Below are 56874 nucleotides of genomic sequence, written 5' to 3' on the forward strand. Positions count from 1 at the left end.
CCCGCGCTTCACCCCGGTGGCCGAGCAGCAGCAGCCGGACGGGCGCTTCCCCACGGTGCGCTTCCCCAACCCGGAGGAGCCCGGCGCCATGGACCTGTCGCGCGCCACCGCCGAGCGCGTGAAGGCGGACCTGGTGCTCGCCAATGACCCGGACGCGGACCGGCTGGCCGTCATGGCGCGCGAGTCCACGGGCGGCCTGCGCATGCTCACCGGCAACGAGGTGGGCGTGCTGCTGGGGCATTATCTCCTGACCCAGGGGACCAAGCGCGCCCGGCCGCATGTCGTCACCACCATCGTCTCCTCCACGCAGCTGGGCGACATCGCCCGCTCGCTGGACGCGGCCTATGACGAGGTGCTCACGGGCTTCAAGTGGATCGCCAACCGCGCCCTGGAGCGCGAGCATGCGGAGGGCACGCAGTTCGTCTTCGGCTACGAGGAGGCGCTCGGCTACACCGCCGGCACCGTGACGCGCGACAAGGACGGTGTCGGCGCGGCGCTCGTCATGGCGGACCTGGCCGCGTGGTGCGAGGCCCGGGGCACCACGGTGCTCGGGTACCTGGAGGAGATTCAGCGCAAGCACGGCCTCTACGTCGGCGCCCAGCGCAACGTCACGCTGCCGGGCGCTGCCGGCGCGCAGGCCATCCGCGGCATCATGGACGCGTTCCGGGCCCGGCCTCCCTCGCACATCGGTGGCGAGGCGGTGCGCGCGGTGCTCGACTACCAGCGCGGCGTCAACGGCCTGCCTCCGTCCAATGTGCTCGCGCTGGAGCTGGAGGGCGGCGGCCGCGTCACCCTGCGTCCGTCCGGCACCGAGCCCAAAATCAAATACTACTTCGAGCGCAAGGAGACGCCCGCCGCGGGCGAGCCCCTGGCCCAGGCCCGCGCGCGCGCCGAGTCCCGGCTGACCGCCTTCATCGACGCCTTCGTGGCCCTGGCCCGTGAGCGGGGCCAACCCACCTGAGTCCTGAATCACTCCTCAACTCCACACCCCTGGCCGCGCGCAGTCGCCGCGGCCCCTCACCGAAAGGCATCGTGTGAAGCGCCTCGTCCCTGGACTCCTCCTCGCTTGTCTCCTGGCCCTCCCCGGCACCGCGCTGGCGCGTGGGCAGGGCTGGTCCATCCTCGCCGCCGACACCCTGGGGCGGGGCAACACGGCCTTCTCGGGGCAGATTGGCTGGCCGGGCCTCACCCTGGGCGTGCTCCACGGCACGTCGGAGAAGGTCGATATCGGCGGCAAGTTCAGCTTCAACTGGGGCCGTGAGGGCTGGGTGCGCCACACCTCTCCCGGCATCAAGCTGCAGGGCTGGCTGCGCGTGGAGCTGGCGAAGGCGAACAACGTCTCCTTCGCGCTCACCTTCCAGCCCGGGCCGCTGTTCTACTTCGATGACGGCGACACGGACGTGGGCCTGGCGCTGCCGGTGGCCTTCGTGGTGGGCATCCCCGTCAGCAGCGCGCTGATGGTGAACGTGGGCCTGGACATGCCCTTCCACGTGTACTTCGGCCGGAGCATCGGCCCCGTCATCCCCATCCTGGTGGGCGGCGGCCTGGAGTACTTCATCGACAGCAAGCTGGCCGTGTCCTTCAACCTGCGCATGGGGCCCGCCCTCATCCCCGACTGGGACGAGAGCGAGTTCGCCATGGAGGCCCTCTTCGGCATCGCCTACCGCTTCTAGGCGCGGCTACCAGGAGGACGTCTGCTCGGGCAGCTCCACCGTGAAGGTGCTGCCCAAGTTGACCCGGCTCTGCACCGTGAGCTTGCCGCCCATGGACTCCACCAGGGCGCGCGCCACGGTGAGGCCCAGGCCGGCGCCCTTGTCCGGCGGCTTCGTCGTGTAGTAGGGCTCGAAGACGGCCTGCAGCTCGTCCTCGAAGATGCCGATGCCCGTGTCCTTCACGAAGAGGCGCGGGCCGAAGTCGCCGAACATGTCCGGCATCTCCACGCCCACGTGGATGCGGCGCGGGCGGTCCATCACGCACTCCACCGCCTCGGCCGCGTTGGCGAGCAGCTCCACCAGCACCTGCTCCAGCTGACGGCGGTTGAACACCACCGCGATGGGGTCCTCGGGCAGCACCACCGTCACCTCGGCGGTGAGCAGCCGGCCGTTGTCCCGCAGGCGCTCCACCACCGCGGGGACCAGCTCCCGCAGGTCGAAGCGCTGGATGTCCTTGGGGTTGGTGGGGCCCAGCGACAGCAGGTGCTGGCCGTACAGCCGCATCTGCTCGCCCGCCACGCCCAGCTTCTTGAGCTCCTCGGCGTCCGGCGGCAGGCCCTGCACCGCGCGCTCGCGCACGTGCCCCAGCGCCCGCTGCAGGCCCTCGCCGATGTGGCCCAGGTTCTGCGCCACGTCCGCCGCCAGCGTGCCCACGCGCGCCAGTCGCTCCATCTCCACCCAGCGGGTGCGCGGGTCCAGCAGCTCCTCGGCCCGCTGGCCACCGCGCTCGCGGTGCGCCTTGAGCTCCAGGAGCGTGTGCACGCGGACCTTCAGCTCCAGCGGGTCCAGCGGCTCGGTGGTGAGCAGATCATCCACCCCGGCCTCCAGCACCTGACGCCGCGTCTGGCGGTCCGCCCGCCGCGTCAGCATCAGCACCGGCACCGGCGGCCCGCCCAGCTCCGCCTGGAGCCGGCGATAGGCCGCGAGCCCGTCCGTCCCCGGCCGCTCCACGTCCAGGAGCACCAGGTCCGCGGGCTGATGGGCCTGTGCCCCGCCCGCCGGCAGCACGTCATAGCCCGCCGGGGCCAGGATGGAGCACAGCCGCTCCATGCCCTCTGACTCCACGTCCACCGCCAACACGCGGGGGCGATACGCCTCGGTCGTTCCCGTCGTCTCCAGCATCACCCACCCCCGCCGTGTTGACCGGGCCGACCGGGCCCGGGGTTCACAAGGAGTCCCTACGAACCTTGCGTCTGAATGGATGAAACCTCCCCCCGGTGGCCTCCTCCATCCCGGCGCGGCCCGACACCTGGGCTACATGCCAGTCGCGTGCCGGACCGTGCGTCGACGCTCTGTGTCTCAATCCCGGAGAAACCCGGAGATCACCCCAGTAACGGCAGGGGGTTGGAGTGTCGGCTTCCTCCATTGCCCGAAGGAGCCGACGTCAGCCACCCGACACCTGGGTGTCACCCATGACCAAGAATCATTTCATACCCGGGTGCAGAAGGACACCGCCTGGGTATTCGAGGCTCAGCGGGACTCCTGCTCGTATGGGACGCCGAGTGCGGCGGGGGTGCTGTTTCGCTGTCCCTGGAGCGTGAGGACCACGAGGGTGAGGACGTAGGGCAGGGCGAGCAGGACGCCCTGGGGCACGACGTCCAGGAGGCCCGGGGCGCTGGAGGCGAGGCCGATCCGGAGCGCGTTGCCGAAGGCGAAGAAGGCGGCGGCGAGGAAGGCGCCCAGCGGCGTCCAGCGTCCGAAGACCATGGCGGCCAGGGCCATGAAGCCCAGGCCCGCGGGGGTGTGCTGCTCGAAGCGGTCCAACACGGTGGTGGAGAGCACCGCGCCGCCCAGGCCCGCGAGCAGTCCGCCGCCCAGCACCGCGCCCCACCTGAGCGCGGGGACGGACAGGCCCAGCGTGGCGACCGCGTGGGGCTTGTCGCCCACGGCGCGCAGGCGCAGGCCCAGCGGCGTGCGCGTCAGGACGAGCTGCAGGAGCACGGGGAGCAGCAGCGCCAGGTACGTGGGCGCGGCGTGGCCGGAGAGCGCGCCCAATACGGGCACGGACGACAGCCCCGGCAGCTCCCACGTGGAGAGCTGCTGGATGGAGGGCGTGCCGTTGGGGCCGAAGTGCGTCTCCAGGAGGAAGGTGCCGCCGGCCAGGGCCACCAGGTTGAGGGCGATGCCGGACACCACCTGGTCCGAGCGCCAGCGGATGCACAAGAAGCCGTGCACCGCCGCGAGCCCCGCGCCCGCGAGCATGCCCATGACGACGGCCAGGGGCGTGGGCATGACGAGCGCGGCCACGGCGGCGCAGAAGGCGCCCACGCGCATCATGCCCTCGACGCCGACGGCCACCACGCCCGCGCGCTCGGAGAGCACCGCGCCCAGCGCGGCGAAGACGAGCGCCGGGGCGGCGTCCAGCGTGGCGAACAGCAGCCGATGGAGGACCTCAAGCATGGGGCACCTGCGCGGTGGGCGCGGCGGGCGAGGCGACGGGGGCGGGCGCGGCGCGCCGGCGCAGCACGGCCAGCCAGATGAGGCGGCCTGCGACGAAGAGCAGCGCGAGGCCCTGGATGAGCTCGGGGAAGCTCTTGTGCACGTCGAGCAACTGCATGCGCGTGCCGCCCGCGCGCAGCACGCCGAAGAACAGCGCCGCGGCGCCCACGCCCAGCGGATGGTTGTTTCCGATGAGCGCGATGGCGATGCCGTCGAAGCCGTAGGGCGCGCCGAGCGTGCCCGGGTAGCGGCCCTCGGTGCCCAGCACCAGCACCGCGCCGGCCAGGCCCGACAGCGCGCCGGCCAGCGCCATGGCGAGTCCCGCCCGTCGCGCCACGGGGATGCCGGCGGCGCGCGCGGCCTCGTCGCCCAGTCCCACCGCGCGCGTCTCGAAGCCCGAGCGCGTGCGCGTCAGCCACGCCCACACCGCCACCGCGGCGAGGGTGGCCAGCACGAAGCCCAGGTTCAGTCGCGAGGCGTCACCCAGCAGGCGCGGCAGCGCCGCGGTGGGGTGGATTTCGGCGGTGCCGGTGATGGAGGCGCCGGCCTCCGCGGTGCCGCGCAGCGGGCCCACGACCAGCCAGTTGTCGACCAGTCGCAGCGCCACCCAGTTGAGCATGATGGTGGAGATGACCTCGTGCACGCCCCGGTAGAGCCGCAGCAGGGCGGCGATGCCCGCCCACGCGGCACCGGCCAGCGCCGCACCCAGCAGCGCCGCGGGGATGTGCAGCACGCTGGGCAGCGCCACGTGCGCGCCCACCACCGCGGCCGCGAGCGCGCCCAGCAGCATCTGCCCCTGCGCGCCGATGTTGAACAGGCCCACCTTGAAGGCCACCGCCACCGACAGCCCGGTGAAGGTGAGCAGCGCGGCCTTCATGGCGGCCTCGCCCAGCGGACGGGTGAGCACGGTGGCCGGCGCGTCCTCGAAGAGGAAGCGGGGCCAGTCGCCCACGCCGCCCCAGAGCATCTGGAGGTACGCCGCGGTGGCCGTGGCGAGGCCGCCCTCGTCGCGTGTGAAGGCGATGAGCAGCCAGCACACCCCCAGCGACAACAACACCGACAGCACCGACGGCAGGGCCTGCCGCGTGCGCTCACCCATGGCCCGGCTCCGCTCCCAGCATGCGACGTCCCAGCTCCTGCTCGTCGTACTCGGGCCGGGTGAACTGGCCCGTCACGCGCCCCTCGAAGAGCACGTAGACGCGGTCCGCCAGCGCCAGCACCTCTTCCAGGTCCAACGACACCAGCACCACGCCGGTGCCCTGGGCCCGGGCCTCGCGAAGCCTCGCGTGCACCTGGGCCACCGCGCCGATGTCCAGGCCTCGCGTGGGCTGCACCACCACCAGCAAGCGGGGCCGCGCGTCCAGCTCGCGCGCCACCACCACCTTCTGCTGGTTGCCTCCGGACAGGGCCTGCAGCGGCAGCGTCGGCTCCGGCGGGCGCACGTCGTAGGCGGCGAGCAGCTCCGTGGCCCGTGCGCGGCGTCCGTCGAAGTCGATCCACGGCCCCTTGGCGAAGGGCGGCCGGTTGTGCCGACCCAGCGCGATGTTCTCCTCCACGCTGAGCGCCTTCACCACCGCGCGGCGCAGCCGGTCCTCGGGCACGTGGCCCACGCCGCGCTCGCGCGCCTGGGCGGGCGTCAGGTGCGCCAGCTTCCCTCCGAGCAGCGTCCCGGTGCCCGACGTCAGGGGACGCAGGCCCGTGAGCACCTCCGCCAGCTCGCGCTGGCCGTTGCCGTCCACGCCCGCGATGCCGACGATTTCGCCCGCGCGCACCGTGAGGTCCACGCCCTGGAGCGCGGGCCGGCCGTTGTCGCCCTGGGCCTGCAGCCCCGACACCTCGAGCAGCACCTCGCCCGTGGAGGGCGTCTCGGGGGCCTGCGTGGCGGTGTCCGTCGGAGCGGCGCGCGCGGTGTCGCCCACCATGAGGGCGGCGAGCGCGCTCGCGGAGGTGTCCGCCGGGCGCACCTCGGAGACCAGCCGTCCCCGGCGCATCACGGCGATGCGGTCCGCCACGCCGAGCACTTCCTTGAGCTTGTGGCTGATGAGCACCACGGAGCGCCCCTGCTCGACGAGGCCGCGCATCACGCGCGCCAGCTCATCTGCCTCCTGGGGCGTGAGCACGGCGGTGGGCTCGTCGAGGATGAGCACCCGCGCGCCCCGGTGCAGCGCCTTGACGATCTCCACCTTCTGCTGCGAGCCGACGGTGAGCGTGTCCACCCGGGCCCGGGCGTCCAGCGCGAAGCCGAAGCGGGCGCACGTCTCGGACACCTCCGCGACGGCGCGCTCGTAATCGAACAGGCCCCGGCGCGTGGGCTCGCGGCCGAGCACCACGTTCTCCGCCACCGTCAGCGTGGGCACGAGCATGAAGTGCTGGTGCACCATTCCGATGCCCCGGTCGATGGCGTCGCGCGGGCTCTTGAGGCGCACGGGCGCGCCCTCCACGGACACCTCACCCGAGTCCGGGTGATAGAGCCCGTAGAGGACGTTCATCAGGCTGGACTTGCCCGCGCCGTTCTCGCCCACGACGGCGAGCAGCTCCTTCTCGCGGATGTCGAGCGACACGTCGTCCAGCGCCGTGACGGCGCCGAACCGCTTCTGGATGTGCCGGAGGGAGATCAGGGCGCGGCGGCCTGGAAGGAGGCGAGGTCCGCCGGGACGGAAGGCACCTGGATGTCGCCGGAGATGATGCGCTGGCGCAAGGCCTCCACCTTCTGGAGCGCCTCCGCCTTGCCCGGGAAGTCCACCCGCACCTCGGCCATGGCCACGCCGTTCTCCTTGATGCCCAGCACCTGCTCGCTGGCGGTGAACTTGTCGTCCACCAGGTCCTTGGCCGTCTGGTACACGACCAGGTCCGTGTGCTTCAGCATGGAGGTGAGGATGGCCTCCGGCGCCACGTGCGACTGGTCCGAGTCCACGCCGATGGCATAGACGCTCTTGCCCGCGGCTCGCGCCTCCTTCACCGCCTGGATGACGCCGATGCCGTCCGAGCCGGCCGCGTGGAAGATGACGTCCGCGCCCTTGGCGATGAGGTCCTGGGCCACCTGCTTGCCGGCGGCCATGTCGTTGAAGCTGCCGGTGTAGACGGACATCAGGGCCTGGGCGGCCTCGGGCTTCGTCGTCTTCACGCCCGCGCGGTAGCCCACCTCGAAGCGCTGGATGAGGGGCACCTCGATGCCGCCCACGAAGCCCACCTTGTTCGTCTTCGTCACCAGGCCCGCCAGCGCGCCCACGAGGAAGCTGCCCTCGTGCTCCTTGAAGAGGACGGTGCGCACGTTGGGCAGCTTCAGCGCCTTGCCCTGCGAGTCGAGCACCTGGCTGTCGATGAGCAGGAAGCGCGCCTTCGGGTTCTCCTGGGCGGAGGTGCGCACGGCGTTGGCCAGCAGGTAGCCGTTGCCGATGGTCAGCTGCGAGCCCCGGTCCACGAGCAACTGGAGGTTGGGGATGTAGTCCTCCTGGGCCTTGCTCTGGAGGACCACGGGCTGGATGGGCAGCGGCTTCAGGGTGGCGGCGATGGAGGACAGGTGGGCGGGGAGCGACTTGCTCACCTCGTCGGGGGCCGCGTCCACGTACTTGCCGCCCTCATAGCGCTTGCCGGCGGCCCACAGCTCCAGGCCGCGCAGGGCGGCGTCGTTGAAGGAATGGTCACCCCGGCCGCCCACGTCGATGACGAGGCCGACGGGGAGGGGCTTCTTCGCCGCCTGCTGGGAGGTGGCGGGAGCGCCCGCGGGGGGCGACTCCTCCTTGGACTTGGTACAGGCGCACAGGAGGGCCGTGAGGGCGAGGACCTGGAGGCGAAGCATCATGGCTGGCTATCTACCAGATGCGGCGGCGCCTTTCGCGGAAGTGCATGGGGGGCCTCGTTCCTGGTATGGGCAGTCCCCGTGCAACCCTACGAGCTCATCAAGGCAAAGCGGGATGGAGGCCGGCTGGAGCCGGCGGACATCGCCGCGTTCATCCAGGCGTATACGGCGGGAACGGTGGCGGACTACCAGATGGCGGCCATGTGCATGGCCGTCTTCTTCCGGGGGCTGGACTCCCGGGAGCTGGGGGCCTGGGCTCGGGCCATGCTCAATTCGGGCGAGGTGTTGGACCTGTCCGACACCCCGGCCGTGAAGGTGGACAAGCACTCGACGGGCGGCGTGGGGGACAAGGTGTCGCTCAGCCTGGCGCCCCTGGCGGCCGCGTGCGGGGTGCCGGTGCCGATGATTTCGGGCCGGGGCCTGGGCCACACGGGCGGGACGCTGGACAAGCTGGAGTCCATCCCGGGCTTCAACGTGAACCTGTCCACGGCCGAGTACCGCCGGCTGGTGCGCGAGGTGGGCTGCTGCCTGATTGGCCAGACGGCGCAGGTGGCGCCCGCGGACAAGAAGCTCTACGCGCTGCGTGACGTGACGGCGACGGTGGACTGCATCCCGCTGATTGCCTCGTCCATCATGAGCAAGAAGCTGGCGGAGGGCATCGACGCGCTGGTGCTGGACGTGAAGGTGGGCAGCGGCGCGTTCATGAAGCGCGACGAGGATGCCCGCACGCTGGCGAAGACGATGATTGGCCTGGGCGCGGAGATGGGGCGCAAGGTGGTGGCGCTCCTGACGGACATGGACCAGCCCCTGGGCCGCAAGGTGGGCAACGCGCTGGAGGTGATGGAGGCGGTGGACATGCTCCGCGGCGAGGCGCCGGAGGACTACACCGAAATCACCTACGCGCTGACGGCGGAGATGCTGGTGCTGGGCAAGAAGGCCGCCACCGTGGACGAGGCGCGCGAGAAGCTGCGCATGTCCGTCGAGGACGGCAGCGCCATCCGGAAGTTGAAGGAGATCGTCCAGTCGCAGGGCGGAGACCCGCGCTCCGTCGACGACTACTCGCTCTTGCCGCAGGCGCGCGCCACGGTGGACGTGGTGGCGCCCCGGGATGGCTTCGTGACGGGCATCGACACGGAGGGCGTGGGCCTGGCGGGCGTGGCGCTCGGCGCGGGCCGGCAGCGGGTGGACAGCAAGATCGACCCGGCCGTGGGCTTCACGCTGCTGAAGAAGACGGGCGAGGCGGTGAAGAAGGGCGAGCCTGTGGTGCGCGTGCACTACAACGACGAGGCGCCCGTCGAGGGCGTCAAGGCGCGGCTGCTCGCGGCCTATCGCTTCGGCGATGCCGCGCCCGCGCCGCGCCCGCTGGTTCGCGAGCGCGTGGAGTAGGTGAGAAGGGGGGGCGCGCCTCGGTGGTGCGCCCCTCTCGGTTGCACGGAGGCGCCGCGCGAGTGCGGGGCAGGGCGCTCTGCGTGGGGCGCCCCTTTGCGCGACGCGGTGAAGTGCCCCGCGTCCGCGCTCCCTCAAGTGTACAAGGCGGAGCGTCCGGAGTGGCACGCCCCTTCCGCGACGGTGAAGCGCTCCGCGTTTGCGGCCTCATGTGTGCGCGAGGCACGCGCTCGGAGCGCGCAGTCATCGTCTACGGCTTGCTGATGCTCTCCGCGGTCGCAGGTAGGGCGCCTGGGCCGAGCAGTGGTCCCTTCTCGGTCCGCTCGCACCCAGGAATCTCCTCACCCCACGGTGCTCACGCGCCCTGGCCTCCGTCCACGTCGAGCACGGCGCCGGTGATGTAGGAAGCGCCCGGTCCGGCGAGGAACACGATGCTCTCGGCGACCTCCTCGGGACGGCCGAAGCGCCCCAGGGGGATGGTCGCGTTGATGGCGGGCTTGTGCGGCTCCAGCCCCGCGGACATGTCCGTGTCCGTGAAGCCCGGCTGCACCACGTTGACCGTGATGCCGCGCGCGCCCAGGTCTCTCGCCACGCCCTTGGTGTAGCCCACCACCGCCGCCTTCGTCGCCGTGTAGTCCGCCATGCCCGGCATGCCGACGCGGCCCGTGATGCTCGAGCCCACGGTGATGATGCGCCCACCCTCGCCCATCACCTTCGCCGCCTCGCGGATGGCCGCGATGACGCCGGTGACGTTGACCCGGTGCTGCCGGTCCAGCACCGCCACGTCCTGCTGCGCGTTGTCGATGGGACTCTGCGTCGCCACGCCCGCGTTGTTCACCAGGATGTCCAGCCGCCCGAAGCGCTCGGCGACGGCCGGGATGAGCTTCGCCGCCTCCTCCGCCACCGCCTGGTCCGCCTGGAAGGCCGCCGCCCGCACCCCCTCGGACTCCAGCTCCCGCACCAGCGCCTGCGCCTTCTCCGCCGACGCCACGTAGCTGATGGCCACGTCCGCTCCCTCCCGCGCGAGCGCCCGCGCCGCCGCCGCGCCGATGCCCCGCGAACCCCCCGTCACCAGCGCCACCTTGCCTGCGAGCTTCTTCGACATGTTCGTCATCCCTTCAATGAGGTTGTGTACCAATTGGTACTGAATCGGGCGCACGCCGGGCGCGCTCCGCGCGGGACACGCGAGCCGCACGCATTGGATTCGTACCGGCCGGTACAGATATGCGGCGCTGGCCGGCCCGGGTCAAGGGGATTAGTATCGAACGGTATGAAACCAAAGACGGCAGCCGCCCCGGTGGGGCGTCCCCGGGGTTTCGACGTGGATGAGGCGTTGGACCGTGCGCTGCGGCTGTTCTGGCGGCAGGGCTACGAGGGCACCTCGCTGTCGGACCTGACGGAGGCGCTCGGCATCAACCGGCCCAGCCTCTACGCGGCGTTCGGCAACAAGGAGTCCCTGTTCCGCAAGGCGCTGGACCGCTACGTCGAGCGCCACCTGTGCCTCTACCGCGACGCCTTCGCGAAGCCCACGGCCAGGGAGGCCGTGGAGCACCTGCTCCTGGGGCTGGCGGACGCGCAGACGCTGCCCCGCGAGCCCAAGGGCTGCATCACGGTGCAGGGCGCGCTGGTGAGCGGGGCGGACGCGGCGCCCATCCAGGGGGAGCTGGCCGCCCGGCGCGCGGCGGGGGAGCAGGCCCTGCGCGAGCGGCTGGAGCAGGGCCAACGCGAGGGTGACGTCCCCGCGCACGTCGACTGCGCGGACCTGGCGCGCTACTTCACCACCGTCACGCAGGGGATGGCCGTGCAGGCCGCCACCGGGGCCAGCCGCGAGTCGCTGCGGCGCGTGGCCCGGACGTCGCTTCTGGCGTGGCCGACCTGAGCCTCGCTCCGGTCTTCACCTCGGCCCTGGAAAGAGGCATCTTCGCGCGCGCCAACGGCAGGGGCGCATGAACACGGGCGAAGCGCTGTATCTGCATCCGGGTGTGAAGGTCCGGCCCTGCGAGTGGGGCTACGGCGTCTTCACCGACGAATTCATCAAGGCCGGCGAGCTCATCGAGGAGTGTCGCTATCTCAAGGTGCTGCAGAAGCACACCCGGCACCCGCCGCTCGACGACTACGTCTTCCAGATTCGCTGGAGCGACCGCGAGCAGCAGCCCGCGGGGGACTGGGTCGCGCTCGTGCTGGGCTACGGCATGCTCTACAACCACGCCAAGGAGCCCAGCGCCGCCTACTACCGCGCGGTGGACCGGGACCTCTTCACCTTCTACGCCCTCCGGGACATCCACCCCGGCGAGCAGATCTGCATCAGCTACGGCGAGGAGTGGTGGGACTCCCGGGGCCAGGGGGGCCCTCCCTGAGCGGGCCCGTGGCTTCGACGCGGGGCGCAAGGCGCCTCACTCCCGGTACAAGACATTCTTGGGGCAAACCCGCGTCACCCATGAAAATCGGCGCCTCCCCGGCGGGTGGGCAAGCGTATGATGGGCGGCAGATGGTGCATCAGGAACACGTGACGGACGCGCTGAGGGCCGTTCGCCGGGGGGCCTGGGAGAGGAAGCCACACCCGGGCTTCGACCTCCCCACGGGGCTTTCCCTGGCGCGGCCGGGCGGGCCCGTGACGTGTCCTCGAGCGCGCCGCGTGCCGGGGGCTGCCCCGGCGGGACTTCAACGGATGCCAGCAGTCATGCGAGCGGAGCGGGTGTGGATGCGCACCTTCCGGAGAGGGTGTCTCCGGAGGCGGGCCGTCCCGCGGGCGCTCCCGACGGTGACGCGGGCATGAGTGGCAGGACTGGAACGGCGATGGCCGAGAGGAACGACTCGATGAGCGACAAGGCCGAGGACCGGCGCGACTCCCCCCGGATTCCCATGCGCCTGAAGGTGCGCCGGGCGGGAAGCTCGACGGAGTTCGAGACACGTGAGGGCGACCTGTCCATTGGCGGCTGCGCCTGGAACGGGCCGGGGCTGGAGGCGGGGGCCCAGGTGGAGGTGCGCTTCCAGCTCCCCATCCTCCCCGACGAGGTCGAGGCCCGCGGCGAGGTGCTGCACGTGACGAACGGCCCGCAGGGGCCCGCCGCGCACGTGCGCTTCGTGGACCTGCCGGTGGAGGCGGAGCTGGCCATCGCCCGCCACCTGGATGACCGGCGGCTGGCCGGCGAGCCGGGCTGAGTCCACCCGCGGCACCTTGTTGGAGGAGGGCGACATGGCGGACGAGATTGCCTGGGAGCGGCTGTACGAGGAGGCCACCCGGGTGCGCGAGCGGGCGCACGTGCCGTACTCCCGCTTCCCCGTGGGGGCGGCGGTGCTCTACGCGGACGGCTCCGTGGTGGCGGGCTGCAACGTGGAGAACGCGACCTACGGCCTCACGGTGTGCGCCGAGCGCAACGCCCTGGCCGCGGGCGTGGCCCAGGGGCGCAAGCAGCCGGTGGCGGTGGCCGTGGTGGCCAACCCCGAGGCGCCGGTGCCCCCGTGCGGCATGTGCCGACAGGTGATGGCGGAGTTCGCGGGGCCGAACCTGCCCGTGCGCAGCCGCTCCCCGAACGGGGTCGAGGCGCGCTACACCCTGGGCGAGCTGCTGCCGCACGCCTTCACCAAGGACTTCCTCTAGAGAGAGCGCGAGTACCCGTGGATTTGCTTCTGACCGGCGGTACCGTGGTGACGATGAACCGCGAGCGCGAGGTGCTCGTGGGCGCGGACGTGCTCGTGCAGGACGGGCGCATCGCGAAGGTGGGCCGGGGCCTGAAGGCCCGGGGCACGCGGCGCGTGGTGGACGTGACGGGCAAGGTGGTCCTGCCCGGCCTCATCCATGGCCACCTGCATGCCTGCCAGACGCTGTTCCGCGGCCGCGCGGACGGGCTGGAACTGCTCGACTGGCTCCGCGAGCGCATCTGGCCGTACGAGGCGTCGCATGACGCGGCCTCCATGCGCGCGTCGGCGGACCTGACGTTCGCGGAGCTCATCCGCTCGGGCTCCACGGCGGCGCTCGACATGGGCAGCGTGCACCACTACGACTCGGTCTTCGAGTCCGCGCGGGACTCGGGGTTCCGGCTGGTGGGCGGCAAGGCGATGATGGACGCGGGCGCCAGCGTGCCCGCGGGCCTGCGCGAGTCCACCGCCGACTCGCTCTCCGAGAGCCTGGCGCTCTTGGAGAAGTGGCACGGCACGCACGAGGGACGCCTGCGCTACGCCTTCGCGCCGCGCTTCGTGTTGTCGTGCACGCCGGAGCTGCTGCGGGAGGTGGCCCGGCTGTCGCGCGAGAAGGGCGTGCGCATCCACACGCACGCGAGCGAGAACGCGAAGGAGACGGAGGCGGTGCGCCAGTACACGGGCGGCCGCGACAACGTCGACTTCTTCCACACGGTGGGGCTCACGGGCCGGCACGTGACGCTGGCCCACTGCGTGTGGCTGTCCGCCGAGGAGCAGGAGAGCCTCCGCGAGACGCAGACGGTGGTGTGCCACTGCCCCGGCTCCAACCTGAAGCTGGCGTCAGGCATCGCCAAGGTGCCGGAGCTGCTCGAGGCCGGGGTGTCGGTGGCGCTGGGCGCGGACGGCGCGCCCTGCAACAACACGCTCGACCTGTTCCACGAGATGCGGCTCGCGGCGGTGATGCACAACCCGCGCGTGGGCCCGCTGGCGATGACGCCCATGCGCGTGCTGGAGATGGCCACGCTGCACGGCGCCAGGGCGCTGGGGCTGGAGGACGAGGTGGGCTCGCTCGAGTCCGGCAAGCGCGCGGACATCACCGTCGTGGACCTGGGCGGCCTGCACGCGGGGCCCACGCCGGAGGACGTGCTGGTGCCGCTGGTGCACTCGGCGCGCTCCAGCGACGTCACCCACGTGTTCATCGACGGGCGGCCGGTGCTCAAGGACGGCGTGCTGACCACGCTGGACGCGGCGTCGGTGCTCTCCAGCGCGAAGTCCAACGTGGAGCGCATCCTCAAGCGCAAGAAGCAGCGCGCCCGGGGCTGACGGGCGACGTCAGGCGGGCAGGCGCACCACGAAGGAGGTGGGCCAGCCCGGCGTGTCCTCCACGGCCACCCTGCCGCCGTGGGCCTCGGTGGCCAGCCGCGCGAAGTACAGGCCCAGGCCGTAGCCCCGGCGGCTGTCGCGCTCCGGGGCGCCCTGCACGTACTTGTCGAACAGCTTGTCGCGCAGGTCCGCGGGGATGGGCGGGCCGTCGTTGCGCACCGCCAGCCAGGGGCCGCGTGCGTCCGCTCCACCCTCCAGGCGCACCTTGCCGCCGGTGGGCGCGTAGCGCAGGGCATTGGTGGCCAGGTTCTCCACGACGCGCGTGAGCAGGTCCGCGTCGCCCTGGAGGGCCAGCCCCTCGGGCAGGGTGATGTCCAGGGTGAGCCGGCGCGCGCGGGCCACGCTCTCCAGCGAGCGCCGCACGTCCTCCAGGAGCCGGAGCGCGTCGAGCGGCACCTTGCGCGGCGCCAGCCGCCCCTGCTCCAGCCGGGACACGTCCATCAAGTCGGTGATCATGCGGTCCAGGCGCGCGGTGACGGCCAGTCCCGTGTTCGCGGACTCGTTGAGGGGCCCCTGGGGCAGCTCCTGCTGCATCCACGACAGCGTCATCGTCAGGGCCGACAGCGGCGAGCGCAGGTCATGGACGAGGAACTGCGTGAGCAGCTCCTTGTCTCGCTGGAGCGCGCGCAGTTCGTCGTTCTTCTCGTGCTCCTCGTCGAGCAGCCGGGCGATGAGGGTCCGCGCCTCCTCCACCTCCTGGAAGCGTCGGGCCTCCAGGGCCCGGTCCACCTCCACGCGGGTGAGGGCGCCGGCGAGCACGCGCAGCCGCCCGGTGCCGTAGTGCTTCACCGCGGCCACCATCATCAGCGTGACGACGGCGATGAGCACCGCGCCCCAGCCCACGCCCGCCTCGCGCATCAGCGCGGCCTGGGCCACGGACGACAGCGCGGCGGTGCCGTAGACGACGATGGGGCGCAGGGTGAGCCCGCTGAGCGTCACCACCAGCGCGAAGAGGCCCAGGCTGAAGCCCGCCACGCCCGCGGGGAACGGGGAGATGGGCAGCGCCAGGTGTTGGAGGCCGTACACCAGCGCGACGTCCACCGGGGCCTGCAGCACCCCCAGCCAGCTCGCCTCCGGGCGGTGCCTCACGACGAAGAGCACGGCGGCCACGCCCACGTAGGGCGCGAGCAGCAGCGGGTAGGGCGTCCAGTCCTCTCCACCCGTCAGCCAGAGCGTCGTGGTGACGAGCAGGAAGAGCGACGCGCCCACCAGCCGCACCGCCGCCCCCGTGCCCAGGATGCTCCGGCGTTGGGCATCCACCGCCCTCGCCAGCGATTCGTCATAGGAGGAATGGGGCCAACCCGGGGCGATGTCCACGCGGGGGGAGGTTTTCCCGCTTCGCGTCCGTGGAGCAAGCCCCCCAACCGGGGGAGCCCACCGGATAGCGGCTCGAGGGGCCTCACGCGGGGCTTGCGAGCGGGAAGGCGCGGGTGGACTTGTGGGTGGTCGGCAATCGCCTTAGGTGAGTTCGCGTAGCACTGATCAGAGGGGTGATGTGGCTGCTTGCACGCCCCGGAGTTCGTGTAAGGTGGCTGCAAGTAGGTCTGGACGGAGGTAGACCAGCGATATGTGGGACAGACTCAAGAGGGCGTTGCGCAGCTTCGCGGGCTTCTTCGTCTCCTCCATCGAGGATCCGGAGCTCATCCTCGAGCAGAACATCCGTGACCTGAACGACCAGGTCCCGAAGATGAACGAGTCCATCGCCATGGTTCGGGCGAACGTGACGCTGCTGGAGAAGGAGAACGCCAAGTACAAGGACGACGTGCGCGGGCTGACGGCCAAGGTGAAGGCCGCCATCCAGGCCGGTCGCGACGACCTGGCGGCGCAGTACGCGACGAAGCTCCAGGTGGAGAAGGAAGCGCTGGAGCGCAACGAGGCGCAGCTGAACACCGCGCGCCTGGCGTACGAGAAGGCGCTGAACGTCAAGAAGGCGTTCATGCGGGAGAAGGACCGCAAGACGGCGGAGGCCATGACGGCCATCCGTGACGCGCGGCGCGCCAAGTGGCAGGCCAAGGTGGCCGACACGATGGAGTCCTTCACCGTCGCCGGCATCGACTCGACGCACGACGAGATGCTGCGCAAGGTGGAGGAGCGCACCGCCGTGAACGAGGCGCGCATGCAGATGGCGCTCGAGTCGGTGGACCACCAGTCCGCGCAGATTGAGGAAGAGGCCGAGAAGATCCAGGCCAACGAGCTGGTGAAGCAGTTCAAGATGGAGATGGGGTTGATGGACAGCCCCGCCCCGGTGTCCGACGTGAGCGGGCAGACGGGGAAGACCATCGGCAAGAAGGTCGGCGTCGAGTAGCGTGTCGGCGCATGCAGAAGGGAAGAGCCCCGGACACTGACGGATGAAGCTCCACCGCGGACCAGGTCTCTTCCTCTTCTTGTTCCTGTGTGTGCTGGGCGCGGCCTGGGTGGTCGCGTCCCGCATGGGATATCTGGACACCCTCCAGGCCCGCTTCTTCCCCTCGGTGCGCGAGGCGGTGCGGCTGTCGCCCGGCGACTTCCCCGCGGGCGTGTCCGCGCCGGTGGCGGACGTGGCCTCGGTGCCGCTTCGGCCCGTGCTCATCGGCTTCACGGCGCGCGGCTCGGCGGCGAGCCTGCTGGTGGCGGCCGGCGGGGCGACGACGCTGGACAACCCGGCGGCGCCTCCGGGCGCGGCGCAGGGCGTGCTGAAGACGGCCTATGCGCTGGATGCGCGCGCGGTGCTCTTCGCCCGGGAGGAGGAGCTGCGGCAGGCCCTGGCCATCGGCGCGGAGAACGGCGGCGTGGACATGGGCTTCCTGTCGGTGGACCGGCTGGCGTCTTGGGCGCCGGGCCTGCGGGACGCCGCGCCGCGCACGTTGCTGCTGGTGGGGCGAAGCCGGGGGCAGGAGGCGCTCGCGGCGGTGGGCGTCACGGACCTGGCGAGCCTGCGGGGCAAGCGCGTGGGCGTCTACCCGTTCAGCTCCACGCACTACTTCGCGCTGTGGGTGCTGGCTCGGGCGGGGTTGAGGACGACGGACGTGAAGTGGGTGGACCTGCCGTCCACGCTGGACGCGGGGCGGGCGCTACGCGAGGGCCGCGCGGACGCGGTGGTGGGGCTGTGGGGCGACGTGGAGCTGGCGGCGCGGGACAGGGGTGGGGCGGTGCTGGCGACGACGGCGGACGCGCCGCACCTGGTGGCCACGGTGCTGGTGGCGCGGGGGGACTTCGCGGCGCGCTACCCGGACGCCGTGCGGCGGGTGCTCAGAGGGATGCTGGACGCGGGGCAGGCGGTGCTGAAGGACCCGGCGGCGGGGGCGAGGATGTTGGGGGAGGTGGCGCCGTACCTGGGAGACCCGACGGAGGCCATCCGCAGCGCGCCGCCGGCGACGCTGGCGGACAATCGAGCGTTCTTCGGTCTTTCCGGCGAGGCGCCGGTCACCTATGACGAGCTGTACCAGAGCGCCGCCGCGCTCTTCCAGAAGCTCAAGCAGGGACCACCGGTGCCACTCGCGGAGGATACGAGGGACCTGGGGGCGTTGAAGTACGTGTCGGAGGCGCGCGGTCCCTGAAGCAGCGGCGACCGAGCGACCGGGCAGGGGAGGTCGGACGTGGCGAAGAAGTCTCCGAACTACATCAAGGCCGCATTCATGATGCCCGCCAACCTGATGGGGTTGGGCACGGCGGCGGCGTCCGCGGCGGTGACGGGCGAGCCGTTGCCCGCGCTCATCGCGCTGGGGTTGGAGGGGCTCTACCTGGCGCTCTTCTCGTCGATGCCGCGCTTCCAGCGGGCCATCCGCTCGCGGGAGCCCTCGGACCCGGAGGCGGCGCGCAAGGCGGTGGACTCGCTGCTGGCGGACCTGGCGCCGTCGCAGCGTGAGCACTACCAGCAGCTGGTCGGGCTCAAGGAGAAGATCCTCGCCAACTACCGCAAGCTGCCGGGCGGCAAGGTGCTGGAGTCCGACAGCGAGCCCCGGCTGGATGCGCTCCTGACGTCGTTCCTGCGGCTCATCTCCACGCTGAACCAGTACCGCTCGTACCTGAACAGCTCCGACCGGGGAAACCTGGAGAAGGACGTGCGCGAGCTGGAGGAGGACGTGGCGCGCGAGACGAACCCCCGGTTGAAGGACGTGAAGCAGAACCGGGTGGACATCCTGCGCAAGCGGCTGGCGCGCTTCGAGCAGGCGAGCGAGAGCCGCGAGGTGGTGAGCCACCAGCTGGCCGGCATCGAGGACATGATGCGGCTGACGCACGAGCAGTCCATCGCCATCCGGGACCCGGAGGTGGTCAACCGCCAGCTCACCATGCTGAGCGCGGAGGCCGAGGCCACCGAGGAGTCCGTGCGGCAGATGGAGCAGTTCCTGGAGTTCACCGAGGAGACGCGCGGCCCGCTGCCGCATGGCTCGCGGGTGCGCTGAGCCCGGGCGTCCAGGGGCCTGGCCTCAGTCCTGGTCGGGCCCGGTGCGCCGGCGCGATGACCGCAGTGCCCGGGTTCGTGTGAGGAGCCACCGTGGGGCCTCCTCCAGGAACGTGAAGACGGCGACGAAGACGAAGCCGAGAAGGGGCAACGCGTAGGCGCCCAGCCAGCCTCCCAGCGCGAGCCCGACGAGGCCGAGCAGGGGATGAAGGACCCAGCCCTGCACGGCGCCGATTCCGGCGCCGGCGAGGATGCCGAGGATCACCAACAGCTCGATGAGGGGCATGGGCGGGACGCTCCTGGGAGAGGAGTGCGCTCGCCTGTTCAATCCCCGTGCCCTGGGGGCCGTCGAGGAGGCTCGACCGCGAGCAGGTGCCTGCTCGCGTCAATCTGTCCCGTGCGGGCCCGTGCGGGCTGACGTGAAGGAGCCCCAAACCGCGCCTTCCTCAGGGGCGTCAGGGCCAGGCCCTCTCCAAGATGGGAGGAATTGACCTGTCATTGAGGGTGGATGTGGCCGTTCGCGAGTGAATGGGGTCTGGCAATGAATTGGGTCCCCGTCCGCGGGGATGCGCGGTTCGTCCCAGGGCGTGAAGTGAAGAATTGCGTCTTGGAATGATGGGGTGGTGTCTGTTCTGTGGCAGGATTGAGCGCTGAAGAGTACGGGGCCGGCGAAATGGACTGACATGGATGGCGTTCGTTTGGGCGTCACGCTGGAGGACTCGCGTGTGCGCCGAGGCGTCGAGCCCGGGGTGCTCATCACCTTGGGGAGTGTCGCGCTCGTCATGGCCCTGGCGTTGCCGCGAATCCTCGCGCGCGTCAGGGATAGCGATTTCCTGGAGCTGGCGGCATCCATCCAGGACGACAGCTTCTACTACCTGCTGCCCGCGTATCACTTCAAGACGAAGCTCTTCTTCACCTTCGATGGGCACTCGCCGAGCTATGGCTTCCAGCCGATGTACGAGCTGCTTCTGGCCGGGCTCGCCTTCCTCCACGAAGACTTCGAGTCCTTCTTCCGTGGCGCGATGGCGATGGGCGTGTGGCTGCACGTGCTCACCAGCTTCCTCATTGTGTTGCTGGTGATGCGAGTCGCCGACGCGAAGGCTCCATGGCTGAGGGCCCTGCAGCTCGCGCTGGCGGGCGTGGCGGGGCTCTTCTATTTCACGCGCGGCACCGTGCTGCTCAGCGCGATGACGTGCAAGGAGAACGCGCTGACGGCCCTGGTGTTCGTGGGGTTGCTGCTCGTGGCCACGACGGATGCACGGACCCCCGAGGAGCGCCGCCGGATGTCCGGGGGGGTGGGGCTGGGGCTCTCCGCGCTGCTGCTGTGCCGGATGTTGCCCACGTCGCTGGTCATCGTGGGGCTGGTGGGGTTCGGGGCGCTGCTGCGCTGGCGGCGGCCCTTGGCGTTGCTGGGCGCGTTCACGGTGCCGCTCGTGCTGTGGTTCGGTTATGCCACCCTTGCGTTCGGTCACCCGCTGCCGACCTCGGCGCGCGTGAAGGCCCTCGCTTCCAGCTCCCTGCCCATCACCTGGGACGTGGTGTCCACGGAGGGCTGGGGCTACTTGCAGAGCGCGTTGACCTTCGCGATGGGGATGCCGGGGCGGTTCTACCTGCCGCAGCAGGACGTGGGGCGGATGGTGTTCGGTTCGACTCGGGGCGCGCTCTGGATGACCCTCGCCGTGGCGACGCTCGTGGCGCTCATCCTCGCGGGCCTCTGGCGGAGCCGTCGGGAGCAGAAGGACTTGCAGGACGGTTCGGGCGTCATCGGACTGGTGGCCGCGCTCCTGGTGGGCCTGCTCTTCGCCTACGTGGCGCAGGGCTCGCTCATCGCGACGCGTCGGCCCGGCGAGCTCACGTACTATGTCTGGTATGTCTTCGATGCACCGGTGCTCTTCGCCGTGGCGCTCGGCGTCGCGTGTGTCCGAGGGCTGTCGATGCTGGAAGACGCGCGTGAGTCCTGGCGCGAGAAGGCCCTTCCAGGAAGGCCCGCGACGCTCGCCCTCGGCGTGGTGATGGTGGCGGGGGCGCTGGCGGTCTTCATCGCGCGGGTGCCCCGGGAGTACGGCAAGCTGTCGCGGCTCCAGCCCTTCACGTCCTTCGACCCGGTGTCGCAGTCCTGGCCGCACACGATGATTCGCGCGGGGCTGTGGCTGAAGCAGAACGTCCCGCTCCAGCCTGGAGAGCGGGTGGCCTGCTACAGCTGCGGCTCCCTCGGGATGTTGCTGCCCGAGCACGTGATGAACCTGGATGGCCTCGCGAATGATGACTCGGCGCGCTACCTGCTCGGCGGCTCCACCACCACGCCGTACGTGACGAAGATGCGCCCTCGCTTCTACATCGACGTCCACCCGGTGGACTTCGACGCGGCGGGCATCCAGGTGAAGCCGCTTCACATCCTGCCGTTCGGCTTCAAGCGCAAGCCGGGCTATCTCATCGCGGAGCTGAGCTACCCGTCGCCCTGAGAGGGGCAGCCGACCGGGACCTCGCGGGACAGGGGGCGGCCAGACGTGGGACGTTGGCTGGCCGTCATACGGCCTCCTCGGCCGGGAGCCGGACGTCCGCCCCGCACAGGATTCCATTGACTCTCCGGCCCAGCCGTCCTGTCCTGCCGTCATGTTCCGCCGAGCCTGGTTTCCGACCCTCCTCCTCCTGCTCGCCGTCGCGGGCTGCTCGCGCTGTGGCAAGGACCAGGGCCCCGTCGCCCCGAGTGCCTCTGGCCCGGCGCGCTACCTGCCACGCGACGCGCAGGCGTCCGTCGTCATCCACGACCTCGGCGCGCTCGGAGAGAAGCTCGCGCGCTTCCAGCACCTGAAGGTCGCCTCCTTCGCCGCGCAGTTGCAGAGCTTCTCCTCCGCGGAGGGCTACGTGAACGCGGTGATGCGCCAGATGGGTGTGGACCTGCGCAGCCGCCAGGCCCTGGAGGCCGCCGGGCTCGCCCCGGAGAAGGGCGCCGGCGCCGCGTTCCTCGGTGAGAGCCGCGCCGTCTCCGTCGTCGGCGTCAAGGACGCGCAGAAGCTCGAGGAGACCTTCGCCGGCTTCGCGCGCACCCGCCTGGGCGCCTCCGAGCGGAAGGAGGAAGGCGGCGCGGGCGGCAAGCTCGTCACCTTCAGCCGCCCCGGTTCCGCCACCGCCGCGCTGGGACTCTTCTTCATCGACGGCGGCCAGTTCGCCCTCCTGGGCGTGGGCCCGTCCGTCGCGTCGCTGCGGCCCCTGGCCACGCAGCCCGAGGACAAGTCGCTCACGAAGGAGGCCGTCCTCACCGCGTCCCTCGCGCGGCTGCCCTCCAATCGCGACTTCCACGTGTACCTCCCCGGCGGCGCGGGCCTGCTGGTGCCCGCCGGCACGGTGCAGGGCCTCACGCTCACCGGCCTCGTCGAGGAGCGCGCCCTCACCCTGCACGCCGACGCGCCGTGGCCCGACACCAAGCCGTCGCTCGCGGCGCTGGACCCGGTGAAGGACGCCGTGGACCTGCGCGGCTTTTTGCCCCAGGACAGCTTCCTCGTCGCGCGCTTCCAGGGAGACCCGTCGCACCTGGACGGCGTGTGGCCCTACCTCGTCGGCGACTACCTGACGCGCGCGGTGCAGAAGAGCGGGCTCGACGTGAAGGCGGAGGTGCTCGACAACTTCAAGCCGGGCACGGTGCTGGGCATCTCCCTGTCGCCCAAGGTGCAGCTGGGCTCGGGCATGCCCGCGCTGGACCTGCGCCGCACCAACCCGTTCCGCTTCGTGAACCTCGTCGCCCTGTCGGACCTGGAGAACCCGGAGCGCACGAAGGGCCTGCTGGAGAAGCTGCCCCAGCTCGCCACCGACTTCGGCGCCAAGGTGGAGGCCGCGGACCTCAAGGGCCAGCGCGTCTACCTCACGTCCTACCGAGCGGGGGAGGGCGCCCACTTCGCGCTCGCGCCCAACGGCAAGCTCCTGGTGGCCTCGCCCCAGTCGCAGCTGGAGGCCTCGCTCGCCGCGCTCACCCAGAAGGCCGCGGAGGGCCAGGTGGCCGCGGACCTGAAGGACGTGGGCAAGGACGCCGCCTTCAGCGCGGTGCTCGACTTGCGGCGCCTGTCGGACTCGGTGAAGAACCTTCCCTCGGAGGCGTGGGGCATCGGCGGCTTCGCCATCAAGGCCACCACCGTGCGCTGGCTGGAGGCCACCGACGATTTGCGCGCGGTGACGCTGGCCGTGTCGCGCAAGGAGCGCGCGCTCCAGGCCGAATTGTCCCTGCGCCTCACGCCGACGGCTCCGTCCTCCACCACGACCCAGCCGGCCACTCCGTGATTCAAGCCCGAGACGTCACCAAGGAATACCTCGATGGCGATGGCACCCGGGTGCGGGTGCTCGACGGGATGTCCCTCGACGTGGACGACGGGGACTTCGTCGCGGTGGTGGGCCCGTCCGGCAGCGGCAAGTCCACGCTGCTGCACCTGTTGGGGGGCCTGGACATCGACTACCGGGGCGAGGTGAAGGTGGGCGGCGTGACGCTCAGCGGATTGAAGGACGCCGCGCTCGCGCGCTTCCGCAACACGCACGTGGGCTTCGTCTTCCAGTCCTTCCACCTCATCCCCAACCTCTCCGCGCTGGAGAACGTGCTGCTCCCCTCGTACTTCGGCCCGCGCACGCCCGAGGCCGTCAAGCGCGCGGAGGCGCTGCTGGAGCGCGTGGGCCTGGGCGCGAAGAAGGACCGCGCGCCGGTGCGCCTGTCCGGCGGCGAGCGTCAGCGCGTGGCCATCGCCCGGGCGCTCTACGGCGGCCCGAAGCTGCTGTTGTGCGACGAGCCCACGGGCAACCTGGACGCGGCCACCGGTGACGGCGTCATCCAGTTGTTCCGCGAGCTGCACAAAGAGGGGCTCACCGTGCTGGCCGTCACCCACGAGGACCGGATGAGCGCGGCCGCCCGGCGCGTGCTGCGGCTCAAGGAGGGCAAGCTCGTGGAGGAGCGCGCCACGTCCCAGGTGGCCTCGGGAGGTGTCCCGTGAGGTTGGATGCGCTGTCGCGACTGGTCCGGCTGAGCCTCGCGCGCGAGCGCCGGGGCGCGTTCTTCTCCGCCTTCGGCGTGGCCATGGGCGTGGGCACGCTCGTGTTCTTCATCGGCCTGGGCCTGGGCGTGGGCGCGGTCATCCGCGAGAAGATCTTCCCCACCGACGCGCGGCTGGTGGACGTGGTGCCCTCGTCGGTGTCGCTGGGCTCGCTGCTCGGCGGCGGCAAGCTGGACCGGGAGGCGGTGGAGCGGCTCACCGCGCTGCCCGGCGTGGAGTCCGCGTACCGGAAGATGAACGTGCGCGTGCCCGCGGTGACGCGCTACGACGGCGTCTTCTTCGGCACGAAGCTGCGCATGGGCATGGAGGTGCTGGCCATGGGCGTGGAGCCGGCGCTCGTGAAGGGCGACGTGCAGATGGGCGAGTTCAAGGACCCCGGCGAGGGCCAGCCCATCCCCGCGCTCGTGTCCACGCGCCTGTTGGAGCTGTACAACAAGACCTTCGCCCCCGCGCGCAAGCTGCCGCAGCTGTCCGCGAACATGATTGTCGGCTTCGGCTTCCCGGTGGAGTTCAACCGCTCCTACGTGTCCCAGTCCGCCACCGGCCCCACCACGTCCGCGCAGACGCAGGTGGTGGGCGCGTCCGACCGCGCCATGTTCGCCGGCATCACCATCCCGCTGGAGACGGCGGTGCGCCTCAACCGCGCGGCGGGCGTGGACGCGGACAGCTACTCGGGCGTGACGCTGGTGGCCAAGGACCCGTCCCACGTGCCCGCGCTGGTGGACGCGGTGAAGGGGATGGGGCTGGAAATCGATGACCAGGAGCGGCGCATGGCGGAGAACACCGGCGCCGCGGTGGCGCTCACCACGTCCGCGTTGGCGCTCCTGTCCATCCTCATCTGCTTCCTGGCGGCGGTGAACATCGCCCACGCGCTGTCGGCCTCGGTGCGCGCTCGCGCCAAGGAGATTGGCGTGATGCAGGCGGTGGGCGCGTCGCGCTCGGACATCCGGGCCATCGTGCTGGCCGAGGCCGCCGTGGTGGGGCTGGCCGGGGGCGCCATCGGCACCGGGGTGGCGCTCGCCGCGTCCCTCGCCGTCAACCGGCTCGCCGCCAGCTACCTGCCCAACTTCCCGTACAAGCCGGACAGCTTCTTCTCCTTCCCCTGGCCCGTGGTGCTCGGGGGTGTGGTACTGGGACTCCTGGCCGCGTTGGCGGGGGCCTACTTCCCCAGCCGCCGCGCCGCCGCCACCGACCCCGCACGGACGCTCGCAGGATGACGCTTCCCTCCCGTAAGACGCTGTTGGGCAACCTGCTCAGCCTGGCCGCACTCGGTTGGATCTACGGAGGAGACCTCGCCGACGCCGTGCGGGCCCGGAGCGCGGACGTGTCCGCCCTCATCGAGCTGCCCTCGCCGGTAAGGCCCGCGGTGGTGCTCGGGCTGGCGGCCCTCGCCGTGGGCGTGGCCCTCTTCGGCGGGCTCGCGCGGGGCAGGGCCGACGACTTCAAGGGCTACCGCCTGCTGCCCATCCTCCTGGTGGGCGCGCTCTTCTTCGACCTGATGCTCGCCGAGAGCCGCATCCCCATCGAGCCCACGGACGCGGCCTCCATGGCCCTGCAGCGCTTCCAGAAGCTGGCCCAGGAGCAGTCCACCCAGGACGCCGTCGTGGAGGACCCCCGCGTGCTCCAGACCTTCCTGGAGCAGCTCGGCCGCCCGCCCTACCTGGTGCGGGGGGAGCAGCTCCCCGGGTACACCCTCCAGGTCCGAAAGGACTGCGAGGGCCCGGTACGAGAAGCCCCAGGGGTGCGCCCTGGCACGCTCCTGTATTGCGTGGCCCCCGAGCGCAAGGGCGCGTGGGTGACGCTGGTGGGCCTGGCCGCGGAGACGCGCTTCGGTCCTCCCGAGGTGCTCTCCGTCGGGGGCCAGACGCGCTTCCTGCTCGTGCAGCCCGCCCTGGGCGAGGAGGCCCCCGAGCCGGGCACCGCCTTCCGCGACGCCCAGGCCCCCTCCACGGATGTCGCCGCGGACGCGGGGAGCACCTCCAGTCTCCAACCTTGAGAAAAACGCGCCGCTACGCGCCTGTTGCCTGCTCGCCTGGAGGGCGCGTGGGGAGGTGCCGTGTGGTTGACCCTGCGGACGGGCGATCGCTAGGCTCGCGTTGAACGGACCCTCCCCCACGTGACGACCTCTCAACCGAAGCGGCAGCCCATTCCATTTGGGAAGTACCTCCTTCTGGACCGCATCAACATTGGCGGCATGGCGGAGGTGTGGCGTGGCAAGCAGTTCGGCGCGAGCGGCTTCGAGCGGCTCGTGGCCATCAAGCGCATCCTGCCGAACATCGCCGAGGACGAAGAGTTCATCTCGATGTTCATCGATGAGGCGAAGATCAGCGTCCAGCTGAGCCACGCCAACATCGCGCAGATCTACGAGCTGGGGCAGATCGCCAGCAGCTACTTCATCTCGATGGAGTACATCCCCGGCAAGGACATGCGGGCCATCTTCGACCGCTGCCGGAAGAAGGGGGAGCCGGCGCCGGTGCCGCTGGTGGCGTTCTGCATCTCCAAGATGTGCGAGGGCCTGGACTACGCCCACCGGAAGAAAGACGGGATGGGGCGGGACATGAACATCGTCCACCGCGACATCTCGCCGCAGAACGTCCTGCTGTCCTTCGAGGGCGAGGTCAAGGTCATCGACTTCGGCATCGCCAAGGCCGCGGGCAAGGCGACCAAGACGCAGGCCGGCATCCTCAAGGGCAAGTTCGGCTACATGAGCCCGGAGCAGATCCGCGGCCTGCCGCTGGACCGCCGCTCGGACGTGTTCGCCATCGGCGTGTGTCTCTACGAGATGCTCACGGGCGAGCGCCTCTTCGTGGGCGACAGCGACTTCAGCGTGCTGGAGAAGGTGCGCAAGGCGGAGGTCCCCGCGCCGTCCACGTACAACCGGCGCATCCCGGAGACGCTCGAGAAGATTGTGATGCGCGCGCTCGCCAAGGACGTGGACGAGCGCTACCAGTACGCCAGCGAGCTGGGCGACGACCTGCAGCGCTTCCTCATCACCAGCGAGACCATCTTCGGCCGCAAGGACCTCATGCAGTACATGAAGTCCACCTTCGCGGAGGAAGTGGAGCGCGAGAAGCAGCGCCTGTCCGACTACGCCGACATCCGTCCCCCCGAGGGCATGCTCGCGGCGCTGGACGCGGCCGGCTTCAGCAGCATGCCCTCCCAGGCCGCCGCGCCACAGCCCGTCGCGGCGCCTCCGCCCGTGGCCGTGCCCGTGGTGCAGCCGGTGGCCCCGCAGCCCCGGTCCACCGCGACCATGGGCGCCGTGTCGCCCGGAGGCGTGCGCCGCTCGCCCACGCTGGCCGCGCTGCCCAAGCTGACGGCGGCCACCGCCGCGCCCGCGCCGAAGGAGGACGAGGTCCAGGCCACGCAGCTCGTCTCCAGCGACCACGTCTTCGAGGACAGCCCGGAGCCCACCACGCAGCCGGGCGCCAACGTGGGCCGCACCGTCACCCCCCTGGAGACGCGCGCCCAGGAGGAGGACGAGGAGGAGCCCACCACGGGCAAGACGGCCGTCCTGCCGGTGGCGCCGCCCCAGGCCCAGCCGCAGCCTCCGCGCCTGTCGCAGGCGTCCATGCCGGTGTTGTCGCCGTCCGGACCGCCGGTGGTCCGTCCCTCGACGACGGTGCCCACGCTGGTGCCGCCGGAGGTCGCCGCGTCGGCGCCCCGCGGCAGCCGGGGTGGGGGAGAGTCGCTGCCGCGCATCGTGCGCGAGGCGCCTCCCGACGTGTCGCAGGGCATCTCGCGCTCGGCGCTCCCGCCCGACGTGTCGCAGGGGATCTCCCGCCAGGCGCTGACGGAGGGGCTCCAGGGAGGCTCGCGTCCTCCCTCGCCGCCTCCCATGCTCGGCGCGGGCGCTCCGGTGGCCAAGCCGCCCGCGCGCCCGGTGGCGCACGAGGAGGAAGAGGAGGAGGAGCGCTCGACGACGGCGGTGCCCGCGCTCGGCCGACGGGGCCTGGACAAGCGGGTGCTGTACGCCGTGTGCAGCCTCGTGGCCCTGGTGGTGCTCGGTGGGTTGGGCTGGGCGCTGTCCCGACCGGGGCAGGGCTACGTGATGCTCGACCTGCAGCGCGTGCCGTCGGAGGTGCGCGGCCGCGTGCAGGTGCTGCTGGACACCCAGCCCATCGCGGTGGAGGGCCCGGGGACATCGGTGCTGCGCGAGGTGACGGCCGGCCAGGTCATGGTGACGGTGAGCGCGGAGGGCTACAAGACCTTCGTCCGCACGCTCGAGGTCAAGAGCGGCAAGGAAGTCATCCCGGTGGAGGTGGTGCTGGAGAGCCTGGTGCGCACCGCGTCGCTGGTGCTCGTCACCCAGCCGGCCGACGCCCAGGTGAAGGTGGACGGCAAGGTGGTGCGCGAGCAGGGCCAGACGGACGCGTTCATCAAGGGCGTTCCGGTGGGCGCGGACCCGTGGGTGGTGGAGGTGAGCGCCCCCCAGCACAAGGCCGCGTCCAAGCGCGTGTCGGCGTCCGGTGAGGGGCCGACCGAGGTGGCGGTGAAGCTGGAGCCGGTGGTGTCCAAGCTGTCGGTGCGCATCGACTCCAAGCCGGCAGGCGCGGTCATCTTCGCGGGCAGCCGGGAGCTGGGGGCGACGCCCACCACGGTGCAGGTGTCGCCGAACGAGCGCCAGCTCACCCTGAAGCTGCGCTGCCACAACGACGCGGAGGTGGAGGTCCCGGCGCCCCAGGCCGGAGAATCCATCGCCACGACGACGGTTTCGCTCAAGCGCCAGCCGCGCTGCCGTTAGATTCCATGAAATCGAGCCCCGCTTCCCTTCGTGGGAAGCGGGTGTGTCGACTCCCTTCCCGTGGGGAGTGACAGGAGGCGTGTGTCCGTGAGCAAGGTACGCAAGGTCCACAAGGAAGATCCGCTGGCGGACCTCCCCCGCTGGGCGCAGCAGCTTGCGCGCAAGTACTACACGAAGACGGTGAGCACCTTCCTGCTCTACGGAGCGGTGAGGGACCTGCAGCCGCTCAAGATGGAGGACGACTCGCTGGGCTTCGGCACGCTCAAGACGTTCCTCGCCGAGGAGCTCTTCGGCGGGCGGGACCACGTGCTCTTCTATGATCGCTCGTCGGGCATCCGCTCGGCCACGCCGGAGACGCAGAAGGACCTGGCGCGGACGATGTCCGGGTACGACGCGATGTACGGCACGGACTACGCGAAGGTCATGCCGAGAGACCCGGGTCGGGCGCTCCAGATATTGGAGAACTTCCTGCGGATGCGGCTGAGCGAGGGGCGCTCGCTGGCGCTCATCATCGACTTCGCGGAGACGCTGGTGCCGGGCGGGGAGATTTCGCACCTGTCCTCCGAGGACCGCTTCGTGCTGGCCACGCTGGACAAGTGGGCGCACGACCCGCAGTTCCTCGCGGGTGACGTGTCCGTGGTGCTGCTGGCGGAGAACCTGGCGGACATCGCGCCGCGCATCTCCCGCAACCCGTACGTCGCGCCGATTGAATTGCCGCTGCCCACCGAGGAGGAGCGGCTGGAGTACGTGCGCTACAAGCTGGAGGGAAAGCGGCTGCAGTCGCTGTCCGACGTGCCGCTCGCGGGCCTGGCGAAGATGACGGCGGGTCTGTCGCGCATCAACCTGGACCGGGTGCTCACCGAGGCGCTGGAGCGCGAGGTGCGCATCACCGCGGAGCTCCTCAAGGAGAAGAAGAAGGAGATCATCCAGGCGGAGTGCCACGGCCTGTTGGAGTTCATCGAGCCGGCGCACACCCTGGACGCGGTGGCGGGTCACGCCAAGGCGAAGCAGATGCTGCGGCAGGCCGCCTCCGCGCTGAAGAAGGGGCGCCTGGAGGTCATGCCCATGGGCTACCTCTTGTCGGGCCCCGTGGGCACGGGCAAGACGTTCATGGTGAGCTGCTTCGCCGGGGAGATTGGCATCCCGGTGGTGAAGTTCCTGAACTTCCGCAGCCAGTGGCAGGGCGTCACCGAGGCCAACCTGGAGAAGATCTTCAACCTGCTCAAGGCCCTGTGGCCGGTGGCGGTGATGATCGACGAGGCGGACACGTTCCTGGGCAACCGCGACTCGGGCGGGGACTCGGGGACGAGCAGCCGCGTGTTCGGCTCGATTGCCTCCTTCATGGGCAACACGCAGTACCGCGGGAAGATCGTCTGGTTCCTGATGACGGCGCGGCCGGACCTGCTGCCCATCGACCTGAAGCGGCAGGGGCGCGCCGAGGAGCACCTGGCGCTCTTCTATCCGCAGACGGACGCGGAGCGCGACGAGCTGTTCCAGGCCATGTCCAAGAAGACGGGCGTGTCCGTGGAGGGCATCGAGTCCTACTCCAAGCTGATTCCGGAGGGCGTGCGCGCCTTCAGCGGCGCGGACATCGAGGCCGTCATGGTGCGCTCGAAGTTCCGCGCGCTGGCCGAGGGGCGCGAGGCCGTGTCCAAGGAGGACCTGGTCGCGGTGCTCGCGGACTTCGTGCCGCCCAGCTACCCGCTGGAAATCGAGCTGCAGAACCTGGTGGCGGTGCAGGAGTGCACCAGCCGCGAGCTGCTCCCGGAGGTCTACCGCACGGTGGACCGCGACCTCATCACCCGTCGGGTGCGGGAGCTCAAGGCGCTGCTCGAGGAGGGGTAGCGGCTCGTCGGTCAGGAGACCGGCACCGGGGCGACGGCGCCCAGGTGCGGGTCGTTCACGTGCTCCACGATGGCCACGCGGTCCCCCGCGGACAGCGCGTCGTGGAGCACGATGATGGCCTCGTTCGAGTGACGGATGCAGCCATGGGACACGTCCATGCCGAGCAGGGCGGGGGCGTTGGTGCCATGCAGCTCCTCGGCGGAGTGGCGTCCGTCCGCCCACGACAGGTCGAGGATGCGCGTGCCGAAGACGTGCTTGTCGTTCCAGAGGCGAGCCCCGGCGGCCTCGGCGGCGGCCTGGTCCAGACGTGAGCGGACGACCTTGAGGCCCGCGCGCGTGGGCGTGGCCTGGGTGCCCGAGGCGTTGGGGAAGATGTCCACCAGCCGCCCTTCCGCGTCGTAGAGGAAGGTGCGGTGCTCGCGCAGCGCGACGATGACGCGCACGGGCTGGCCTTCGTAGACGGCGGGAGGAATCCCGCGCGACTGTCCACGGGCACCGGGCGCGGGTGCCAGCGAGTCGAGCGCCTTGAGCGTGGCCGCGTCCAGCGCGCCCGTCACCTTGACGCCCGGAAGCGTGCGGCTGGCGTGCACCTGGAAGTTGCGCAGCGCGCGGACCGTCTGGGGACCGAACTGTCCGTCCGCGCCGCCGTGCAGCGCGAAGCCCATCTCGAGCAGCGCGCCCTGCACCGCGCGGATGCCCTCACCGCGTGAGCCCGGGCCGAGCACCTCCTGTCCGGAGGCCACGGGCGACAGCTGTACGACGTTGGCGAAGCGCGCGTTGCCGAGCGGGGAAGGCGAGGGTGTCCATGTGGAGAGGCCCCAGCCGTTCACCGAGCCTGCGAGCGGGGTGGTGTCGTGTTGGGAAACCCGCGACGAGGTGGCCGGCTTCACGGCGCCGAGGCCAGCCTTGGATACGAGTGACGCGCGGGCTTGCGCATCCGCCAGGCTCGCGGGCAGCGCGAGCGTGGGCTCCAGATTCAGCGACGCGCGAGCTTGCGCATCCCCCCGGCTCGCGGACAGCGCGATTGTGAGACTCGGCTCGGGCGGCACGAGGCCCTTCGCGCTTGCGAAGCTGGAGGCCATCGGCATCACGGGGGGCAGCTCGCGCGAGGCGCGCGCTTTCGCATCATCCTGACGCGCAGACAGGGGGAGCACGGGCCTCGGCTCTGGTGGCACGTGGCCCTTCGCGCTTGCGATGCTGGAGGCCATCGGCATCGCAGGGGTCGCCTCGGGGGCCACGCGGGCGATCTCATCCGCCAGGCTCGCGGAGAGCGTGGGCCTCGGTTCGACGGAAGCGACTGTTCGCGAGTTGGCATCCAGCTCGCCGACGTCCGACACGCGCGTGCGGTCGCCGAACCACGGGGTGGCGCGGGTGACTGGGTCCGGAGGGAGGCCCTGGCGTGAAGTGGACCCGGTGAGGTCGACGCGCGTGACGCCGGCCCGCACGGCGGTGTCTTCGATTTGAGACGTCCCGATTCCGTGGGAGGGCCGTCTCGTTACCGGGATGCTGGAGACCTGCCGTGGCGCTGGCTCCACGATGTTGCCGGAGGCCCGGGAAAGGTGTGTCCCGAGGCTGCTCGGAGCGAGGAGCGGGTCGGTGTCGGGCGGGAAGGGGTGGGTGAGCGCGCCGTTCCGCGAAATGGGCGAAGTCATGCGCCCACCCGATGCAATTCACTCGCCCGGCGTCATCATGTCCGGAAGGCCCCTGTCGAGAAGGCGCTCACGGCGCGCTCAGCGAGAGGACCTTGCCCGTGGGGATGGTGCGGTGGTCCTTGATGTTGTTCCACCGCATGATGTCCTGGACGCTGACGCCGTAGCGCTGCGCGACGGACCAGAGCGTCTCGCCCTCGGCCAGCGCGTGCACCTTGCCGCCGCTCACGGGCTTGCCCGCGTTCGACGCGACCTGCCTGGCCACCACGACGGTGCCCGCGCGCTCCTGCACCTGCGCCGTGCCCTGGGGCCACACGTACACGAGCGAGCCCACCTGCAGCGTCGGGTTGCGCCGGCGCAGGTTGTTCCACTTCTTCAAGTCATCCACCGACACGTTGAACTTGGTCGCGATGACCCAGAGGCTGTCGCCGGACTGCACGCCGTACGTCACGCGCGTGCGGCCGTTGAGCGTCTCCGTCTTCACCGGGCCCGCGGCCACGGGACCCTTGGGCGTGCCGGCGGGCACCTCGTCCTCGGGGCGGTGGGCCACGACGCCGCTGCGGCGGGCCTGGGCCACCTTGCTCGCGATGGCACCGCCCGTGGCCCCTGCGGCCTTGCTCGCGGGGATGGGGATGACCAGGTCCGCGCCGAGCTTGAGCGTGCGCGCGCTCTTGAGCCGGTTCATCTGGAGGATGGCCTCGGAGGCCGTGCCGTAGCGCTCCGCGATTTGCGACAGCGTGTCGCCGCGCTTCACCTTGTGCACGCGGAAGGTCAGCCGCTCCGCGGGGGAGATGCGCTTGAACCCCTCGACGAACTGGGGGCCCGCGCCCTTGGGCAGCCGCAGCTTGTAGGGGTGCTTCGTGCTCGCGGGGGGCGTGCACCACCGCTTGAGCTCCGGGTTCAGGTCCTGCACGTCCTGGATGTTCACGCCCGCCGCGCGGGCCACCACGTCCAGGTCCGTGGCGTCGGTGAGCTCCACCTCGTCGAACTCCAGCGGCTGCTCGTAGTCGAACTCCTCGTCGGAGAAGCCGAACGCGGACGGGTTCTTCGCGACGAGCGCGGCGGCGATGAGCTTGGGCACGTAGTGCTTGGTCTCCTTCGCCAGGCCCTTCTCCTCGGAGAGCGCCCAGAAGTCGCGCGTGCCGTGGCGGTCAATCATGCGCCGCACGCGACCGGAGCCCGTGTTGTAGCCGGCCCATGCCAGATACCAGTGGCCCAGCTCCCGGTAGAGGTCCTTGAGATAGGTGGCCGCGGCGTGGGTCGCCTTGAGGGGGTCCCTGCGCTCGTCCACCCAGAAGTCCTGCTTGAGGCCGTATTGCTTGCCCGTGCTGGAGATGAACTGCCACGGCCCGGAGGCGTGCGCCCACGAGTAGGCGTGCGCGGAGAAGCCGCTCTCGATCATCGCCAGGTACACGGTGTCCAGCGGCATCCCGTGCTTCTCGAGGATGGGCTGCATCACCGGCAGGTAGCGCGCGGAGCGGGACATCCACTTGCGGAACCAGCGGCGCCCGGGCCCCTGGAAGAACTGGATGTACTGCGCGACCAGGGGCTGCATCTCCACTGGGATGTCGTAGCGGTCCTGGATGCTGCGGACGTCGAACGTGGCCAGGTTGGTGATGAGCGGGAGCTGCTCGGGAGAGTCGTCCTCGCGGAAGGTGGGCTCCTCGAGCGCGTCCAGCATGCGCATGCGCAGCGGGTTGGCGAGGCCCAGGCGTCGCAGCGACTGCATCACCTCGGCGCTCGGCTTCGCGGTGGGGTCCAGCGTCACGCTCTCCAGCGCGCGCATCTCCTCCAGCTCCGCGGACTCGGACTCGACGACCTCGCGAGTGGCCTCGGGCTCCTCGTCTGCGTCGTCAGGAGCGCCTGCGAGGGCGCGCGCTTCGTCGGCCTCGTCATCCCCCGGCGCTGCGTCGGTCGCGGGAGCCACCGGCTCCTGCTTGCTCGCCATGTCCGTGCCCGAGGTGCCCTCGGCCTTCACGTCCTTCGCCGCGTCGGCGGTGCCCGCGGCGGGAGGCGCGACAGCGTTCGATGCGCCCTCGACCTTCGTGCCCTTCGCCACGGTCGTCGCCGAGGTCGAACCTGTAGAAGGCGAGGCGACCTCGGCTTTCGTGCCCGTCGCCGCCGTCGCGGAAGGCGAGCCCGTGGAGGGCGAGACACCCTCGGCCTTCGTGCCCGTCGCCGCCGTCGCGGAAGACGAGCCCGTAGAGGGCGAGATACTCTCGACCTTCGTGCCCTTTGCCACCGTCGTCGCGGAAGGCGAGCCGCTCGACGGCGATGCGCCCTCGACCTTTGCGCCCTTCGCTGAATCGGCCGTGCCTGCGCGCGACGGCTCGGTCGCCAGCCCGGTGGGGCGCGTGGCCGTGCCGCTGTCTGGCATGCTCGCCTGCGCGGTGGGAGCGATGGTGGTGGCCGTCGCGGGCGCGGGCTTCGGTTCAGCCGCGGCGGGCGCCGGCGTCTCGCTCGCGGCGAGCACGCGCATGCCGGCGGGAGGCGGCGGCATGGGTGGCGGCACTCCCTGCGAGGCGGGGAGCGAGGCCAGGTTCAGCACGAGGAGGCAGAAGGGCAGCATGCGGTCGCAAGAAGAGTGCGCCCAGAAGCAGGCGAAGCCCCAAGTATTCGCCCTTTTTCTTGACAGTCAAACAACGAGTCGCCCGGTATGGCCGAATGAAGCACCCACCGTGGGTGCGGCCTGCCAGGCAAACGCTGCGGGTTTACGGCTTCGCGGGTTTCCGCTCGTCCGCCGGCTTGTCGGGTGACGCGGCGGCCAGGGGCTTCCCGTGACCCGGTCCCAGGATTCGCGGCAGGTACGTCGCGAAGTCGAAGTGCGGCGAGTTCTCCGGGTTGTGGCAGGTGACGCACAGCGCTTCACCCGGCGACGCGATGATGTTGTCCGCGCTCGGCTCCTCCGAGTGCACGGAGCCAGGGCCATGGCAGCTCTCGCAGCCCACGTCCTCGCGCCCCGCCACCTTGTCCAACCGACACACGCCGTCCGGCTGCTCCCAGCCCGTCACGTGACAGCCCACGCAGTTGAGGTGGTGCTGCTTGCCCACCTCCTCCAGCGTCTGCCACGCGTGGTGGTGCTTGGACTTCTCCCAGACGGGGAAGCTCTCCTCGTGGCACGAGCGACACGGCTCGTTGCCCACGAAGCCCGCCTGTCCCTTCGCGGGAGCGGGGCAGTCCTGGCCGTGCTCCTTCGCCCACGCGAGGTTCAGCTTGCCCACCTCCGAGTCGTAGCGCGCCACCAGCGCCTGCGCGTCCGGCAGCGACGGCAGCCCCGACTCCAGCGGCACGAAGCGCACCGTGAAGCCATTGACGTCGGGCGACGCGGCGGGCGGCGCCGACACCAGCGCCTGCTTGCGCGCCACCAGCTCGTCGCGCTTGCCCTGCTTGAGCGCCTTGAGCTTCGGGTCGATGCCCGGGAGGTTGATCTCCTTGTCCAACAGCGCCGTGCGCTGCTCCAGCGCGGCCACCTCGCGCTCCAGGTCGGCCTGTCCCTTCTGGAGCGAGAAGCTCCCGGGCGCCTTCGCGTAGCTCAGGTCCACGCGCACCAGCGAGCGGCCCTTGCTCTGCGGCGCGACCACGGGGACCGTGGCCTTCACCAGCCGGTTCTGCTCGCCGCTCAGCTCGGACGCGGAGCGGGTGGCCACCAGCACATCCACCGCGAGCCCCGGCAGCTCCGCCGCCTTCTGCGCCTCCTCCAACGGCGCATCCAACAACCCCAGCACGAAGTCCGCGCCGTCCGAGCGGGCCTTCGCGCTCGCCGCCACCAACTGCTCCGGCGAGTCCGCCGCCACCACGCCCACCTTGCGAGGACCCGCGGGCAGGAGCTTCACCGCGCCGTCCGCCACCTCGGGCAGCCCCAATCCCTGACGGAAGGCCGCGCCGCGCGTGTCGTCCAGCGGGCCGGTGGCGCGCACCGACAGCCCCATCATCCGCATGGCGTCCGCGAGCGCCTTCGCCTTCAGCTCCTCCTGCGGCACCTGCCCGGGCTTGAGCGTCTTCTCCCCGAAGAGACTGTTGCCGCCGTCCACATAGTGCACGGGCAGCGCGCCCCGGCGGGCCTCGCTCACCTGGAAGGCCGCGCGGGCGATGCCACCGCGCATGTTCTCACTGCAGCCACACGGGCCCAGGTAGCCCTGCGTGTCCGCGGAGACGAAGAGGATGGCGCCCGGCGAGGAGGCCGCGGCCGTGGGGGACGCGCCCGCCTCGGGTGTCTCGGGCGGGCGGGGAGCGGGGTCCGTGCGCCTGCAGCCTCCGAGCACCAGCACCAGGCCCCAGAGGGCGGCGACCAGGACGGGGCGCAGCATGCGAATCACCAGAGGATGCTCTGCACCAGCTCGTCGATCTTCTCGCCCATGGCCTCCAGCCCGTTCTCCTTGGAGAGGAAGCCGTCGGCGCCCACCTGCTCGGCCAGCTTGGACAGCTCCACGTCCGGGAGGCTGGAGAACAGGACGATGGGGATGTCCTGGGTGCCGTACTCGTTCTTCAGGGTGCGACAGATGTCGGTGCCCTTGGCCTCGGGCATGTGGATGTCCGTGAGGATGAGGTCCGGGCGCCAGGCCTGGAGCGTCTTCTCGAACTCCATCAGCGTGGAGGTGGCGACGACCTCGTAGCCGCGCGCTTCCAGCACGGCCTTCTCCATGGCGAGCGTGATTTCGCTGTCGTCAATCAGGAGGATTCTTCGCTTCTCGGACACGTCGACCTTCCTTGGGCGCCGTTTCTATCCTACCCCCAGCCGGCGCACCAACGCCTTTCCCACGGGGTGAGAGGGGTGGTGTCCCCGACGTCCCCCTCGGCGCCCCTCCGCCAGGGGGCCAGGCCCCGACTTCTTCCGGCAAAGCAGCCGAAAAGGAGTAAGGAGGGCCGCATGATGCACACAGACGGAAGGGCCTGGGTGGCCCTCCTCGTGATGGGACTCGTCCTCGGGGCGCTGCCCTCCCAGGCGCTCAACTCGGGTCTGCCGCCACCCTCCGCGGCGATGGACCGCCAGACGCCCCATGCCACGGCGCAGGGCTTCCTGTCCGCCGCGCACCGGGGGGACTACGCCTCTGCGGCCCACTACCTGGACCTGGACTTCATCCCCAAGGCCCAGCAGCCCGAGCGCGGCGCCCAGCTGGCGCGCCGGCTCAAGTTCGTGCTGGACCGCAAGCTCTCCATCGACCTGTCGGCGCTCTCCAAGGCCCCCGAGGGAGACCCGGCCGACCCGCGCTTCGACCTGGTGGGCACCATCCCCCTGGACGGGGCCAACGTGAGCGTCCGGCTCCAGCGCGTGACGCAGGACGGCGCGCTGCTCTGGGTCTTCAGCGAGTCCACCGTCCGGCTGGTGGACCCCCTCTTCGAGGCGTACGGCCCCCGCGTGGCGGAGTGGCTGCCGCCGGTCTTCTTCTCCGGCACGGTGCTGGGCCTGGAGCCGTGGCAGTGGCTGGGCCTCCTGGTGGTGCTGCTCGCCTCGGTGGGGCTGTCGCTGCTCCTGGAGAAGGTGTCGCTGGCGTTCGGCCTGAGGCTGGCGCGCTGGACTCAGATCGAGCTGGACGACCAGCTGGTGGCGGCGGGGAAGGGCCCCTTGCGGCTGCCGTTCTTCGCGGTGCTGCTGGCGGTGGGCACGTCCTTCCTGCTCCTGCCGCGCCCCACGCAGACGGTGTTCAACCGGGTGAGCTACTCGCTCATCATCGTCGCGGTGGCGTGGTTCATCCTGCGCTTCCTGCGGGTGTTCGCGGACTTCATCCAGAACCGGGTCAATTCCGAGAGCCGCGACCCCGCCCGGGCGCGCTCGCTGCGCACCCAGTTCGCCGTGCTGCGCGCCGTCTTCGAGGCGGCGACATACGTGGTGGCCGCCGCGCTGCTCCTGATGCAGTTCGAGGTGGTGCGCAACGTCGGCGTGTCGCTGCTGGCCTCGGCTGGTATCGCCGGCATCGTGATTGGTCTGGCCGCGCAGAAGTCCATCGCCACGCTGCTGGCGGGCATCCAGCTGTCCATCACCCAGCCGGTGCGCATCGGCGACCAGGTGGTGGTGGAGACCGAGTTCGGCACCGTGGAGGAGATCACCCTCACGTACGTGGTGCTGCGCGTCTGGGACCAGCGCCGCATGGTCATCCCCATCACCTACTTCCTGGACAAGCCCTTCCAGAACTGGAGCAAGGTCAGCCCCGAGCTGCTCGGCGCCGTCACCCTCCAGGTGGACTACTCCACGGACGTGGACGCGCTGCGCGGGGAGCTCAAGCGCATCCTCGACCACGAGGCCAAGGCCCTCTGGGACGGCCGCGTGCAGACCGTCGTGGTGCTCGAGGCCCAGGACCGCACGCTCACCATCCGCGCGCTCGTCAGCGCCGCCAACCCGGACCGGCTCTTCGAGCTGCGCGCCCTGGTCCGCGAGAAGCTGGTCATCTTCCTCAGGGCCCACCCCCAGTGGCTGCCCTTCACCCGCACCGAGTCCCGGCAGGCGCCCCCCGTGCAGGTCGACCCCCAGCCGGACGCTCCCCAGGACGCCACCCCTCCGGGGCCTCGCGCTTCCTGAGAGAACGGCCCGGGCCCAAGGTGCGCTTGCCAGCCCGAGCGGTGTTTTGAATATTGGCGGGGGCCGGACGTCGGACGCAGTGGAATTTTCGCACCTACCGCATGTGGGAGTCTTCGAGATGAAGCGTCATTCCAGGTTGTGCGGAGCCCTCCTGTCGCTGGCCGTGGCGGCGCCGTTGACCGCGGCCGCGCAGGAACGTGGCCGCACGGATGGGCCCGAGGAATCCGAATATGGCAAGGGCGGCTACTCGGGTTCGAGCAGCACGGGCGTGTCGTTCCAGCTCGAGTGGGGCGCGGCCGTCAACGCCGAGGAGCCTCCCCGGGACGCGCCCGAAGGCCCCCCGCTCTATGTCGGCGCCACGGTGTCCTGGTGGGGCGCGGACTGGTTCGCGCTGGACGCCAACGTCACCTACGTCTTCGACGGCGGCCGCACCAACGTCATGGTGGGCCCGCGCTTCCGCAGCTGGGGCTGGCCGCTGGTGTTCTCGCTGGGCCTGAAGGCGGGCGCCATCTACACGCCCGACTACGTGGACGACGCGTCCGGCAGCGGGCGGGGCAACAAGGAGGAGCTGCACTTCGGCATCTCGCCCCAGGTGGGCGCGGAGGTGCTCATGGGCTCGCGCGACCGGGTGTCGCTCGGGTTGTTCTACACTCCGGACATTCCCATCGGCGGTGGCGGCGTGACGCACCGGTTGGGCATGGCCGTGGGTTATCGCTTCTAGAGGGGGAGGTCCCGACATGATTGCCCAAGTCCTCGCGGCGACCCTGGCGCTGGCGGCGAGCCAGTCGCCCGTCAGCCTGTCCACGGCGAATGGAAGCCCTCGAATCGCCCTGCCGTTCCCCGAAGGGAACGTGCAGACCTACAACATCATCCAGTGGGACCCGAACAACCTGCCGCGCATCTACGAGCGCTCGGACCAGCTGCCCCTGACGGACGAGGAGCTGACCAAGCTGTCCCAGGCGGGCTTCGAGCCGGCGGACCTGGTGAAGATGATTGAAGAGCGCCGCTGCGCGTGTGACGCGAGCGCGGACGGGCTCATCAAGCTGAAGAAGGCGGGCGTGGACAAGAAGGTGCTGGCGGCGGTGTCGCGCCACGGCATCACGCCCAACCGGGAGCTGGAGCTGCTCATCACCCTGGACTTCACGGGGGAGAGCCGCGTGGCGCGCGAGGCGTTCCTCTACTTCTTCGTGGAGGACGGGGACCTCACCCGCGTCTTCACGGCGAACATCTCGGAGCTGCTGCAGCGCCGCAACCGCCACGAGACGAACGTGGACCGCAGCGACATCCTGGTGGCGCGCACCGTGCGCCGGGTGCAGCTGGCCGGCCGCGTGCCCCTGAAGACGTACGGCAAGCACTCGGTGATGGTGGCCGCCAGCGCCAGCCCCACGCTCACGCATCCCTCCCAGCTCAACGCGCAGGAGCGCTCGAAGGCGCAGACGTACACCTTCGACTATCCGCGCGCCTCGCTGATGAGCCAGTGTCGCCTGACGGCCGGCTACCGTCGCGACGCGGTGCTCGCCTACAAGTGGAACTTCGAAGGCAGCCGCTTCGAATGCGAATGGAACTAGGAGTCACCGCACCATGAAGATTCATCGCCTGCTTCTGACCGCCTGCCTCGCCGCCTCGCTCGCTGCGTGTGGTGGCCCGCGTGCCTTCACGCGTGGCACGTACGAGGACCCGAACGAAATCGAGATGCTGTCGGACCAGTTCAACGAGAACGACCTGCAGCTCATCGCCAAGAAGATGGCGGAGTCGCTGGCCTCCTCGCCGCGCTTCTCCACGCCCCGGCCGGACGGCTCGCTGCCCATCGTCCTCGTGGGCAAGCTGAAGAACAGCACCTCCGAGCACATCGACATGCGCTCCCTGGGGGACAAGATCCAGACGGCGCTCGCGCAGACGGGCCGCTTCGCCATGGTGGACCAGGCCGCGCGCCAGGACATCGCGGAGGAGTACGAGTACCAGCAGTCCGGCTACGTGAACCCGAACGCGGCGAAGGGCCCCGGGCAGCAGGTGTCCGTGGACTTCCTGATGTCGGGTGACCTGGCCTCCATCATCCAGGAGGTCGGCCGCGACAAGCTCGTGTACTACAAGATGACCGCGAAGCTCAGCAACGTGCGCACCGGCCTCATCGAGTGGACGGACGAGAAGCAGATCCGCAAGAAGTTCGAGAAGCGCGGCGTGAGCTGGTAGCTCCGTCGACGGTGGCCGCCGGCTCGTGGTGAAGGCTCGACTGCTCATGATTCCTCTCCACCACCCTCCGGCGCGCCCCCGTGGTTGGGGCGCGCTCGCGCTGGTGAGCGCGCTGCTTTTGTCCGGCTGCGCGGGGGACTACGTGTCCCGCACGCGCGGCGTCCGTGAGTCGTATCAATCGGGGCGCTACAACGACGCCCTGGCCGAACTGGAGGCCCTGGCCAAGGACGGCTCGGCGAAGGACACGCTGCTCATCCTCTTGGACAAGGGGATGGTGCTGCACTCGGCCCGCAAGTGGGCGGAGAGCAACGCGGTGCTGGAGCAGGCCGAGAAGCTCAGCGCGCAGCTCGACGCCGTCTCCGTCAGCGAGGAGGCCGGAGCGCTGGTGACGAACGAGCGCCAGCGCGCCTACCGCGGCGAGGACTTCGAGAAGCTGATGATCTCCGTCATCCAGGCGCTCAACTACGCGGAGCTGGGCGACGACGAGGCGGCCATGGTGGAGGTGCGCCAGGTCAACGAGCGCCTCCAGAAGATGGTCGTCGAGGAGAAGAAGCCCTACCAGCAGCTCGCCATCGCCCGCTACCTGGGCGGCGTCATCCGCGAGGACCAGCGCGACTGGGACGCGGCCTACATCGACTATGCGAAGGCGTACGAGCTGGAGCCCCGGCTGGGCGAGCTCGCGGAGCCGCTGCTCCGACTGGCGAAGTACACCGGACGCGACCAGCTCTACGAGGAGCTGAAGGCGAAGTACCCGGGCGTCGAGCACCCTCCGCTGGCGCGGGACGAGGCCCAGATCGTCGTCGTCGTGGAGGCGGGGCTCTCCCCGGAGAAGCAGCCCGCGTCGCGCGACGTCAACGGCGGCAACCTCATCGAGGTGCCCGTCTACCGGGACCGCGGCAGCGCGCCGCAGGTGGGCGTGACGCTGGGCGAGCAGCACGTGCGCGCCGTCACGGTGACGTCCATGGCGGACGTGGCGCGGCTGCACCTGGACACGCGCATCGGCGGGATGCTGGCGAAGCAGATTGCCGGCGTGGCGGTGAAGGCGGGCCTGGCGGCGGGCGTGGGCGCGGCGACCAAGAGCGAGGAGCTGGGCGCGCTGGCCTTCCTCATCCTCAACGCCGGCAACGCGGCGGACCTGCGTTCCTGGCTTTCCCTGCCTGCGGAGTTCCAGGTGGCGCGCTTCCGGGTGTCGGCGGGGAGCCACGTGGTGCGGGTGGAGGGGGGCGGGAGGGTGTCGGAGCACACGGTGGACGTGAAGCCGGGACGGGTCGGGCTGTTGGTGGTGAGGCGCTACTACTGACGTGACGGATTTGTTGTAGGGTGCGCGCCCCATGTCGGTCCTGGCCACGGTGGCCCTCTACTCACTCATCGTCGTCATCGGCGCGCTGTTGGGCGCGCTGGTGGTGCTGTGGAACCAGCAGCAGACGCAGTTGGTCCGCTTCCTGGCCTTCGCCGCCGGCGTGATGTTGGGCGCGGCGTTCTTCCACATGCTCCCGGAGGCGTACGAGGGCGGAGGCTGGTGGGCCTTCGCGCTGGTGCCCGGGGGCTTCGTCTTCTTGTTGGTGCTGGAGCGCTACCTGGTGGCGCACGCGGGGGAGGACCTGCCCGGCGACCACATGTCCGGCCATGGCCGCCACACGGAGCCCGGTCAGGTGCTGGGGCTCACCGCGTTCCTCGGCCTGTCCACGCACACGCTGTTCGACGGAATCGCGCTGGGCTCGGCGGTGGAGGAGGGCGTGGGGTTGATGGCGCTCATCGCGATTGTCGCGCACAAGGTGCCCTCGGCGCTGTCGCTCGCGTCCATCCTGAAGACGGAGGGTCGCTCGAAGGGCTCCATCCTGCTGCTCTCCACGCTGTACGGGCTGATGGTGCCCGCGGGCGCGCTCATCTACTTCGGCTTCGACGCGGTGCTGCGCTTCGAGAGCATGGCGCCCAAGGCGCTCGCGTTCTCCGCGGGCACGTTCCTGTACATCGCCGTGTCGGACCTGCTGCCGCACGTGCACCGCCACGGCAAGGACCAGCCGGGCCGCAACGTGTTGGCGCTCTTCGTGGGCCTGGCGCTCATGTTCGCGCTGGCGCGGCTGGTGGGCCACCCGGCGCACTGAGGTCCTCGAGCATCCCCGTCGTCGAGGAGGCTCGAGGAGGTGTTCGAGGTGGAGTGGCCGCTCACGCCGCCGCCGCCGGCATGGTGGGCGCGAGCGAGCCCCGCGACAAGCACCGGGTGATGCAGGCGAGCAGCTCGGTCAGGTCCCCGGACTTCCTCAGGAAGACGTCGCCCGAGAGGCTCGCGAGCCGCTCCATGCTGCTGTGGACGATGCGCGGAACGTGGCACAGCGTCTCGTCGGCGCGCAGGTGCCGGCACAGCTCCAGGCCGTTCATCCCCGGCATCGACACGTCGGTGAGGATGAGGTCCGGGGGCAGCGCCTGCGCGAGCGCGAGGGCCATCTCGCCGTCGCGGGCCGAGGCCACCTCCCAGCCCTCACCCCGGAGGGCCTCGGTGTAGATCTCGAGAAGGGTGGAGTCGTCGTCGACGAGAAGGATGAGAGCCATTGCGGGTGTCTCTAGCAGAGGCGGCCTTGCCGCTGTTCCACTGTCCTGGTGACGCGCCAGGGTGGATGTGAATTCAAGCAGGAGGCCTTGGGCGCCACGCGACGGAGGTGTGATGTCCGTCGCCGGTGTGGAAGCCGCGGGAGCGCCAGGTGAGCAACCTGCCGGGCGCTCGTGGTTGACACTTCCGGTTTCGAGCGTCGGACCCGAGGGTGAGACAGCGCCGGCCCCTTGCCCGTCTGTCCGCCCTGTCGCTGCGCGAACGGGGGCGAGGGTGCACCCTCGGGAATAGTCGGCCCGAGAAACGCGAGGTGCGCGGGAGCTCGTGGACCGACGGGGAGGCGGACGCGTCATGCTCACCGTGGGCGACCTGATGACCCGGGATGTCGTCACGCTGGACGAGACCGATGACCTGGTCCGAGTGGACGACCTGTTGAAGCTCCATCACATCCGCCACCTGCCCGTGGTGCGCGACGGCCGGCTGGTGGGGATGGTGAGCCATCGCGACCTGCTCCGCGCGCTGTCGCGGCAGCTCGCGGCTGCCGGCCACGAGCCCATCTCCGTCACCCGGCTCATGTCACGGGATGTGGAGATGGTGCGGCCGGACCTGCCGGTGCGAGAGGCCATCTACAAGCTCCTGGACCATCGCTTCGGCTGTCTGCCCGTGGTGGACCGCGAGCGCAGGCTGGTGGGCATCATCACCGAGGCCGACTTCATGCGCATGGCCGCGCGGCTGCTGACGGCCGCGGAGGCCCGTCGGGAAGACGCGACGGAGGCCTCCGCTCACTAGGGCGGGCTGGTGCGCGCGCATGCACGAGGACGCCTCCATGTCGGGTGACGGCTCCGCGCGCGACCCGTCGGAGCCCGCCTCTGGCCGACACAACGTGTGGGGCTGGTTGCCGGGCGTGGTGCTGCTGGTCGCCTTCACGGTGTTCGTGGTGCTGCGCTTCGGGGAGGAGAAGCAGTTCGCCCAGATGCTCCAGCGCGCGAGGCCGGAGTGGCTGCTGGTGGGCGTGGCGCTCCAGTTCCTCTCGTACCTGACGATGGCGGGATGCTGGCGGGTGGTGCTGGAGGTGGAGGGCGTGAAGGCGCCCTGGCTGCGCACCGCGAGCCTGGCCTTGATGAAGCTCTCGTTCGACCAACTGGTGCCCACCGCGGGCATCGGCGGCTCGGTGGTGGTGATGAAGGGGCTGCAGCGGGAGGGCGCGCCGCCCCGGGCGGCCACGGGCGCGCTGCTGGTCGACATGGTGTCCTTCTACCTGGCGCACGCGGTGGCCGTGGCGGTGTCCATCTTCATCCTCTGGTATCGCGCGTCGCTGCACGCGGCCCTCCTCGGACTGGCCACGGCCTTCGCGGTGCTCGCGTGCGCGGTGCCGTTCGGCATCCTCTGGCTGACGCGGCATGGTGGGTGGCGACCGCCGCGCTGGGCACGCCGCATCCCGGGGCTCACCTCGCTGCTCGAGTCCATCTCCCAGGTGTCGCCCGCGCTGGTGCGGGACACCTGGCTGTTGGTCCGAGCGAGCGCGTTCCAGCTCGCGACCTTCGCGCTGGATGCGCTCACCTTGTCGTGCATGTTCCAGGCGGTGGGGCACCCGGTGGACTTCGCCGCCGTGTTCGCCGCGTTCATGCTGGCGACGCTGGTGATGACCCTGAGCATCATCCCCGGAGGCGTGGGCACGTTCGAGGCCACCGCGGTGGGGACGCTGTCGTCGCTGGGCGTGCCGGTGGAGGTGGGGCTCACCGCGGTGATGTTGCTGCGCGGGTACACGCTGTGGCTGCCGCTGCCGCTGGGCATGGTGCTCCTGCGTCGGATGTTCGGGGGGCGCCTGCGCGAGGCGATGTCGGAGCGCTCGTCGCTGGTGTCACCCACGCACGAGCCCGCGTGAGGGCGAGGCACGCTTTGACTTGGCTTTCGCGCCGGAGGACCGGAGGATGCGCGCGCCCGAGCGGGCACGCCTCCCATGGAAAAACGCACTGACTGGTACGAGCACCCCGAGTATTACGAAGCCATCTTCGGCACCGACACCGTGCGAGAGGTGGACTTCCTCCAGGCGCTGAGCGAACGGCACGGCACGGGGGGCAAGCAGTGGCTGGAGCCCGCGTGCGGCGCCGGTCGCCTGGTGGCCGAGGCCACGAGCCGGGGACTGAAGGTCACCGGTTACGACATCTCCGAGGCGATGCTCGCGCATGCGCGCAAGCGGCTGACGCCCGCGCGCCGCCGTCAGGTGAAGCTCTCCGTGTCGCGCATGGAGGAGTTCTTCGAGCCCTCGCTGGAGGGCAAGGTGGACGTCGCCCACAACCTGGTCTCCACCTTCCGCTACCTGGACAGCGAGGCGGCGGCGCTGGCGCACCTGAAGGGGACGCGGCGGCTGCTCAAGCCCCAGGGGCTCTACGTGCTGGGCTTCCACCTCACCGACTACGCGCGCACGTCGGCCGAGCACGAGCGCTGGCTGGGGAAGGTGGGCAAGGACAAGGTCGTCTGCAACACGCACGAGGGACTGCCGGACCGGCGAGCCCGCCGCTCGCCCATGCGCAACCGGCTGCGCATCACCGGGCCGGGGAAGGACTGGCTCATCGAGACGACCTGGTTCTTCCGGACGTACGACGCGGCGCAGGCGAACCGGTTGTTCCGCAACGCGGGCCTGCGCGTGGTGGCGGCGTATGACTTCGACTACGACCTGAGCACGCCCGTCGAGCGAGGCAGCCGCCGGTTGGACCGGGTCTTCGTCCTGCAACCGGTGCCCTCGGAGGGCTCGGTGGTGGAGGTGAAGAAGCCCTCGGCGGATGCGCGGAAGAAGGTCGCGCGTCGCGCGAGCGCTCCGCGGAAGTAGCCGGCGACGGAGCGCGTCAGGACGGGACGACGGGGCGGAGGGGGCAGTCGGTGCCGCAGGGGCCCTCGGTGTAATCGAGATGGACCCCTGTGAGGCCACAGTGCTTGCACCCCTCCCCGCCGCAATCGGGGCATTCCACCGTGCCGAAGTCGTGATGCGCTTTCAGGTGTTCGAGGACGCAGATGGCCATGGGCCTCTCCGGGTCCGCGCCCTCCATCGAGTACTTCGATGCAAGCACTCGGACCATCATGGTGAGATTCTCGTCCGCGCGGTTGTCGCGCCACACCGCGATGAGGCGCAGGATGACCTCGGTACAGGCCACCGCCACCAGGACGACCAGCAGGAGGCTCAGGACGCTCTTCACTGGAGGAGCCAGCTCGTGGCCGAAGACGACGAGCGGGTCCTGCCAGGCGATGAGCAGGATGGCGACGATGGGGGTCCCCACCAGCATCTGCCCCCACTGTTTGAGGAAGTCGGGCCTGCGTGGTTCGCGCTGCTCCTCGGGTGCGTCCATCGGATGTTCCCCCTGTGTCAAACCCCTCGCGCCGCCGAGCGCGCGCGGGGTCTAGCACGGGCTTTGGGTGAACCCGGTCATGCAAAATTTGCGGGGGGGAGGTCCAATCCCTCTCAGGCCGCGGCGCCCGCCTTCGTGAGGACGTAGCAAAGCTCACGCAGCGCGGCCCTGCGCATGGAGGCCACGTCGGCGAAGCCCTCGTCGCGCGCGGCCTGCTCCAACTGCGAGGGCACCATGCGCCCCTGGTTCTCCTCGAAGTACCAGGCCCACAGCGCGCCCTCGGTGATGCCCGCGTCCTCCAGCTTGGGCAGTGAAAGCCCCGCCGCGTCGAGCACCTGCTCCTTGTCGCGCGCGCGTTCCAGCAGGGTGGCGTACTCGCCCGTCAGTCGCAGGTGGTCGGCCAGGTGCCGCAAGACATCCGGCTCCATGAGCGCCTCCACCCAGCGCACATGGGACTCGTCCCGCAGCAGCCGGGCGACGTCGTCCACGTGCTGCTCCGTCTTCCACCGCTCGAAGGACTCCGGCGTGAGGTGCCGCTCGTGGCTCAGCGCCTCCTTCGTCGCGTGCAGCTCCCCTGCATCCGGGACGCGCCCCAGCCGTCTTGCCTCCTCCACCGCGAGCGCTCGCGCCATGCTCGCCCGTCGCGCGTCCTTCAGCTCTCCGCGCAGGCGAAGCTCATCGAGGAGCGCCTCGATTCCCACGCCATCCGAGGCGCGTGCCGTCTGTCGAAGCGGCTGCCGCGCCGCGCGCCGTCGCGCCTCCTCCCACGCATCCGTGTGCTGGAAGGGGAAGCGGGTCTCCTTGGGCGAAAGGCCCGCCTCCACGCGCGAGCGAATCATGCGCAGCATCGCCACCGCGTCCGCGCGCTTCACATCCACGCGCCCCTTCGGCAGCCAGGCCTCCAGCGCCTCCGCTTCCGCGCGGGGAAATCCGGACAGCAGCTTCGGCCACGCGCGCTCCACGTAGAAGAGCGCCTTGGCGCGCTGCTCGAGCGAGGCGCGAACAGGCTCGCTCACCGCACCCGCTGCCTGCGCCGCCGCGAGCGTGGCGCGGATGTTGACCATCGCCTCGGACAGGGGGCGCCAATCATGCTCGGCGCTCGCGTGCGCCACCGCGACCTCGTCATCGTCCTCCAGCACGCCTTGACGGAAGTCCTCGAAGACGGAGCCCACGCCCTCCATTCCGAAGGTGGCCAGCTCCGCGGCCCGCAGCGCCCCCATGCTCGAGGCCCCGAAGACGTGGATGCCCTCTGACATCGCCCAGAGGAGCTCCTTGTGCCAGACCGCCGGCACGTGCTCGAAGAACCCGTCGATGATGCCCAGGGCCACCGGCTTCTCGCACGCCGCGCGGTAGACATCGCCCTGCTGAGCGGGAGGCAGGTACACCGCGTCGAGCTCCAGCTTCGCCTCCTCGGCGCGCAGCGTGGGGCCGGTGAAGATGAAGACCTTCATCGCGGGTCTCCGCGCATCATCTGCCGTGCCCTTGGGCCTGGCTGATATCCGGGCGCCTCGTGCGTCGTCTCCAGTCCCGGCACCACCACCCGCACGACGGGCAGCCCCAGCTCCGGCTTCGTCAGGTCCACCGCCACCACCTGGCTTGCGCCCACCGAGCGCACCCTCGCGAGCACCCACGCGAGGTCCTCCTCGAACGTGTCCGCGTCGTGATGGGGCGCTTGTTGGAACTCCCGCACCGCGGGCTCCTCGGCCAGCCGCTTGCGCAGTCGCTCCGCCGTCACGCCCTCGCGCGCGGTCTCGTACGCCTTGCGGTGCAGGTCATCTCGTGCCCCGCTGATGCGCGTGAGTCGACTCTGCGCGGCCTCCGTCATGGCGCGCAGCAGGGCCACCGCTCGCGAGGGATGACAGCCCATGCCACCCGCCACCGCGACGGGGCGCAGCGGCTCGGGCTCCCGGTCGACGATGTAACAGCTGAACGCGGGCACTCCGATGTCGCTCGTCGTCTCCCAGACGCCCACGGCCATGCCCGCGCGCTCGTAGAGGTCCAGCACGTGGCGACATCCGGCGTCGTCCACCGAGTCGAGTTTCAGTCGCGTGCCGGCCTGCGCCTGCTCGCCACGCACCTGCCAGAGCGCCGTCGCGTCGCGCTCCACCACTTCACACAGCCCATGCAGCATCGCCTCGAGCACGTGGTTGCCGGAGGCCAGCCCATTGCTGCTCATGAGGAACGCGCCGCTCCCCGTGGGCAGCGGCAGCGTGAAGTCCGTGTGCACCAGGTCGAAGGGCAGCCACAGCGGGCCCGAACCCAGCAGGTCCACGCCCTCCACCCAGAGCGTGCGCCAGTTGGGATGGAACAGGCTCACCGACAGGCGAGGCAGCCTGTCCACGTCGACCACGGGCGCGCGGAAGCGCAGCTCGTTGTACGTGGCCAGCTTCAGGGGCAGGGTGACGTGCTCGGCGTGGTACGCCTCCACCGACTCCATCAGCCCGGACGCCTTCGCCGCGGCGAGGCTCGTGCCCTTTCCCTGCGACACCGCCAGCGAGCGCGCGTTGGGCCGCGTCACCATCACCACCGGGAGGCCAATCGTGTCCAACCCCGTGACGTTGGCGACGCGGGTGATGCCCATGACGGGCATGAACCGTTGCACGCGCTCCAGCGTCTGCTCGGGTGTCATCACCCGGTGGGTCCCCTGGCGGAACTGCTTGGACGTCCCGGGGGACGCGCTGCCGGTGTCGAAGTTGAAAGGGCGCATCAAGGCTGGGGGTCGGGATTGCGGTAGACGGGGCCCTGCTCGCCGGCCTTCAGGTTCGCGCCCGGGCTGTAGCTCAAGAGGATGCTGTTGAGGTTGAGCAGGAAGCAGGTGATGGGCTCGGCGGCGTCGGACAGGTTCTCGGCCGCCGTGCTCGTGGGCGCCGCGACGTAGGCGGGCACCGGGAGGTTGGCGACCACCGTCTCGTTCTTCAGGAGCGTTTCCAGATCTCCCGTCAGGCTCTTGTCCTTGGGGGACAGCTTCTGGGCCTTCTGCCACTCCTCGGGCTTGAGCCAGTAGATGTTCCCGTCCGGCGCGTAGATGAGCAAATCCGACTGGTCCACCGAGCACTCCAGGCGGGCCTCGATGCGGGGGAACTCGGTGTCGTTGTTCTTGGGCGCGGCGATGACGGTGGCGGGCTTGATGTTGTCATCCAGTCCGGAAATCTCGAGGACGTCCGGCGCCGGCTGGGAGAGGCCGATGGAGCCGTCGCTGCCCTCGATGCGGAAGTTCATCTTGCTGGTCACGTTCTCGGGCAGGTTGGGACTGCGCGACGGGACGCCCCACACGGTGACCTGGGTGGAGAAGCCCTCCAGCAGCGTGACGCGCTCGGGCTTGAAGAAGAAATACACATACGGGCCTGCCATGCGCACCTCGGAGACAAGGCCACGGGCCCCGAGGCCCTGGCGGGTGGAAGGAAGCACCTGCGGTCAATCCAGTTACAGATAGCAGAGCCGCCGGGCCGACTCACAGGCCTGGAGGAGCGCGCTCCGCGCTTCCTCCTCCCGACCCGCGTCCGCCAGCGCCAACGCCTGCGTCAATCCCTGCGTGAGCACGTCCGGCTGCCGCTGCTGGTGGGCCTCGAGCATCGCCCGGGCCTGCTCCAACGCCTGGGGCAGCGCCCCTTCCGAGAGCTCCACGGCGAGCAGGGGCCAGCGCGCGAGCCATTGGAAGGGGTACACGAGCGAGAGCGCCTGCCACAGCCGCAGCGACTCCGTGGCGGCCTGTCTCGCCGAGACGAGGTCCCGGGCGCGCGAGGCCACCCAGGCCCGGGTGGCGTGCGCCGCGCCCAGGTAGTCCGACATGCCGGAGCGAGTCGCCAGCTCCAGCGTACGCTCCGTCGCCTCGCTCGCCTCCGCCACCCGCTCCCTCAAGCGGAGGATGACGGTGAGGTAGGTGAGGCAGCGCGTCTGCAACGTCACGTCCCCCTGCCGCTCGGCTCCGCGCAGGGACTCCTCCATCCAGCTCTGTGCCTCATCCAGCGCGCCATGGAAGAGCAACACCATGGCGACCACGCACCGGGCCCCCGCGTGCTCCGCTTCCCCCTCGGACTCCAGCGCCGCTTCCGCGTAGGCCCGGGCGTGGGCCACGGTCTCTGTCGATGCTCGATAGCGTTCGCTGCGCAGTTGCATCTGCACCAGCGAGTTGAAGAACCGCGCGCGCTGCAGCGGCGTGCCGTGGGCCTTCATCACCGGACGCACTCCCTCCACCAGGGCCCGCATCTCGTCGAGCTGGGCCAGCCAGTAGTGCACGGTGATGCGCTCACCCTGCAGCTGCACCCACTCGTGCCACCACGCGGCCTCCACCTGCCCGGGCAAGGAGGAGACGCTGTCGGGCATGGGACCCAGCTCGGCCTGGGCCTGGGCATACACCCGCAGCGCTTCCTCGTTCTGATGGTGCGTCTGCAAGGACTTGCCCACCTTCCGCAACACATTGGCGCGACGGACACGCTGGGTCTGCTCAATCCGTGCCAGGGCGTGGAGGAAGGCCTGACGCGCGGCCTGCTGTCGTCCGGTCAGCGCGAGCACCTCACCCAGCGATTCCCAGACGACATCCAGCGCCACCTGGGGCGCGTCCGGGCCGGACGCATGCGCGTTCCCCGAGGACGCCGCGGCCTCGCGCAGCGCGGACTCGTAGAAGGAGATGGCGTCACCATTGGCATACGCCGCGCGCGCCGCGTCCGCCGCCCGCGCGAACCAGCCGCTGGCCCGCTCGGGCACTCCCGCGCGGGACCAGTGGTGGGCGAGCCCCGCGGCCAGCGGCGTCAGGCCCGAGGGTGAAGTCGCGCCTTGCATCTCCAGTCGCTCCGCGCAGCGATGGTGCAGCACGCGTCGTCGCGTGTCGGCGATGCGCGCGTAGGCCACCTCGCGCAGCTTGTCGTGCACGAAGCGCAGCCGGCCCCCGTCGGACTCCTCCAGCACCTGCCGACGCCGCAGCTCCTCCACGGCCTCCGCGCTCGCGCCCTCCGGCAGCGCGGCGGCGGACAGCAGCAGCTCTTCATCCAGCTCGCGCCCCAGCACCGAGGCGACCTCCGCCAGCGCGCGCCCGTGCTCGCCCAGGTCCGACAGGCGCCGCTCGATGAGCTCGGCGATGCTGCCGGGCAGGGGCAGGGGCCGGCCGCCGGCGCTGCCTTGCCCCTCGAAGAGCCACTCGCCGGACGGCGCGCGGAAGAGCAGGCCCGCGTCGATGGCGGCGCGCAGGTACTCCGCGATGAAGAAGGGGTTGCCGCTCGTCTCGTGCACCAGCGCGTCGACGAAGGGCTCGGGCACCTCGCGCAGCGCGAGCATGCCGCGCACCATCTGCCCCGCGCTCCTCGCGTCCAGCCGGCCCACCTCGACTCGCACCGCGTCGGACGCGCCCACCACCTCGCGCAGGGCCTGTCCCATCTGGTCCATCCGGTAGGTGCCCACGAGCAACACCGGCCGCTTCGCCAGGTGCCGCGCGTCCAGCTCCAACAGGAAGCTCAGCGTCAGCTCGTCCGCCCACTGCAAGTCATCCAGCACCAGCAGCAGCGGCTGCGCCTCCGCCAGCGCGCACAGCGTGTCGCGCAGCGCCGACAACACGCGCAGGCGCGCCTCCTGCGCGGGCAGGGCAGGGGGCTCGGGCAGCTCGCGCTGACCGGGCAGCTGCGACAAGGACGGCTCGTACGCCTCGAGCACGCGGCCCCGTGGACCGAGCAGCCGCGCCGACTCGGCCGCGCCGCGCTCGTTGCAGCGGTCCGCCACCGCGAGCAGCAGCGGACGCAGGGGTTGGAGGGGCGCGGCGTGTAGATCCGTGCCGCCCTCGCCCATGGCCACGCACTCGCCCGTCACCACCGCCATGCGCCGCCAGCCCGCCTCCGCCGCCAGCTCCAGCGCCAGCCGCGTCTTGCCCGCGCCGCTCTCTCCGCCGAGGAAGACCCGGCCGCCCTGTCCGCGCGACGCCGCGTCGAGCGCCGCCAGCAGCCGGCCCAGCTCACCACCGCGTCCCGACAGGTCCGGCCGATACAGATAGGCCGGCGTCCGGGGCGCCGCGGCGGCGCCCTCCTCACCAGGCTCCGCGCCCAGGGCCTCGAGCGCGGACGACACGTCCTCCGCGTACCCGGGCCGCTCCTGGGGGCGCTTGGCGAGCAGCCGCAACACCAACGCGTCCAGCGCCGCGGGCACGCCCTCCACGCGCAGGCCCGGCGGCACGGGCGTCAGGTGCAGGTGCTGATGGGGCAGCGGCCCCTCTCGGCCGGGGACGAAGGGCGGCCGTCCCGTGAGCTGCTCGTAGAGGATGCAGCCCAGGGCGTAGAGGTCCGCCCGCGCGTCCACGTAGTCGCCCCGGAGCTGCTCCGGCGCCATGTACGTGTCGCTGCCCACCACCACGCCGCTCACGTCCAGCGTCTCGCGCCCCCGTGAGCCGCCGAAGCGCGCGGCGATGCCGAAGTCCACCAGCACCGGCGTCCCATCCGGACGCAGGAAGACGTTCTCCGGTTTGAGATCCCGGTGCACCAGCCCGTTGCCGTGCAGGAACGCCAGCGCCGAGCACAGCCGCCGGGTCAGGTTGAGCGTTGTCTTCAGCCGCTCGCGGTCCAGCGCTCCCGTCCCCGGCGCGGGCGTGGCCAGCCGCAGCGTCTGTCCCCGGAGCAGCTCCATGGCGTACCAGGGCAGCCCCCGCGTCACGCCCTCCGCGACGATTCGCACCACGCCCGGATGCCGGAGCCGGCGCAACGCATGGATTTCCCGACGGATGCTGGCCAGCGGAACCTCCGAGGCCGCGCGCACCGTCTTCACCGCCACCGCCTCGCCCGTCTCCAGATGCTGCCCCCGGTAGACGACGCCCATGCCCCCCTGCCCGAGCACCTCGAGCAGCTCGTACGGACCAATGGTCGCCCCCACCCCAGGCAGCGTGGGAAGCCGAGAAAAATCCGTCATAAGGGGCGTCAAGCATAGCGAGCCCCCCTCACACGTCCCATCTGCGTCGCGTTGGGACGCGGCTGCGTACCAGTTGGACGCGGATTCGGGCCTCTGGAGGCCCCTTTCGGAGCCAAACCCCTGAAAAGACGTGAAATGCGTGTCTGGCATGAATCACGCATGGGATTCCGACGCGGCGCCACGGGAAACCGGGTGCCCAGCCGTCAGCGAGGTTCGGGAACGCGGAAGGAGGGGCCGCTCCTTCCGCGTTCTTCATCTCCGCTACACTGCCTCCCCTCCGATGCGGCCCTTGGCGGGTACTCTCGGATGGCACCGGACGGAGGCGAGTGGATGCACGAGGAGATGCCGCAGCTCATGAGCGCGCTGCGGGGGGCGAAGGATTTCGAGACCGCTGCGACCACCACCCTCAAGCACATGTTGGCCGTGGCGCAGGACGCCGTTGCGTCCAGTCGGTACGCAGCCCGAGCCCGCGTGCTTCGCGGAATCGTCCACCTGCGCCCGGGGGAAGCCTACCGGCGCCTGGCCGCGCTGGATGTGGGCGCTACTGAGATTACGGATGCGAGTGTGGGGACGCCCTTCTTCACGTCGGCGACGGCGTGGCGGGCGGTGGTGGAGCATCGCTGCGCGGTGTCCATCGACGTCAACGTGGGCACGGTGCAGCCGCACGCGCCGGACGCCCCGGTGACGGGTGACCCGGGGCTCGCGGGGTTCCACAGCAACGAGAGCCGTCAGCGCTTCCTGGGCCGCCACGCCACGCACGTGTGCGTGCTGCCCCTGCGCACGCCGGGCGGCAGCATCGAGGGGATGATCTCCCTGGAGGCGGACTGCCTGGCCGCCATGGGGCAGGAGTTCGTCTGGCGCGAGTCGGGCGAGCGGCTCCAGCTGCTGGCGGACGTGGCGGCGCCGTACCTGGCCGGCCTGCCGCAGCGTCCGGTGGCGACCCCGGAGGTGGACGAGTACCTGCCGGTGGTGGGGCGCTCCATGGCGGAGCTGTTGCCCATCCTGCGGGTGTTCGCGCTGCAGGACGAGACCATCCTCATCAGCGGCGCGACGGGCGCGGGCAAGTCCCGTCTGGCGCGCTGGTGCCACGAGCGCTCCAACCGTCGGGGCAAGCCCTTCGAGACGTTGGACCTGGTGACGGTGCCCGAGGACCTCCAGATGGCGGAGCTCTTCGGTTGGAAGAAGGGCGCCTTCACGGGCGCGGTGCGCGACGCGCCCGGCAGCGTGGCGCGCGCGGACGGCGGCACGCTGTTCATCGACGAAATCGACAAGCTGTCGCTCAAGGCGCAGGCGGGCCTGCTGCACCTCTTGGAGTCGCGCAGCTACCGCCCGCTGGGCGAGGGCACCGGTGAGCGTCAGGCGGACGTGCGCTTCATCATCGGCACCAACGCGGACCTGCACGCCGAGGTGCGCGCGGGCCGCTTCCGCGAGGACCTCTACTACCGCGTCAACGTGCTGCCCGTGCGCATGCCCGCGCTGCAGGAGCGCCAGGACGAAATCCCGCTCTGGGCGCAGTACATGGTGAAGCGTCGCCACCGCGAGCGCTCCCCCGAGGGCAGCGCGCGCGTGACGCCGGACGCGGAGCGGCTGCTGGTCGGCAGCGCGTGGCCGGGCAACCTGCGGCAGCTCGACAACATCGTGCGCCGTGCGTACACGCTGGCCATGGTGGAGCACGCCGTGTCCGGTGGCGAGCTGGTGCTCCACGAGAAGCACGTGGCGCGCGCGCTCGACTACGAGCAGGCGCCGGGCGGCAAGCCGCTGCCGGACGCGCTGAAGGCGGCGGCGCAGGCCTTCGTCGCGGAGGCGCGCCGTCGCAACGCGCCCCTGGACCTGGACCTGGCGGACGCGTTCCGGGGACTGGTGCTGGGCATGGCCATCCGGCAGGTGGGGCGCGATGACGGCTTCAAGCTGTTGGGCCGCGAGAGCCTGGTGAAGAACCGCAACCACCACAAGGCGCTCAAGCGCGAGCTGGAGAAGGTGGAGGCGCTCTACAAGGCGCTGGGTGAGGACGCCTCGCCGTTCGCGGACCTGCTCTCCGAGGACGAGGCGGCCTGAGTCGACGCCAAGTGGCCCGCGGTACAATGCTCGCGCAGAGGAGCCATTGCTAGCTTCCGAGAGACACGACACTCGGGGGTGAGAACGGTGAAGCTCCTCTCTCAATGCGCCATCGTCACGGGTGGTGCGCAGGGAATCGGTCTGGCCGTCGCCTCGCGGCTCATGCGCGAGGGCACCCACGTGCTCGTTTTCGGACGCACGGAGACGAAGGTGGTGGAGGCGGCCGAGCGTCTCAACCGCGAGGCGGAGGGTCGCGCGCGCGCCGTCCCTTTCGCCGGAGACGTGTGTCGCGTGGATGACGTCGAGCGCGCCCACGAGCGCGCCACGCGCGAGCTGGGGCTGCCCGGCATCCTGGTGAACAACGCGGGCACGGTGTCGCTGTCGCTGCTGATGGACCTGCCCGAGGACGAGCTGGACCGGCTGTTCGCGGTGAACCTGAAGGGCCCCTTCCTCTGCTTGAAGACCTTCGCCCGCGCGCTCATCGCCCGGAATCAACCGGGCGCGGTCGTGAATGTCTCGTCGCTGTGTCAGACGGTGGTGTCGGAGGGGCTGGGGCACTACAGCGCGTCCAAGGCGGCGCTCGCCCAGCTCTCACGCGCGGCGGCGCTGGAACTGGGGCGTCACAACATCCGCGTGAATGTCGTCGCGCCGGGCGCCACCCACACGCCCCAGGCCGCGGCCTTCATCGAGGGGCCGACGATGCACCGCGAGCTATTGGCGCGAACGCCCCTGGGCCGCGCGCACGCGCTGGCGGACGAGGTGGCGCGGGTGGTGCAGTTCCTGTGCTCCGAGGACTCCGGCTGGGTGACGGGCGAGAGCCTGGACGTGGACGGCGGCAACCACCTGCGCGGGCTGCCCAACTACTGGGAGGCGCTGAACCCGCCCCGGTAGCCGCCCGACGGCGGGGAGATTCCCGTCGCTCCCCGGGCCAGCTCGTCGCACACGAGCGCCTGGAGTCGGAAGGCCATGCGCGCCTCCTGGATGATTTCGCGCGCCTCGTCCTCCTCCAGCTCCAGGCCGTCGATGCGCGAGTGCAGCCGCACGCGCAGCGCCGTCAGCTCGTCGGGCGTGGCGGAGCCGTGGAACAGCGTGCCGCGGGAGTCCTCGAGCTCGAAGGCGCTCGCGACGAGGCGCGAGCGCTCCGGCGCGGTGAACAGGTCCAGCACGCACCGCGCATAGACGTGCGCCACGAGCAGGTGCGGCGCGTCCTCGGCGACCTCGCGCAGGCGCTCGGCGTGCAGCCGCGTCTCCACGCACGCGAAGGTCTCCGTGCGCGTCTCGCCGCAGAAGTACGCCAGGTCCGCCTCCAGCGCGTCCGCGCGCCGCAGCTCCGG

Annotated in this window: 49 protein-coding genes (2 of these 49 cut by a window edge); 30 read left to right on the top strand and 19 right to left on the bottom strand. The window is 70.8% G+C overall.

The features are described from left to right. Both K8640_RS18225 and K8640_RS18230 read left to right on the top strand, forming a co-directional pair. On the top strand, window positions 1–961 hold the 3' portion of the coding sequence (locus tag K8640_RS18225) for a phospho-sugar mutase (protein WP_223748176.1). Its footprint begins 767 nt before the window's first position; 961 of the gene's 1728 nt are visible here — the last part of the coding sequence; the start codon falls outside the window, past its left edge; the stop codon is at window positions 959–961. Window positions 962–1034: 73 nt separating this feature from the next. Next, window positions 1035–1673 (top strand): hypothetical protein, encoded by a 639-nt coding sequence (locus K8640_RS18230; RefSeq protein ID WP_223748177.1) that lies wholly within the window; start codon window positions 1035–1037, stop codon window positions 1671–1673. Window positions 1674–1679: 6 nt separating this feature from the next. Here the strand turns inward: K8640_RS18230 and K8640_RS18235 are convergent, their stop codons facing one another. The 5 genes from K8640_RS18235 to K8640_RS18255 all read right to left on the bottom strand — a co-directional run bounded on the left by K8640_RS18235 (window position 1680) and on the right by K8640_RS18255 (window position 7953). Further along, a complete protein-coding gene (locus tag K8640_RS18235) occupies window positions 1680–2834 on the bottom strand; it encodes a sensor histidine kinase (protein WP_223748178.1) in 1155 nt (384 codons plus the stop codon). Window positions 2835–3182: 348 nt separating this feature from the next. Further along, window positions 3183–4112 carry an ABC transporter permease gene (locus K8640_RS18240; protein ID WP_046715597.1) on the bottom strand — a complete coding sequence of 310 codons (930 nt, stop codon included), beginning with the start codon at window positions 4110–4112 and terminating at the stop codon, window positions 3183–3185. After that, window positions 4105–5250 (bottom strand): ABC transporter permease, encoded by a 1146-nt coding sequence (locus K8640_RS18245; protein ID WP_223748179.1) that lies wholly within the window; start codon window positions 5248–5250, stop codon window positions 4105–4107. Before K8640_RS18245 ends, K8640_RS18240 begins: the two co-directional genes overlap by 8 nt. After that, on the bottom strand, window positions 5243–6712 hold the full coding sequence (locus K8640_RS18250) for an ABC transporter ATP-binding protein (RefSeq protein ID WP_223748180.1): 1470 nt from the start codon (window positions 6710–6712) through the stop codon (window positions 5243–5245). Before K8640_RS18250 ends, K8640_RS18245 begins: the two co-directional genes overlap by 8 nt. Window positions 6713–6765: 53 nt before the next feature. Continuing rightward, window positions 6766–7953: a BMP family protein gene (locus K8640_RS18255; RefSeq protein WP_223748181.1), complete on the bottom strand. Its 1188-nt coding sequence runs from the start codon at window positions 7951–7953 to the stop codon at window positions 6766–6768. A 78-nt stretch (window positions 7954–8031) separates the two neighbouring features. On the opposite strand from K8640_RS18255, the gene K8640_RS18260 reads away from it, so the two are divergent. Beyond that, window positions 8032–9336, top strand: coding sequence for a thymidine phosphorylase (locus tag K8640_RS18260; RefSeq protein WP_223748182.1), 1305 nt, complete (start codon window positions 8032–8034; stop codon window positions 9334–9336). Between the two features lie 355 nt (window positions 9337–9691). Here K8640_RS18260 and K8640_RS18265 read toward each other — a convergent pair whose 3' ends face one another. After that, window positions 9692–10441, bottom strand: a complete 750-nt coding sequence (locus K8640_RS18265) for an SDR family NAD(P)-dependent oxidoreductase (protein ID WP_223748183.1) — start codon at window positions 10439–10441, stop codon at window positions 9692–9694. Between the two features lie 165 nt (window positions 10442–10606). Here K8640_RS18265 and K8640_RS18270 point away from each other — a divergent pair, with 165 nt between their 5' ends. The 5 genes from K8640_RS18270 (at window position 10607) to K8640_RS18290 (ending at window position 14298) form a co-directional block, all read left to right on the top strand. Then, window positions 10607–11215: a TetR/AcrR family transcriptional regulator gene (locus tag K8640_RS18270; RefSeq protein ID WP_223748184.1), complete on the top strand. Its 609-nt coding sequence runs from the start codon at window positions 10607–10609 to the stop codon at window positions 11213–11215. A 67-nt stretch (window positions 11216–11282) separates the two neighbouring features. Next, window positions 11283–11693 carry an SET domain-containing protein-lysine N-methyltransferase gene (locus K8640_RS18275; protein WP_223748185.1) on the top strand — a complete coding sequence of 137 codons (411 nt, stop codon included), beginning with the start codon at window positions 11283–11285 and terminating at the stop codon, window positions 11691–11693. A gap of 439 nt (window positions 11694–12132) precedes the next feature. After that, window positions 12133–12498, top strand: a complete 366-nt coding sequence (locus tag K8640_RS18280) for a PilZ domain-containing protein (protein ID WP_223748186.1) — start codon at window positions 12133–12135, stop codon at window positions 12496–12498. A 34-nt stretch (window positions 12499–12532) separates the two neighbouring features. Continuing rightward, entirely contained in the window at window positions 12533–12937 is a 405-nt protein-coding gene (locus tag K8640_RS18285; RefSeq protein WP_223748187.1) for a cytidine deaminase, read from the top strand. A gap of 17 nt (window positions 12938–12954) precedes the next feature. Then, complete coding sequence (locus K8640_RS18290) at window positions 12955–14298, top strand: 5'-deoxyadenosine deaminase (RefSeq protein ID WP_223748188.1); 1344 nt, start codon at window positions 12955–12957, stop codon at window positions 14296–14298. A gap of 9 nt (window positions 14299–14307) precedes the next feature. On the opposite strand, the gene K8640_RS18295 is transcribed toward K8640_RS18290, so the two are convergent. Continuing rightward, window positions 14308–15618 (bottom strand): sensor histidine kinase KdpD, encoded by a 1311-nt coding sequence (locus tag K8640_RS18295; protein WP_223748189.1) that lies wholly within the window; start codon window positions 15616–15618, stop codon window positions 14308–14310. 307 nt (window positions 15619–15925) lie between these two features. On the opposite strand from K8640_RS18295, the gene K8640_RS18300 reads away from it, so the two are divergent. From K8640_RS18300 to K8640_RS18310, 3 genes are all read left to right on the top strand, one after another. Beyond that, complete coding sequence (locus K8640_RS18300; RefSeq protein ID WP_141328147.1) at window positions 15926–16663, top strand: PspA/IM30 family protein; 738 nt, start codon at window positions 15926–15928, stop codon at window positions 16661–16663. A 43-nt stretch (window positions 16664–16706) separates the two neighbouring features. After that, window positions 16707–17894: an ABC transporter substrate-binding protein gene (locus K8640_RS18305; protein WP_223748190.1), complete on the top strand. Its 1188-nt coding sequence runs from the start codon at window positions 16707–16709 to the stop codon at window positions 17892–17894. Between the two features lie 78 nt (window positions 17895–17972). Next, on the top strand, window positions 17973–18740 hold the full coding sequence (locus tag K8640_RS18310; RefSeq protein WP_223748291.1) for a hypothetical protein: 768 nt from the start codon (window positions 17973–17975) through the stop codon (window positions 18738–18740). Window positions 18741–18764: 24 nt separating this feature from the next. Here the strand turns inward: K8640_RS18310 and K8640_RS18315 are convergent, their stop codons facing one another. Beyond that, entirely contained in the window at window positions 18765–19025 is a 261-nt protein-coding gene (locus K8640_RS18315; protein ID WP_223748191.1) for a hypothetical protein, read from the bottom strand. A gap of 397 nt (window positions 19026–19422) precedes the next feature. Here K8640_RS18315 and K8640_RS18320 point away from each other — a divergent pair, with 397 nt between their 5' ends. From K8640_RS18320 to K8640_RS18350, 7 genes are all read left to right on the top strand, one after another. Continuing rightward, window positions 19423–21201 (top strand): hypothetical protein, encoded by a 1779-nt coding sequence (locus tag K8640_RS18320; protein WP_223748192.1) that lies wholly within the window; start codon window positions 19423–19425, stop codon window positions 21199–21201. Between the two features lie 151 nt (window positions 21202–21352). Further along, entirely contained in the window at window positions 21353–23011 is a 1659-nt protein-coding gene (locus K8640_RS18325) for a hypothetical protein (RefSeq protein ID WP_223748193.1), read from the top strand. Then, window positions 23008–23709, top strand: a complete 702-nt coding sequence (locus K8640_RS18330) for an ABC transporter ATP-binding protein (RefSeq protein ID WP_223748194.1) — start codon at window positions 23008–23010, stop codon at window positions 23707–23709. Before K8640_RS18325 ends, K8640_RS18330 begins: the two co-directional genes overlap by 4 nt. Beyond that, window positions 23706–24986 (top strand): ABC transporter permease, encoded by a 1281-nt coding sequence (locus K8640_RS18335; protein ID WP_223748195.1) that lies wholly within the window; start codon window positions 23706–23708, stop codon window positions 24984–24986. The genes K8640_RS18330 and K8640_RS18335 overlap by 4 nt, the downstream gene beginning before the upstream one ends. After that, the gene (locus K8640_RS18340) at window positions 24983–25765 is read left to right on the top strand and encodes a hypothetical protein (protein ID WP_223748196.1); all 783 of its coding nucleotides are present in this window, start codon (window positions 24983–24985) and stop codon (window positions 25763–25765) included. The genes K8640_RS18335 and K8640_RS18340 overlap by 4 nt, the downstream gene beginning before the upstream one ends. 120 nt (window positions 25766–25885) lie before the next feature. Continuing rightward, entirely contained in the window at window positions 25886–28513 is a 2628-nt protein-coding gene (locus tag K8640_RS18345; protein WP_223748197.1) for a serine/threonine-protein kinase, read from the top strand. Window positions 28514–28600: 87 nt separating this feature from the next. Then, window positions 28601–30358, top strand: coding sequence for an AAA family ATPase (locus K8640_RS18350; RefSeq protein WP_223748198.1), 1758 nt, complete (start codon window positions 28601–28603; stop codon window positions 30356–30358). A gap of 11 nt (window positions 30359–30369) precedes the next feature. Here the strand turns inward: K8640_RS18350 and K8640_RS18355 are convergent, their stop codons facing one another. Further along, window positions 30370–31512 (bottom strand): L,D-transpeptidase family protein, encoded by a 1143-nt coding sequence (locus K8640_RS18355; protein ID WP_223748199.1) that lies wholly within the window; start codon window positions 31510–31512, stop codon window positions 30370–30372. A gap of 565 nt (window positions 31513–32077) precedes the next feature. Next, the gene (locus K8640_RS18360; protein ID WP_255653228.1) at window positions 32078–33955 is read right to left on the bottom strand and encodes a LysM peptidoglycan-binding domain-containing protein; all 1878 of its coding nucleotides are present in this window, start codon (window positions 33953–33955) and stop codon (window positions 32078–32080) included. A gap of 97 nt (window positions 33956–34052) precedes the next feature. Here K8640_RS18360 and K8640_RS18365 point away from each other — a divergent pair, with 97 nt between their 5' ends. After that, entirely contained in the window at window positions 34053–34763 is a 711-nt protein-coding gene (locus tag K8640_RS18365) for a hypothetical protein (RefSeq protein ID WP_223748201.1), read from the top strand. Here K8640_RS18365 and K8640_RS18370 read toward each other — a convergent pair. Next, entirely contained in the window at window positions 34719–36314 is a 1596-nt protein-coding gene (locus K8640_RS18370; protein ID WP_223748202.1) for a multiheme c-type cytochrome, read from the bottom strand. The two genes, K8640_RS18365 and K8640_RS18370, sit on opposite strands and share 45 nt — an antisense overlap. Before the next feature lie 5 nt (window positions 36315–36319). After that, the gene (locus K8640_RS18375) at window positions 36320–36703 is read right to left on the bottom strand and encodes a PleD family two-component system response regulator (RefSeq protein ID WP_141332373.1); all 384 of its coding nucleotides are present in this window, start codon (window positions 36701–36703) and stop codon (window positions 36320–36322) included. A 171-nt stretch (window positions 36704–36874) separates the two neighbouring features. Here K8640_RS18375 and K8640_RS18380 point away from each other — a divergent pair, with 171 nt between their 5' ends. The 6 genes from K8640_RS18380 to K8640_RS18405 all read left to right on the top strand — a co-directional run bounded on the left by K8640_RS18380 (window position 36875) and on the right by K8640_RS18405 (window position 42816). Continuing rightward, entirely contained in the window at window positions 36875–38521 is a 1647-nt protein-coding gene (locus tag K8640_RS18380) for a mechanosensitive ion channel family protein (RefSeq protein ID WP_223748203.1), read from the top strand. A gap of 118 nt (window positions 38522–38639) precedes the next feature. Then, entirely contained in the window at window positions 38640–39242 is a 603-nt protein-coding gene (locus K8640_RS18385) for a hypothetical protein (RefSeq protein ID WP_223748204.1), read from the top strand. Between the two features lie 16 nt (window positions 39243–39258). Beyond that, window positions 39259–40089, top strand: coding sequence for a hypothetical protein (locus tag K8640_RS18390; RefSeq protein WP_141332376.1), 831 nt, complete (start codon window positions 39259–39261; stop codon window positions 40087–40089). A gap of 13 nt (window positions 40090–40102) precedes the next feature. Further along, a complete protein-coding gene (lpoB, locus tag K8640_RS18395; RefSeq protein WP_223748205.1) occupies window positions 40103–40711 on the top strand; it encodes a penicillin-binding protein activator LpoB in 609 nt (202 codons plus the stop codon). 46 nt (window positions 40712–40757) lie between these two features. After that, window positions 40758–42011: a COG3014 family protein gene (locus K8640_RS18400; RefSeq protein WP_223748206.1), complete on the top strand. Its 1254-nt coding sequence runs from the start codon at window positions 40758–40760 to the stop codon at window positions 42009–42011. A 31-nt stretch (window positions 42012–42042) separates the two neighbouring features. After that, window positions 42043–42816 (top strand): ZIP family metal transporter, encoded by a 774-nt coding sequence (locus K8640_RS18405; RefSeq protein ID WP_223748207.1) that lies wholly within the window; start codon window positions 42043–42045, stop codon window positions 42814–42816. A gap of 61 nt (window positions 42817–42877) precedes the next feature. Here the strand turns inward: K8640_RS18405 and K8640_RS18410 are convergent, their stop codons facing one another. After that, complete coding sequence (locus K8640_RS18410; protein WP_223748208.1) at window positions 42878–43261, bottom strand: PleD family two-component system response regulator; 384 nt, start codon at window positions 43259–43261, stop codon at window positions 42878–42880. Window positions 43262–43610: 349 nt separating this feature from the next. Here K8640_RS18410 and K8640_RS18415 point away from each other — a divergent pair, with 349 nt between their 5' ends. The 3 genes from K8640_RS18415 to K8640_RS18425 all read left to right on the top strand — a co-directional run bounded on the left by K8640_RS18415 (window position 43611) and on the right by K8640_RS18425 (window position 46089). Continuing rightward, window positions 43611–44048, top strand: a complete 438-nt coding sequence (locus tag K8640_RS18415; RefSeq protein ID WP_141329280.1) for a CBS domain-containing protein — start codon at window positions 43611–43613, stop codon at window positions 44046–44048. Window positions 44049–44067: 19 nt separating this feature from the next. Beyond that, window positions 44068–45144, top strand: a complete 1077-nt coding sequence (locus K8640_RS18420; RefSeq protein ID WP_223748209.1) for a lysylphosphatidylglycerol synthase transmembrane domain-containing protein — start codon at window positions 44068–44070, stop codon at window positions 45142–45144. A 75-nt stretch (window positions 45145–45219) separates the two neighbouring features. Next, window positions 45220–46089: a bifunctional 2-polyprenyl-6-hydroxyphenol methylase/3-demethylubiquinol 3-O-methyltransferase UbiG gene (locus K8640_RS18425; protein WP_223748210.1), complete on the top strand. Its 870-nt coding sequence runs from the start codon at window positions 45220–45222 to the stop codon at window positions 46087–46089. Window positions 46090–46105: 16 nt separating this feature from the next. Here K8640_RS18425 and K8640_RS18430 read toward each other — a convergent pair whose 3' ends face one another. From K8640_RS18430 to K8640_RS18450, 5 genes are all read right to left on the bottom strand, one after another. Further along, window positions 46106–46603 carry a hypothetical protein gene (locus K8640_RS18430; protein WP_223748211.1) on the bottom strand — a complete coding sequence of 166 codons (498 nt, stop codon included), beginning with the start codon at window positions 46601–46603 and terminating at the stop codon, window positions 46106–46108. Window positions 46604–46716: 113 nt separating this feature from the next. Continuing rightward, window positions 46717–48054: a TfuA-like protein gene (locus tag K8640_RS18435; RefSeq protein WP_223748212.1), complete on the bottom strand. Its 1338-nt coding sequence runs from the start codon at window positions 48052–48054 to the stop codon at window positions 46717–46719. Further along, the gene (locus K8640_RS18440; RefSeq protein ID WP_223748213.1) at window positions 48051–49310 is read right to left on the bottom strand and encodes a YcaO-like family protein; all 1260 of its coding nucleotides are present in this window, start codon (window positions 49308–49310) and stop codon (window positions 48051–48053) included. The genes K8640_RS18435 and K8640_RS18440 overlap by 4 nt, the downstream gene beginning before the upstream one ends. Continuing rightward, window positions 49310–49954 (bottom strand): hypothetical protein, encoded by a 645-nt coding sequence (locus tag K8640_RS18445; protein WP_141329272.1) that lies wholly within the window; start codon window positions 49952–49954, stop codon window positions 49310–49312. The genes K8640_RS18440 and K8640_RS18445 overlap by 1 nt, the downstream gene beginning before the upstream one ends. A gap of 72 nt (window positions 49955–50026) precedes the next feature. After that, a complete protein-coding gene (locus K8640_RS18450; protein WP_223748214.1) occupies window positions 50027–53485 on the bottom strand; it encodes a serine/threonine-protein kinase PknK in 3459 nt (1152 codons plus the stop codon). 306 nt (window positions 53486–53791) lie between these two features. Here K8640_RS18450 and K8640_RS18455 point away from each other — a divergent pair, with 306 nt between their 5' ends. Together K8640_RS18455 and K8640_RS18460 are read left to right on the top strand one after the other, a co-directional pair. After that, a complete protein-coding gene (locus K8640_RS18455; RefSeq protein ID WP_305070665.1) occupies window positions 53792–55540 on the top strand; it encodes a sigma-54 dependent transcriptional regulator in 1749 nt (582 codons plus the stop codon). 87 nt (window positions 55541–55627) lie between these two features. Beyond that, window positions 55628–56431, top strand: a complete 804-nt coding sequence (locus tag K8640_RS18460; RefSeq protein ID WP_141329268.1) for an SDR family NAD(P)-dependent oxidoreductase — start codon at window positions 55628–55630, stop codon at window positions 56429–56431. On the opposite strand, the gene K8640_RS18465 is transcribed toward K8640_RS18460, so the two are convergent. After that, window positions 56401–56874 carry the 3' portion of a biliverdin-producing heme oxygenase gene (locus K8640_RS18465; RefSeq protein ID WP_223748215.1) on the bottom strand. The gene runs 339 nt beyond the window's last position, so only the last 474 of its 813 coding nucleotides appear in the window; its start codon lies beyond the right edge, outside the window — the gene reads right to left on this strand; the stop codon is at window positions 56401–56403. The two genes, K8640_RS18460 and K8640_RS18465, sit on opposite strands and share 31 nt — an antisense overlap.

The sequence above is a fragment of the Myxococcus sp. XM-1-1-1 genome, from assembly GCF_020037095.1.
GTDB classification, from domain to species: domain Bacteria; phylum Myxococcota; class Myxococcia; order Myxococcales; family Myxococcaceae; genus Myxococcus; species Myxococcus fulvus.

Coding starts and splice junctions, on each gene's coding strand:
- K8640_RS18235 (WP_223748178.1), bottom strand. CDS start 2,834: ATGCTGGAGACGACGGGAACGACCGAGGCGTATCGCCCCCGCGTGTTG.
- K8640_RS18240 (WP_046715597.1), bottom strand. CDS start 4,112: ATGCTTGAGGTCCTCCATCGGCTGCTGTTCGCCACGCTGGACGCCGCC.
- K8640_RS18245 (WP_223748179.1), bottom strand. CDS start 5,250: ATGGGTGAGCGCACGCGGCAGGCCCTGCCGTCGGTGCTGTCGGTGTTG.
- K8640_RS18255 (WP_223748181.1), bottom strand. CDS start 7,953: ATGATGCTTCGCCTCCAGGTCCTCGCCCTCACGGCCCTCCTGTGCGCC.
- K8640_RS18265 (WP_223748183.1), bottom strand. CDS start 10,441: ATGTCGAAGAAGCTCGCAGGCAAGGTGGCGCTGGTGACGGGGGGTTCG.
- K8640_RS18270 (WP_223748184.1), top strand. CDS start 10,607: ATGAAACCAAAGACGGCAGCCGCCCCGGTGGGGCGTCCCCGGGGTTTC.
- K8640_RS18275 (WP_223748185.1), top strand. CDS start 11,283: ATGAACACGGGCGAAGCGCTGTATCTGCATCCGGGTGTGAAGGTCCGG.
- K8640_RS18280 (WP_223748186.1), top strand. CDS start 12,133: ATGGCCGAGAGGAACGACTCGATGAGCGACAAGGCCGAGGACCGGCGC.
- K8640_RS18285 (WP_223748187.1), top strand. CDS start 12,533: ATGGCGGACGAGATTGCCTGGGAGCGGCTGTACGAGGAGGCCACCCGG.
- K8640_RS18300 (WP_141328147.1), top strand. CDS start 15,926: ATGTGGGACAGACTCAAGAGGGCGTTGCGCAGCTTCGCGGGCTTCTTC.
- K8640_RS18305 (WP_223748190.1), top strand. CDS start 16,707: ATGAAGCTCCACCGCGGACCAGGTCTCTTCCTCTTCTTGTTCCTGTGT.
- K8640_RS18310 (WP_223748291.1), top strand. CDS start 17,973: ATGATGCCCGCCAACCTGATGGGGTTGGGCACGGCGGCGGCGTCCGCG.
- K8640_RS18315 (WP_223748191.1), bottom strand. CDS start 19,025: ATGCCCCTCATCGAGCTGTTGGTGATCCTCGGCATCCTCGCCGGCGCC.
- K8640_RS18320 (WP_223748192.1), top strand. CDS start 19,423: ATGGATGGCGTTCGTTTGGGCGTCACGCTGGAGGACTCGCGTGTGCGC.
- K8640_RS18325 (WP_223748193.1), top strand. CDS start 21,353: ATGTTCCGCCGAGCCTGGTTTCCGACCCTCCTCCTCCTGCTCGCCGTC.
- K8640_RS18340 (WP_223748196.1), top strand. CDS start 24,983: ATGACGCTTCCCTCCCGTAAGACGCTGTTGGGCAACCTGCTCAGCCTG.
- K8640_RS18360 (WP_255653228.1), bottom strand. CDS start 33,955: ATGGCGAGCAAGCAGGAGCCGGTGGCTCCCGCGACCGACGCAGCGCCG.
- K8640_RS18370 (WP_223748202.1), bottom strand. CDS start 36,314: ATGCTGCGCCCCGTCCTGGTCGCCGCCCTCTGGGGCCTGGTGCTGGTG.
- K8640_RS18380 (WP_223748203.1), top strand. CDS start 36,875: ATGATGCACACAGACGGAAGGGCCTGGGTGGCCCTCCTCGTGATGGGA.
- K8640_RS18385 (WP_223748204.1), top strand. CDS start 38,640: ATGAAGCGTCATTCCAGGTTGTGCGGAGCCCTCCTGTCGCTGGCCGTG.
- K8640_RS18390 (WP_141332376.1), top strand. CDS start 39,259: ATGATTGCCCAAGTCCTCGCGGCGACCCTGGCGCTGGCGGCGAGCCAG.
- lpoB (WP_223748205.1), top strand. CDS start 40,103: ATGAAGATTCATCGCCTGCTTCTGACCGCCTGCCTCGCCGCCTCGCTC.
- K8640_RS18400 (WP_223748206.1), top strand. CDS start 40,758: ATGATTCCTCTCCACCACCCTCCGGCGCGCCCCCGTGGTTGGGGCGCG.
- K8640_RS18405 (WP_223748207.1), top strand. CDS start 42,043: ATGTCGGTCCTGGCCACGGTGGCCCTCTACTCACTCATCGTCGTCATC.
- K8640_RS18410 (WP_223748208.1), bottom strand. CDS start 43,261: ATGGCTCTCATCCTTCTCGTCGACGACGACTCCACCCTTCTCGAGATC.
- K8640_RS18415 (WP_141329280.1), top strand. CDS start 43,611: ATGCTCACCGTGGGCGACCTGATGACCCGGGATGTCGTCACGCTGGAC.
- K8640_RS18420 (WP_223748209.1), top strand. CDS start 44,068: ATGCACGAGGACGCCTCCATGTCGGGTGACGGCTCCGCGCGCGACCCG.
- K8640_RS18425 (WP_223748210.1), top strand. CDS start 45,220: ATGGAAAAACGCACTGACTGGTACGAGCACCCCGAGTATTACGAAGCC.
- K8640_RS18430 (WP_223748211.1), bottom strand. CDS start 46,603: ATGGACGCACCCGAGGAGCAGCGCGAACCACGCAGGCCCGACTTCCTC.
- K8640_RS18435 (WP_223748212.1), bottom strand. CDS start 48,054: ATGAAGGTCTTCATCTTCACCGGCCCCACGCTGCGCGCCGAGGAGGCG.
- K8640_RS18440 (WP_223748213.1), bottom strand. CDS start 49,310: ATGCGCCCTTTCAACTTCGACACCGGCAGCGCGTCCCCCGGGACGTCC.
- K8640_RS18445 (WP_141329272.1), bottom strand. CDS start 49,954: ATGGCAGGCCCGTATGTGTATTTCTTCTTCAAGCCCGAGCGCGTCACG.
- K8640_RS18450 (WP_223748214.1), bottom strand. CDS start 53,485: ATGACGGATTTTTCTCGGCTTCCCACGCTGCCTGGGGTGGGGGCGACC.
- K8640_RS18455 (WP_305070665.1), top strand. CDS start 53,792: ATGGCACCGGACGGAGGCGAGTGGATGCACGAGGAGATGCCGCAGCTC.